We start from the raw sequence: 48,910 nt of genomic DNA on the forward strand, positions 1-48,910 counted from the left end.
GGCGCGGGTGTGCGCACGTCGGCGCGGGCCGGCACCCGCCCGCCGCGGTCGGATGGTGGCGGGACCTCAGACCAGCGGCCTCCTCCGCCGGGAGCGCAGCCGCTCGATGAGCCCGCGCCCGGGCCAGGTGCGGCGCGAGGGCGTAATCCGGCCGCTGCGGGGCACTGTCTGTGGATCATGGGTTCGGCTCGTTCCCCGAGGGCTCCCCGCGGTCACGCCCGTCAGCACTTCCGGCGCGATACGCGGCGTGCGCGGGCGGGTCACGGCGTCCGTACCCGGGTCCTTTCCGGCACTGATACCGCGCCGGGCCCGGCGGGAGGTCCGGGCCGGTCGCGCCGAGCCCGGAACCGGGGCCGAACCGGCCCCGCGCGGGATCGCTCCGGGGTCAACCGGGCCGAGGAGAGGATCAGCACAGGCCGGTTCTGAGCCGACCGGACCGGCGATGGAACCGAGGACAGGGGCGGGGGCGCCAGCGCTCATGGCGTCGGACCTCGGCGCGGGGCGTGCCCGCCTCGCCTCGTTCAACTCCTGCGCAAGGCTCACCCGGTGCCACAGGACCTCGTCCGGATGGTCCGCCCGCAGCAGCCGTTCGACCACCTCATGGGCAGCAGGCGACTGAGGGCGGGCGGGAACGAGCTCTGGCCGCAGAGCGCGCAGATACGACCGCTCACCGTCGTCGGGCACCACCTCGGCGACCGTGAGGGGATCGAGCAGAGAGGCGACGGCCGCCGACCGCGCCCAGGGGTCCCGCGTCAACCGCAGACACGAACCGAGCCGTCTGCCGCGCCAGTTGCGGGCGCGCCGGTCCTCGCCTTCCTCCTCTATCGCCCGCAGCTCCCGCGGTGCTCTCCCGGTCAGCAGATCAGGCCGGGCCAGCGCGAAGGCGCTCAACTCCTCCGCGAGATAGAGCCAGACGACCGCGCGGTAGCGGTTCAGATAGAAGCGCACCGGTGTGAAATGTCCCGTGCGGGCGAGCCGGGTGAAGCGCGCAGGACTGATCGAGACGACCGCCGCGCCTTCCGCGGTGCCCACCGTGCGTACCCGTTCCCTGATCGCCTCGGGAAAACCAACGGCACGGCGCAGCCGTTCGATCTCCTCCGGGGCGACGCCGGGCGGGCCGCCGCTCGCCCCCGGGACGGTCCGGATGTGCCCCAACTGGACGGCGAGATCGAATTCCCCCCGCTTCAGACCGAGCGCGTGGGCGGCGCGGCCCGGTGTCAGCGACGCGGTCCCGGTACTCTTCCCCGGAGCCCCCGGGCCGTCCGGTGCCGTCCGGTCGCCTGGAGTCTCCCACTGCCGTGTTGCCAGTCCTGCCATGATGATCGGTCTCCCCCGTGAGTCGACGAACACTCTCGGTGACGACCATAGCCGGATGGGGCGATCCCCCGCCCGACCTGTGGACAACTCTGTGCGACGCTCCCAGTTCTCTGAGCCAACGGGAAGATATTCGCAGGTCAGACGGTTCTTCCGCCAGGATGCCTGGCCTCGACGCTGAGATGTTCCCCGACCCGGTTGACCATCAGGGTCATCTCGTACGCGATCTGACCGACGTCCGCCTCGGCCTCGCCGAGTACACAGAGACAGCTGCCGTCCCCGGCCGCGGTGACGAACAGCAGCGCCTCGTCGAACTCGACCATGGTCTGACGGGCCCTGCCCGCACGGAAGTGGCGCCCGGAACCGCGGGCGAGGGAGTGCAGCCCCGAGGAGACGGCGGCCAGATGCTCGGCGTCCTCCCGTGCCAGCCCGGTACTCGCCCCTGTCACCAGACCGTCGTTGGACAGCACCAGCGCGTGCCTGATGTGCTCGATCCTCTTCGTCAGATCGTCGAGCAGCCAGTCAAGTCCTTTGTCCAACGGCATGGTTGATCCCTCCCCGCGCGCACGCGTTCCCCGTGTTGCCCGTAAGCCTTTCGTACAGAAGACCACAGGGCAAGGTGTTGTTAGCCGGCGGAATCAAGCAGTCTTGCGGTGTACATACGACCGGCATATTCAACAAGGCGAACAAGTACCTCCTTCCCCGAGTCACGTTCCCGGGCATCGCACAGGACAACGGGCGTTCCGCCGTCCAGATCGAGCGCCCGGGAAACGTCCTCGACTCCGAATGCACGCGCCCCCGAGAAACAGTTGACTGCGACAACGAATGGGATCCCGCGGTGCTCGAAGTAGTCGACGGCGGGAAAGCAGTCGACGAGCCGCCGGGTGTCGGCGAGAACGATCGCACCGAGGGCTCCCTCCGACAGGTCGTCCCACAGAAACCAGAAGCGGTCCTGTCCGGGTGTTCCGAAAAGATAGAGGGACAGGCCGGAGCGAATGGTGATACGCCCGAAATCCATGGCGACGGTTGTCGTCGTCTTGTGGTCGACACCGCCCGTATCGTCCACCGCACTGCCCACCTGGCTGAGTTGTTCCTCGGTGCGCAGGGGCCGAATTTCGCTCACGGCGCCGACGAGAGTTGTCTTCCCCACGCCGAAACCGCCTGCAACCAGGATTTTCAAGGCGAGGGAGCCGGTCTCCCCGTCATCCGGGTGAGAGCTTTTCTGGACCATCTGTCACTTCTCTCTGAATCGGACCGGTTTCGCTTGTGAGAACGTCGTCCGGCACGGAGGCCGGACCCGCCTGATGCCGTGCTTTCGGGCGGATCCGGGCCCGTCCCGGCGGGCTGCCCGGATATTCGCTGGTGGGTGGTGCCCACAGGGACGGAGGATCGGGCCATGACCGTCCTGCTCACAACCGCACGTCTGACCCTGCGCGCCCTCGACGAGGCCGATCTCGATCAGTTGTTCGCCTTGGAGAACGACCCGGAGGTCATGCGCTTTCTCAACGGCGGACGGCCCACCACCCGCCGGGCCGTGCGGGCGGAGTCCCTCCCCCGGCTGCTGCGTCACCACGCGTGCATCGGCCGCCCCGGCCACTGGGCGGCCGAGGAACGGGAAACGGGTGCGTTCCTCGGCTGGTTCGAGTTCCGTCCGCTGGAGGACGACCGCGCGGATGTGGTCGAACTCGGATACCGGCTGGGCAGGGCGTTCTGGGGCCGTGGCTACGCCACGGAGGGCGCGCGAGGGCTGATCCGCGCCGGATTCACCGAACTCTGCGTACGGCGCGTCGTCGCGAAAACGATGGCGGTCAACACCCGGTCGCGTCGAGTCATGGAAAAAGCTGGAATGCGCTATGTCCGCACCTTCTTCGAGGACTGGCCGGATTCCATCGACGGCTCCGAGTCCGGAGATGTCGAGTACGCCCTGGCTGAAAAGGACTGGCGGCGGCTCAGCGGGACCGTGTGACCGTTTCGCCGGTTCCTGGACCGGGAGCCACGCCCCGGGAACGGGCCGGCGGCACCCGGTGCCGTTCCGCAGGGGCCCGCTAGAGCGCCCTGAGGCCCGCGATCACCTCCCTGAGAAGACGCTCGTCGGGCAGTTGCGCGGGCGGAACGGGTCGCCGGACCCGTACGTGCCCCGCTTCCAGGAGGTCCCCGAGGAGTACGCGTACGACGCCCACCGGCAGATCGGCGTCGGCCGCCAGCTCCGCAACGGACTGGGTCTCATGGCGGCACAGCTCCAGCAGGGCACGGTGCTCGGGCCCCAGCGGGCCTTCTTCCGCCTGCCCGGGGCCGTCGGGCGCGATGTCGACGAGCGCGATGAGGTCGAAGCGTACGTTGCCGGGCCCCGGACTGGTCCGCCCTCCGGTCATCGCATACGGGCGGACGAGCGGGCCGGCTTCCGCGTCGTACCAGTGGCTGCCGGGGGTGCCGGTGCCTGTCGGCTCGGTCATGGTCTGTCGCCTCGGTGCTCTCTCAGGTCGCGGTGACGCGCGGCGGGGTGCGCAGATGCTCGCCGACACGTGCGACGAGCCGGGCCATCTCATAGGCGATCAGCCCTATGTCGGCGACGACGGAGGTGAGCACGGCGAGACAGGACCCCTCTCCCGCCGCGGCGACGAAGAGGAATCCGTCGTCCATTTCCACCATCGTCTGGCGGACGCCGCCGGCTCCGAAATGCCGTCCCGTCCCCTTGGCGAGACTGTGGAATCCGGAGGCGACGGCGGCGAGGTGCTCGGCGTCCTCGCGCGAGAGCCGTTGCGAGGCACCCACCGCCAGTCCGTCGCTGGAGAGCACCACCGCGTGCCGGACCTCGCCCATACGGAGAACGAGGTCGTCCAGGAGCCAGTCCAGGCCACCGCCGAGGTGGCCCGTCGTGGCCGGGCCGACCGTGTCGTGCTCGATCATGTGCTGTCTCCTTCGGTGCCGTGGATGGTGGTGCCGGGTGCGGGCGGGCCCGGACGGGGGCCGCCCTGAAAATGGCGGCCCGGGAGGGGGGCGCCCGGCGCGGCTCCGCCGCCCCGGGCCCATCCGTTGCGGTACGCCGTCATCCGGTCCCGTACGAGTTCGGGGGTGCGCTCCTGCTCGTCTTCGCCCGTCGGAGGGCCGCCGGGTGCGCCCGGCGGTGTTCCGGCGGGGCGGCCGTCCCTCAGCTGAGGCGCGAGACTCGCCTGCCTGACCCGCCGTGGGAGTTCGGCCTCGTCGGGTGGCGGGGGCGCGCTGCGCAGCCTCAGGGTGGTGACGCCCGGGGGCTGCGACGGAGCCGGAGGCGGTGACCCCAGCGCCGGCCGGGGCGCCTGCGCGGGCACCGCGGGGCCCTCGCGCTCCCGGACGGGGGCGGGGAACGGCGGTGCGGAGTGTGCGGTGCCGCGGCCCTCCCCCGGCTGCGAGTCCTCGGAGGCGGGGAGTGCGCTCTGCAGCAGTGCGGTCGGCAGGAGCACCACCGCGGTCGTACCGCCGTAGGGCGAGGTCCGCAAGTGGACCTTGATGTCCCGGCGCAGCGCGAGCCTGCTGACGACGAAGAGGCCGAGCCGCTCGCTGTCGAAGAATTCGGGGGACTCCGACTCCCCCAGCCTCCGGTTGGCCTCGGCGAGCACATCCGGTCCCATTCCCAGGCCGCGGTCCTCGATCTCCAGGGCGTAGCCGTTGCCGACCGGCTCACCGCTGACACTCACCTTGGTGTGCGGCGGTGAGAACTGCGCCGCGTTCTCGACGAGTTCGGCGAGCATGTGGGTGACATCGGCGACCGCGGCCCCGGCGACCGATGTCTCGGACAGCCGGCGGACCTCCACGCGCGCGTAGTCCTCGATTTCGGAGACCGCGGCGCGCACGACGCTGGTGAGCGGGACGGGCATGCGCCAGGCCCGCCCCGGGGCGGCGCCCGAGAGGATGATCAGACTCTCCGCGTGCCTTCGCATCCGGGTGGTGAGGTGGTCGAGCTGGAACAGGTCACCGAGTTCGCCGGGGTCCTCGGCCCGGCGCTCCATGGCGTCGAGCAGGGCGAGCTGACGGTGTACCAGGACCTGGCTGCGTCGGGCGAGGTTCACGAAGACGCCGGAGATGCTGCCGGCGAGTTCGGCGCGTTCGACGGCGGCGCGCAGGGCGGCCCGGTGCACGGTGCCGAGCGCCTCGCCGACCTGTCCGATCTCGTCCTCGGCCGGTGGTCCCTGCGGTGCTTCGGCACGGATGTCGATCTCCTGGCCGGTCCGCAGCCGGCGCATGGCCTGGGGCAGTCTCTGGCGGGCGATCCCGAGGGCGGTGTTGCGGAGGCTGGTCAGCTCGATGACGAGCCCCCGGCCGATACGGACGGAGATGACCAGGGACGCCACGACCGCGGTGAGTCCCAGCAGGACGGCGGCTCCCGCCGGGGTGAACAGGCCGTGCTCGACCGGGTCCCCGCGGTGGGCGGCAGCGCGGTGGGCCGTGGTGCCGATGTCCCTCATGCGCTCCGCGACCGCGAGGTGGGCCTTGTCCCAGTCGGCGGCGGGGACGACCGCGGCGGCTCGCCGGCCCGCGGGGGCCGTGAGCACCTTGTCCTCGGCCGCCTGGAGAGTCCGGTAGTCACCCCGGTTGGCGAGGTCTCGCCAAGCTGCCAGCTCGGGACCCCGCAGATCGGTTGCGGCGGATACGGTGAGAGTCCTACGGGTTGCCACGGCTCCGATGTAGAGCCGGAGTCGCTGTGTGGTGATCGACTTGCGGAGATGAGCCGAGCCGAGGAGGGCGTCCTCCCGGGCGAGCATTTCGCCGGCTCGGGCGAATTCCAGGAGCACACGGGCGTCGGAGGCGGGACCGGCGTCTTGGACTCCGGCGACCGCGCCCGAGACGTCGAAGGCATCGGTGATGACAGAGGTGTACCGCTCGAAGGTGGCGTCCCAGTCCGCCGTGCGGCCGAGGACCGCGGTGCGCAACGGCCGCAGCTTCTCCGCGCGGGTGACGAAGCGCTCGACACGGGCCGCGACGGCGGGCGGAATGCCGTCTGCGGCGGCGACGGTCGTCGTGGTGTCGAGGCGGAGTTCGCGCAGGGCTTCGTCGGTTCGCCGGGCTTCCTGCCGGAGCGCGGTGGCCCGCTCCTCGGAAGGGGCGGCGATCTGGCGGACGGCTGCCCGCCGTTCGGCCTGGAGAGCGGTCACGGTGGTGGAGACGGGTGCGCGCACCTGGTCTTCGAGGCTCTGGAGCTGACGCAGCCTCGACACGTCCTGCGCGGTGGAGACGGTGGCGAATCCCCACAGGGCCAGCAGGGAGACGACAGGCACCATCAGAAGGGAGATGACTTTGGCCCGGACGGTCCGAGCGCGCGGCAGGCTCAGCCGGCGCGATTCCGCGGATCGCGGGCGCATACGGCTCACCCGTGCGGTGCGGTCGTACGGTTCCTGACCGGTGTGTTCTACCGCGGGGCGCCCGGCGTGCGCGCGCCGCCCGCGGACCGGCTCGGGGGCCGGGGCGGATGGTGGAGGCGCGGGGGCGGCGCCCTGGTTCCTGCGGGGTGTGCGCATGGCCTCCTCGTTCCGGATACGGGACTGGGGTTACGGCGAAGTGGTGGGCGGGCGGATCGATGGGGGCGGCGACCAGTCGGGAGCCGTGGTCTTCGGCCCGGATGCCTGTGGGCTCCGCCCGGCAGCCTCGGGGCCGGGGCGGCGGTTTCGGGGCCGGGGCGCCGGTTGCGACGGGCGGACAGGGTTCCCGGCCCGGGCGGATCGGGGTCAGACGGGGGCGGCGGAGGCGGAAGCAGAGGCGGTTGTGGGCGGTTCGGCGGGCAGGGGTTCGGTCCGCCTCCCGGTGGAGAGGGGGGCGGAGCGCTCCTGCGCCGTGGGAGAGAGGGCGACGAATGCCGCGGTGACGAAGAGGTAGGAACCGAGACCGACAGCGAGGGGGAAGATGAACTGCATGGCGGTGGCTCCGGACAGGGCGATATCGGTCGACTCCGTCCGTACGCTGACGGCGCGCATACCGGTGTAGTGCATGCTGCTGACCGCCGCGCCCATCACCAGGGAGGCGACGGCGACCGCGAGCGGTGACTTGATGTTGATGGCGGCCCAGAGGGCCACGGTCGCGGCGACCACGGCGATGACGACGGAGAGTGCGACGAGCAGCGGGTCGTAGTGCACCGTGCCGTGCAGCCGCAGGGCCGCCATGCCGAGGTAGTGCATGCTCGCCACGCCCAGCCCGGTGGTGAGTCCGCCGATCAGCAGGGCCCCGGCGCGGTTGCGGCCGTAGCCCACGCAGAACACACCGATGCCGACGACGAGCATCGCGACGACCAGACTGAGGATGGTGAGGGGAACGTTGTATCGGATGTCGGTGCCCCGGACGGAGAAGCCGAGCATCGCGACGAAGTGCATCGTCCAGATGCCGGTTCCGATCGCGGAGGCCGCCGTCAACAGCCAGTTACGGCGAGAGGCGCCGCTCGCAGCAAGCGCGCGTACGGTGCAGCGCAGTCCCAGGGCAGCGCCGATCACGGCCATCGCGTACGACAGCACGGGCGTCAGCAAGCCGAAAGATGCGTGGTCCAAGTGTCCCATGGCTCAGGGACGCTAGCCCTGGTAGGGGCGTATGCCGGGAGCTCATTTCGAAAGGTGATGGAATATGACAGAGATACGTTCCTGAACGATCGTGCCGGGGTCGAACGTGTGCACCGCACGGCCGGGTACGGCGCTGAGGGATCATGGCCCCATGTCCGACGACCACACGCATGTCCAGGAGTTCTTCACCCCCCGAGCGGCCGGCTGGGACGCCCGGTTCCCGGACGACGGCCCGGCCTACGCGGCCGCGGTGGGCCGGTTGGGGCTCCAGCAGGGGGACACCGTACTGGATGCCGGGTGCGGCACCGGGCGGGCTCTCCCCGCACTGAGGGCAGCGGTCGGACCGCGGGGCACGGTGCTCGGAGCCGATCTGACGCCCGCCATGCTCACCGCCGCCGTGCGGGCGGGGCCGGGACGGCGACGGACAGCTGTTGCTGGCCGATGTGACCCGGCTGCCGTTGCAGAGCGATGTGCTCGACGCGGTCTTCGCCGCCGGCCTGATCGCGCATCTGCCGATGCCGGAGGCGAACCTGGAGGAGCTGGCACGCGTGGTGCGGCCGGAAGGGAGACTCGCCCTGTTCCATCCGGTCGGCAGGGCCGCGCTCGCCGCGCGTCAGGGACGGCAGCTCACGGCGGACGACCTTCGGGCCGAGCCGAACCTCCGGCGACTGCTCGGCGCTTCGGGTTGGCGGATGACCTCCTACACCGACGAGGACACACGGTTTCTCGTACTGGCGGTGCGCCGGGGCTGAACCGGAACCGGGACCCCTCGCCGGGTGTCGACCGGGTCGGGCGTGGGGCCGGTCAGAACGTCCGGGCGGAGGCACCCGGCCAGGACGTCCGGAGGTGAACTGGAACCGGATTCCCAACCGGGGGCTCGACCGGGCCGGAGGCAACGCGGAACCGGTGAGATCGTCCGGGCCGGGGGCGCGGCCGTCGAGGCGTCCGCGGCGGAGGCGGGACCGGCAAGGACTCGGAGTCGGCGGCGGGGCCGGCGCGTCCCCCGCGGCCGGACGCCCCCGCAGTCCGAGGGGGTGCCCCGGAGGCTGCCGGAAGGCACGGTGGTCCTGAGCCGCTTGCTCCGAACTGGCGTGGAGCCAACGCTGCGCGGGGATGCAAGAGATGAAAGATCGGTGGCGGCGGCTGCCGCCCCTGGGGAAGGTGGTCCGGGTGTTCAAGAGACTTCACAGCTTCCGCAAGTCCCTCGTATCGCGCCCGGGGACGGGTCCGGTCACCCCGTCTCCCTCGCGGCAGCACAATGTGTTCGAAGCCGCCGCCTCCTATGTCTCCGGGTGCGCCGAGGACGATCAGGAGCAGATGGACGCGGCGATGACCTGGGTGTCGCCGGAGGCGCTGTCCTTCGGGATAAACGAGCTGGCGTGCCGTGCGGTCATCGCGCTCGCCCGGGAGCGGGACGAGTCCCCGCAGGAGGTCGCCCGGAACCTCCTCGGCCTGCCCACCGGCTGAAACTCCCGCCCCGCCCGGGTGGTTGTGTCCTATTCGCCGTACAAGAGGTCTCGACGTCCGGGTTACTCACTGGTTAAGGTGCGCCGACGAGCGGTCGGACAGGGACGATCGGGCAGGGAGAACGATGTGACCGGGCCGGAGGAAGTCGTCGACGACGACGCGCTGTATGTGCTGACCGCGGTGCTCCTGACGCCGGCGCAGTTCCCGAGCGTGCTCGGTGACGACTTCCCCGCCGCGTGCGCCGCGCTCGGCCTCGACGCGTATGCCGATGGATACGGGCTGGTGCTGGGCCAGGACTCCGGTGGCGCGCGCTGGACCGTGGTGATCGACGATGTCTCGCTGGTCGCCGTCGCCATCGCGTCATGGGACTGCGGTATGGACTACGACCTGTCTCCCCACGAGCGCACGGTGGTCAGCGCTCTGCCGGGCTGGCCACTGGCACTCGCGGTCGCCGCGCCGGGGCTGCCGGAGCCGCATGACCCGGCGCCCGGGGAGTGTGACGGCCGGACTCCCCTCGCCCCGCCGGACAGTGCGGACTGGGGACCCGCGCAGCGGAGGCTGGGAGCCGACGAGATCGCACTCCAGTGGGCCGAGTGGCGTCGGCAGATCGCCGACGAGGTCGCGCTTCCCCAGGCCGGATCGCCCGGGGGTGACGGCGGCCAGGACGTCCACGACGAGCCGGGGCAGCCGCATCCCGGGCTGCGGCGGGCACTGGAGTCGGCCCGCGCCTATGTGGAATCGCCTCCGCCGGTGGGACGGATCCGCTCCGGCTTCGCGCCCGGCGGCGCACGTACACTGCGCGCCGACGGTCCCGGCTGGTCCATGGTCGCCAGAACCGATGACATCGCCTTCTTCCTGCTCGACGAGGAACCCGGCGAGGTGCTGCCCCTGGGCCGCGGGCCCGAGCTGCCGGGACTGCTCGAAGCGCTCGACGCGATGGCCGTCCGGCCGTACTAGGGTGCGGTTCCTCAGTGGATCTCGACGTGTCGAGATCCACTTCACAAGGAGGCGCGATCTGACGAGCGCGCAGTGGGCGAACCCGGAGCCGCTGCTCCCGCTCGGGAGAAGCTCGGACGGCCACCGGTGCACGCCAAGCGGCAGTTGATAGACGGCATACGCCGACGCACCCTCAGTGGTGCTCTCCGGCGGGACGTGCCCCAGCGGTACGGCCCGTGGGGAACGGCCTACGGCCCCTTCCCGCGTTGACAGCGGGACGGCACCTGGCACGGCGTCTTCGAGTAACTCCAGGCCCGGCGGCCGACGCCGAGGAACTGATCACCTCGGACGTCCGGTGGACTCGGCAATCACCCGCGCCCACCAGCATGCGGCCGGTGCCCGCAGAGAGGGGATCTCCAGGCCGATCCGCCCGGTGGCGTCGTCACCGAGCCCGCCGACCACGGGCTCGCGGCGCCCGGGGCGGACTGACGACCACGTTCCACCTGGCGGTCGAGCAGGCCCAGAAGCCGCTGTCACTGCTGATCACGGCCGGGCTACGCGGGTACTCCCCGCGGTTGCAGTGGTCCTGGGGCGTATCCGGGTGCCCGGAATCGGGCCGGGCCGCCGTGCACCCGCCCCGACAGGGTTCGTGTCGGCACGACGTACGGCTCCCGCGCGACACGCGCCTACCTGCGCAAGCGCGGTATCCGCTGTACGATCCCGGAAAGCGCGACCGGATCAGATCGCCGACCGTCAGAGCGCGGTGCCCACGGTGGCCGACCTCCGAAGTCCGCCCCCGAGGCATACAAGGCGAGGCACGCGGTCGAGTCGGTATCAATCGCCTCGAAAGGCACCGGGCCGTGGCCACGAGGTGCGACCTGCTCCCGGTCCTCTATCAGGCGACCGTGCTGGTCGCGGCCATCCACAAATGGCTGTGACCTGTGATCTCTTCGAGACCCGTCCTGGCTAAGGGCTGTCCCGCAATCTCCGGCGGGCGCACGACGACAGCTACGGCACCTCGCTTCGTTGTCGAAACGCCCAAATACGCCCAGTATGCGGGCGCTCCTCCGCCTTGCGATGCACCGCATCTGACGCCGCGCGCTGATCCACCGCCGATTACGGGACAGCCCTTAGACCAGCCACTTTCCGTCTCGCATCAGAGTCCGTCCGGCCATCTCGGATACCGTTCCCCACGCCTGCAGCACCTGCGGGGTGACCTGGAAGAAGACGTATGAGGGGTGGTCCTCGCGAGGGTCCCAGCCGTCCTTGGCGGCGAAGGCGTCGCCAACCTCGGCCGGGAGCTCCTCCCGGGTCAGCATGCGCGCGGTGCCGTGGATCAGGACCACGTCCCGGCTGTGGCCGAAGCTGAGCCGGACCCGGCCCGATGAGCACAGGTTGCGCCCGGTCGGGTTGGTGTCTCGGGTGGACAGCCACACCGCCTCGCCGTCCCACCAGAAGGCCAGCGGAACGAGGCACGGCTCCCCGGTGGCGTCGGCCGTGGCGACCCATACATCGTTGTCCCGCGCGAGCCGTTCAAGTGCCTCGCGCTTGCGCCGCTCGGAGCTACGGGGGCCGCTGGGATGAGTGTCGACTGCCGTCATGGAGGCAGGTTATGGCGTGCGGCGCCCGGCCACATCCGACGGCGGACCTACGTCGCCCGGCGGAGGGCCGTTCTCGAAGGGTCCGGTGCGGTTCCGAGGCTGACCACGGTTCCGGACCGCTGTCGGCGCGAGAGCCATGGGCTGGTCCCGCCCCGAGGCCGCCGGATCACAGGCCGACCGACCGCCTGTCGTCCGCGGAACGGACACCGTGGTCCGGCCGCGCCCTCAGCGGCTGGGCGGCGGCCTCGTCCGGGTGCCTCAGACACCTCGCGCGGGCGCCGCCCGGCGGGACCGCCCGCCGGGGCGGACAGGTCCCGCGATGGGCGGACCGGGGACGGGCGGGCTGCCTCGGCCCGGGCTCAGCGGCCGATCTCCTTGCGGGAGATCCGGCGCAGCCTGCGGCGCTGGCTGGGGTCGAGCGCCAGATACGCCACGGTGGGCACCCCGAGGACGACCAGCAGGGAGAACCAGAAACCGATCAACGGCATCAGAAGAAGGCCGACTGCCACTCCCCCGATGATGATCTTCGTACGTGTCGACATCTCGACGCCTCCTCGCGCGGCCTTGGGCCGTTCCTGCCGTGGGAACGTACGGGGATACCGCACAGTTCCACTATGCGTCGGTCCGCAGCGGTTCGCCGACCTCATGCATATGGTTCAGCGCCTGCCGGTAGGACTCGACGAGCCCGGTTTCCGTGTACGGGATGGAGAGCGACCGGCAGTGGGCGCGTACGAGCGGCTGGGCGAGCCTGAGGTGGGGGCGCGGCATGCTCGGGAAGAGATGGTGCTCGATCTGGTAGTTCAGGCCGCCCAGCAGCCAGTCGGTGAGCGGGCCGCCCCGGACATTGCGTGAGGTCAGGACCTGCCGGCGCAGATGGCCCCAGCGCTCGCCGCTCGCCTCGTCGGGCATCTCCATGCCCTTGTGGTTGGGCGCGAAGGCCATGCCAAGATGAAGCCCGAGCAGCATCTGGTGGACGAGCGCGAAGACCAGGGCCTGCCCGACGGTCATGGTGGTCAGCAGCAGTGCGGCGTACCCGGCGACATGGACGAGCAGGAGCGCGCCCTCCACGCCCCGGTTCCGGGCCCCCCGGCCGGGTCCGCTGCCCTCGCCCGCCGTGCCCCGGGAGAACACGGCACGGAAGCCGTACACCTTGAGCGCGATGCCCTCGAGAGTGGTGAGCGGGAAGAACAGCCATGCCTGGTGGCGGGTGAGCCAGCCGCGGAACCCGGTGCGCCCGACGGCCTGCTTCTGTGTGAACACGAGGATGTCCGCCACGACATCGGGGTCCTTGTCGATGTGATTCGGGTTGGCGTGGTGGCGGTTGTGCTTGTCGTTCCACCACTCCTGGCTCATCCCGAGCAGCAGATTGGCGTGGACGAGCTGGATGATCCGGCTCCTGTTGCGGTTCCCGGTGATCTGCGCGTGCCCCGCGTCATGGCCGAAGAAGGCGGCCCGGGTGGAGAACAGGGCCAGCGGCGGCGCCAGCAGGATCACCCACCACGAGCCTCCGACGAGCGCCATACCGGTGACGACCGCGGCGAGGGCGAGCAGATTGACGGTGATACCGCGCAGGTACCAGCCGGTGCGGTGCTCCAGGAGACCTTGTTCCCTGACGGTCCGCAGCAGAGGGGTGAACTCGCTGCCGGTGTTCCGCGCGGTCGTCTCCGCCCTGGCGGTCGGGACCAGGGGTGGTTCCGTGGCGGGGGCGGCGGTGGCCTGGGGCATGGAAGTCTCCGGTCTTCTGGCCGTGCGCGGTACCCGCGCGACTGCTCTGACCTGAGCAAACGTAGGTTTGCGGGGCCCGGTCGGGGAATGACGCCATCCCCCGGCCCCATCGGGGGCAATCCCACGGCAGGGGGTGTTGCTGAGTACACCCGGGCCCTCAGCGGGGGATCTCGTGAGCCGAATCACAGCGAAGCAGGCCACGCCGGAGCAGGTGAGCGAGTACCCTCGGCGGCTCTCGGTTGCTCCAGTAGTCAAATTTGAGGAAATCGGTCATCGCTGTGCACAGACCCTCCGCGGCACCTTCCCTCCCGGCCGACGGATCCCCTCTTGCCCCCTCGCCGTCCGACACCTCCCCCACAGACCCCCGTACCCGCTCCGCGCCGTCCGCCGGACCTCGGGCCACCCCCGGCAGGTCCCACACGCCGGCCGACGGCCCCCCGGCCGCTCTCAACCGCTGCCAGGCCGTCTTCCTGCCGGGCGATCCGGCCCGCTCCGGCCGGATGGCGTTCTGGCACCCCGGGGCGACCCCACCCGGACTCCCCGGTGCGGCGGCCGGATCCCCGACCGCGTCCGCCGCCACCCCGACCGTGTCCACGGAGCACCTGACCGTGGTCGGGGACGACGTTCGCCCGCACACGGTGCCCGCCCTGGTGATGCCGGTACGGGACGCCCTGCCGTCGCTGACCAGGGCGCGCTTGGACACCGACGCCTCCCCCGCCGTCGCGTTCTGGGGCTCCGCGGCCGTCCTCGCGCTGCAACTGGTGGCCCGGGGGCTGCTGTTGCCCGGACTGAGCCCCTCCGATCACGACGCCTGGCGGGTCGGGCCGCTGACACCCGAGGACGTGGAGCGCATCCGTACGCTCGCCGCGTCGATGCCGCCGGCGGCCCACTGCGTACCGCTCGGCGCACAGCCCGCCATCTCTCCGGACACCCGGGCCGCGGACGGAACCGAGCCCGAACGGGACGGGCCCGTGCTGCTGCCGGAGCCCGAGCGGCTGCTGCGGTCGTTCCTGGACGCCGTCGCGGACTGTCTGCCGCGTTCGCCCGCGGCCCCGATCGCGGCGGGCGGCCCCGCCTTCGCGGCCCGCGAGCCGATGCGCCTGCCCGCCCGACGGGCCTGGGCGGCCGATATCGCCGCCGGTCACGACGCCGGTGTCCGGCTCTCCCTGCGTATCGAACTCACCGGCACCGGGGCGGGCGACGTCCTTTCCGAGTACGCGGACAACGGGACCGGACCGGCCGGCACCGGGACCGGGCGCCTCGGGGCGGACGCACAGGACACCCCCGGCGAAGCGGCCCCGGGATTCCGGGCCGTCCTCCAGATGCACAGCGTCAGCGATCCGGGCGTGATCGCCGACGCCGCCGACGTCTGGGCGGGCGGCGGCCGGAAGGCGGCCCCGGGAGCCGGCTTCGGGCCGCGCGCCCGCTTGGACGCGCTGCTCGCGCTGCGCCGTGCCGCGCGGGCGTGGACTCCGCTCACCCCCCTCCTCCAGGCCGCGGTTCCCGACGCCGTCGAACTCGTCGACGAGGAGACCGCCGAGCTGCTCGGCGACGCCGGCCGCGCCCTCGCGACGAGCGGTATGCAGATCCACTGGCCCAGGCAACTGGCGCACCGGCTCACCGCGCGCGCCGTGATCGGCCCGCCGGGGGACGACTCCGGCACCGCCGACGAGTCGGGGCTGCCGTCGTTCCTGTCGGCGGACGCGCTGCTGGCCTTCAACTGGTCGTTCGCGCTGGGCGGCCGACAGCTGACCCGTACGGAACTGGACCGGCTCGCCGAGGCGAACCGTCCCCTCGTCCGGCTGCGCGACCAGTGGGTCCTCGTCGATCCGGAGGAGGTCGGGCGCGCCCGCGCGAGCCGGGACCGGAAACTGTCCCCGATGGAGGCCCTGGGCGCCGTACTGACCGGCTCGGCCGAGGTCGACGGCCGGCGGGTGGACGTCGGGGCCTCGGGCTGGGTGGCCCGGCTGCGCGACCGGCTCGCCGACCCCGAGGGCGGCGCCCAGGAGATCGGCCCGCCCGCCGCACTCGCCGCCACCCTGCGCGACTACCAGCTGCGCGGGCTGAACTGGCTCAACCGGATGACCTCCCTCGGCCTCGGCGGCTGTCTCGCCGACGACATGGGACTCGGCAAGACGATCACGCTCATCGCGCTCCATCTGCACCGGCAGACCGACCCGTCGGCCGCGGGCCCCACCCTGGTCGTCTGCCCGACGTCGCTGATGGGCAACTGGCAGCGGGAGATCGAGAAGTTCGCGCCCGGGACGGCAGTACGCCGCTTCCACGGCGCGTCCCGCGATCTGGAGGGCCTCGGCGAGGGAGCGGCCGGCGAGTTCGTCCTCACCACGTACGGCACCATGCGGCTCGACGCCGCCCGGCTCGGCGAGATCGCGTGGGGCATGGTCGTCGCCGACGAGGCGCAGCACGTCAAGAACCCGTACTCCGCGACGGCCCGGCAGCTCCGCACCATCGGCGCCAGGGCGCGCGTGGCCCTGACCGGCACACCGGTGGAGAACAATCTGTCCGAGCTGTGGGCGATCCTCGACTGGACCACCCCCGGACTGCTCGGCCGCCTCGCCGGTTTCCGTACGCGATACGCCCGTGCGGTCGAGGGCGGCGATCCGGCGGCGGCCCAGCGGCTGGCCGCGCTGGTGCGGCCGTTCCTGCTGCGCCGGCGCAAGTCCGATCCCGGCATCGCGCCCGAACTGCCGCCGAAGACCGAGACCGACCGGACCGTCTCCCTGACCGTCGAACAGACCGGCCTGTACGAGGCGGTGGTACGGGAGACCCTGGACGCCATCGCGGCTGCCGACGGGATGGAACGGCGCGGTCTCGTGATGAAACTCCTCACCGCGCTCAAGCAGATCTGCAACCACCCGGCGCAGTATCTGAAGGAGGAGCGGCCGAGGATCCCGGACCGCTCGGGCAAGCTGGAACTGCTGGACGAACTCCTCGACACGATCCTGGCCGAGGAGGCGAGTGTGCTCGTCTTCACGCAGTACGTACAGATGGCGCGGTTGCTGGAGCGGCATCTGTCGGCACGCGGTGTCCGGACGCAGCTGCTGCACGGAGGTACTCCGGTCGCGGAGCGCGAGGCGATGGTGAACCGGTTCCAGGACGGTGAGGTTCCGGTGTTTCTGCTGTCGCTGAAGGCCGCGGGCACCGGGCTCAATCTCACCCGTGCCGGCCATGTCGTGCACTTCGACCGCTGGTGGAATCCGGCCGTCGAGGCGCAGGCCACCGACCGGGCCTACCGCATCGGCCAGACCCAGCCGGTGCAGGTCCACCGGCTGATCGCCGAGGGGACCATCGAGGACCGGATCGCCGGAATGCTGGCACGCAAGCGGGAGCTGGCGGACTCGGTGCTCGGCTCCGGCGAGGCGGCGCTGACGGAACTGACGGACGCGGAGCTGGCGGAGCTGGTGGAACTTCGAGGGGGCGGGGCACGGTGAACGATCACTTCGACGAGGACGACACGCTGACCGAGTACGGCGAACCGGGCGAGGACGGCGAGCTGAGCGGAGACGGAGACGACGGTCGCGGAGGGTTCGACGGTCCTGAGGGGGCCGACGGCCCGGACGGACACCACGGTTTCCGGGGGGACGACGAGAAGACGTTCGCGGCGCTGCCCCCCGTCCACGGCCGGGGTTTCGCCCGGTCGTGGTGGGGCCAGAGCTGGCTCAAGGCCCTGGAGGACACGGCTCTCGACCTGGCACAACTGAAGAAGGGCCGCCGGCACGCGCGGGAGGGCTCGGTGGGAGCGGTGTCGGTTCGTCCGGGCCGGATCACCGCGGTCGTCCGGGACCGGGACGGCACCGGGCAGCGCTGCGATGTGCTGTTGCAGGAGCTGACCGATACGGAGTGGGACCGTTTCCTCGACATGGCCGTGGACCGGGCGGAGCACATCGCCGCGCTGCTGGACCGGGAGATGCCCCCGCATCTGGTCGAGGACGCGGCGACCGCGGGTGTCGAACTCCTGCCGGGGATCGGGGACCTGGAGCCCGAGTGCGGCTGCGGTGCCTGGGACCTGTGTCCGCACACGGCGGCCCTGTGCTACACGGTGGCACGGCTGCTCGACGAGGACCCGTTCGTGCTGCTGCTGATGCGGGGGCGCGGTGAACGGCGCCTGCTGGACGAACTCCAGGCGCGCAGTGTGTCGCGGGCGGCCGTCGGCGCGCCCGAGGAAGTGCCGGTGCCGGAGGGGGTGCCCGCCGAAGAGGTCTTCGCGGCGGCGGCCGTCCTGCCCGCGCTGCCTCCTCCCCCGCCGCTGCCGGACGCGCCGGGGCAGCCGCCCTCACTGGACACGGAGGCCGACCCGGCGCCGGGCATCGATCCGGACGCCCTGGAGTTCCTGGCCTCGGACGCGGCCGTACGGGCGCACCGGCTGCTCGCCGAGGCGCTCGCACCGGACCACGGCCGGCAGCCCGTGGAAGCGGTGCTGACGCCGGACCAGGACGCGGTGCGGATGGCGGCCTCGGTTCCCGGGCCGGTGATCGCGGGCCGTCTCGCGGGGGGCACCGGACGGCAGCGGACCGAGCTGGAGCTCGCCGTACGCGCCTGGAACACGGGCGGTCCGGCCGCGCTCACCGTACTCGACGACACCTGGGCACCCGGCCCGGAGGCGCTCGCGCGCGCGTCGGCCGTGCTGGACGGTGCCTGGGAGGAGGCGGACCGGCCCCGGCTGCGGGCGTCCGGCGCAGGCCGGTGGACGGTGGTGGGAGCGGACGCGCAGTTGCGCCTCGGCGGCGACGGCCGCTGGTGGCCGTACCGCAAGGAGAAGGGCCGGTGGGCCCCGGCAGGCCCCGCGGACCACGACCCGGCGGCCGCGCTGGCCGGGGTGGTGGCCGGGAGCGAGTGACCGCGCGGACGCCGTGCCGACCGGCCGGGGGCCGAGCGCCGGTTATGCCCGCGCCGCTCCGACCGAAGGGGTGCCGGTACGGACGTGGCTGGCGGCACTCGGTGGCGGAGCCCCGTCCGGGCTGCCTCGGGATGAGCGCCGCGGTGTGTCCTGGCGTTCGCGCCGGGGCACCACCCGGCTGGTCTCGGAGCCTGAGAGCGGCGCGGAGACCGCGCGTGTGTGTCCGTGCCGACCGGTCGGGGGCCGCGTGTGTCCGTGCTGACCGGTCGAGGGCCGGTGGCCTGGTGTGCGTCCCGGGCCGCGACGGACGGATGCCCGGACGACCGGCCGCTCGCCGCTGGTCGGCCCCGTATCCGGGCCGCCTCGGGCCATGGCCGGGGTGTCCCGGTGTGCACGCCGGGGCACGGCCCCCAGCCGCGGTCGCGGGGGTGGGGCCGGAAGCAACGGAGCACGCACGGGCATCCGTACGAGCGAGCCGGGTGCCGATGACCGGGTGCGTCCGCACGGCTCCGGCCCAGGCGCTGCCGCCGCGAACCGGCTGCCGCCCACGGTGGTGGACCGGGTACGGAGACGGACGCGGCCCGGCCGGGTACTCGCGGACAGTTCCGCGGCGCCGTTCCGGTCCGCCCAATTCGCCGCTGTCCCGCGCAAATTGATGTGTCATCAACTCTTTCCCCGGGCTTCCGCCGGACGCGTCACAGTCGTACCGTGGACCCGCTCGGGCCGGACCGGTCGGGACCGGCTCACGCCTCCCGCCGGACCGGCCCGGGACCAGATCGCGCGCGGCGCCGGAAGCCGGAGTGCTCAGCGTCCTGGCACCGGAAAGACCCTCGCCCGAACGGGGCGCGAAGCGCCGCCGGCTCGTCCCGGAGGCCCCGTCGACGTCATCGGCTCGTCCCGGGAGGCCCCGCCACGGCCCGCGCGGCTCCGTCTGGGCCGGTCGGGCGAAAATCCGGCCCCTGCGTGCGACACCGGCGTCGTCCGCACCGCGCCGACGCGGGGAGGGACCGCCCGCGCGAGATCCTCGGGGCGGCCTCCGCGCCGATACGGAGGGCTGTTCCGCTCCCCGCTTCCGAACCCCGCCAGGAGACGCCCGATGGACCGCAGAAGACTGCTCCGGGGTGCCGCAGCGGCTGCCGCCGCCGGTGTGCCGCTGACGACGGCCCGTGCGTGGGCCGCCGGCAGCCCGGGCCCCGAGCGCGCCACCGCCCGTGACACGGCCCGGGCCAGGGCGGATGTCGACCATCCCGGCGCCCTCTGGATGCCCGCCACACCGGACAACTACACGGAGGCCGAACGTCCATCCGGATATCGCGTCGACTTCGTCGTCGTCCACGTCACCCAGGAGACCTTCGCCGACACCGTCGCCATCTTCCGGGATCCGGCGCGAGCGGTGTCCGCGCACTATGTGGTCCGCTCGGCGGACGGACAGATCGCCCAGTGCGTACGGGAGCGGAACATCGGCTGGCACGCGGGCAACTGGGACTACAACACCCGCAGCATCGGCATCGAGCACGAGGGCTGGATCGACCGGCCCGCCTACTTCACCGGCGCGCTCTACGAGAAGTCGGCGGCGCTGACCGCCGCGATCTGCGACCGGTACGCGATTCCCCGGGACCGTGCGCACATCATCGGCCACCAAGAGGTACCGGGTTCCACCCATGCCGACCCCGGTCCGCACTGGGACTGGGAGCGCTATCTCCGTCTCGTGAGCGCCTCCTGAACGCCGGATCCTGCGCACAGAGTCACCCGAAACGTTTCTGAAGGTTCCTCAAACGCTTGTCGCGCCCGCCCGCCTGGGTCACGATATGGGCCTGGGAGGCGAGTTGAGCGACGCATGGGTGGCTCTGGAGCCGGGCGTGGATCCGGCGGAGCGGATCGCCGCGCTCCGCCGTGCGCACGACGCGTATCTGACCGCGGGCAGGGTCGAGCGGCCGGTGCGTTCCGTGGTGGCCGACTCCTGGCGCCGCTCGTCCCGTGCACGGGTGGGCCCGGAGACCACGGTGGGTGTCGAACTGGACGACGACGCGCTCACCGCGTACCGCGAGAGCCATCCGCTGGCGCGGGTGATGCCGCTGGTCCGGGAGCTGATGGGCGCCTATGCGACGGACGGCGAGCATCTGGTGGCGGTCTGCGACGCGCTCGGCCGGCTGCTGTGGGTGGAGGGCCCGCTCACCACCCGCCGCAAGGCCGAGGCCATGAACTTCGTGCCCGGCGCCCGCTGGGCCGAGTCGGTCGCCGGGACGAACGCGCCCGGTACGGCGATCACGGTGAACCGGCCCGTACAGGTGTTCGCGGCCGAGCACTTCTGCCGTCCGGTGCAGGCATGGACCTGTGCGGCCGCCCCGATCCACGATCCGGCGACCGGGAGGGTCCTCGGCGCGGTGGACATCACGGGCGGTGACCGGCTCGCCCATCCGCACAGCCTCGCCTTCGTCGCGGCGGTGGCGCGGGCCGCCGAGTCCCAGCTCGCGCTGCTCGCGCCCGCGCCCGCGGCGGGGAGCGTGCAGTTATCCGCGCTGGGCCGGGACGAGGCGCTGCTGGTCGTGGACGGGCGCAAACTGCGTCTGAGCCGGCGCCACAGCGAGATACTGGTCCTCCTCACACACCGTCCGGAGGGCGCCGGCGGTGACGAACTGCTGACGGAGCTGTACGAGGACGAGTCGGTCACCCCGGTCACCCTGCGGGCGGAGCTGTCCCGGCTGCGCGGTCTCCTCGGCTCCGAGCTGCTGCGCTCCCGGCCGTACCGGATCGCCGCCCAGGTCGACACGGACTTCGACACGGTGGCGCGGCGGCTGGCCTCTGGCGCCGTCACGGGCGCGCTCAGCGCGTACACCGGCCCGCTGCTGCCCGCGTCGGGCGCCCCCGCCGTGATACGGCTGCGCCGCCGGCTGGAGGACCAGCTGAGGGCCGCCCTGATCGCCCGCGGCGATCCCGGACTGCTGGCCGACTGGGCGTACAGCCCCTGGGGCGAGGACGATCTGCGCGTCTGGCGTGCGCTGGCGTCCGTGCTCCCCGCCTCCCAGCGCCCGGCCGCGCTGGCGCGGGTGCGGGAGATCGACGCCTGGCAGAGCCGGTGACGGCTTCCGGACGCCGGTGTGCGGCCGGGCGTACGACGCCTCACGGCCGTCCGGCGCCGGGGGACGGCTCGGCGTCCCGGCCGTCCAGGGCCCCGTGACCGCACGCACGGCGACCGGGTGGGTGCAGGGCGCCGTCACCGCACAGCGGACAGGCGGTCCGGGCCGCCGTCATTACACCGCCGAGGCCCGGCCCGGGGCCGCCGTCACCACGCGGACGACCTCTCCCGCACTGCGCTCGGCGCGCGGAGTACTTACTGTCGGCTGATGGAGTACCGGGCGCCTTCCGGGTCAGAAGACCGGGTGCCCGAGTGTCCGAGACCGGAGGAGTCACGCATGCCGGAGCTGTTCATCGGAGGCCGCTGGACCTCAGCGCTCGACGGGCAGGTGCGGGAGATCCGCTGCCCCGCCGACGGCACACTCGTCGCGACCGTCGACGAGGCCGGCCCGAAGGACGCGGCCGCCGCGATCGCCGCCGCCCGTGACGCGTTCGACCGCGGGCCGTGGCCGCACACCCCGGCCGCAGAGCGCGGGAGACTGCTGCTGCGGGTGGCGGAACTGCTGGAACGGGACAAGGACACGTTCGCGCGGGCGGAGTCCCTGGACACGGGGAAACGGCTCGTCGAGAGCGAGTACGACATGGACGACATCGCGCGCTGCTTCCGCTACTTCGGCGAACTGACGGCCTCGGGCAACGGGGGCCGGATCGTCGACACGGGGAACCCGGAGGCGGACAGCCGGGTGGTGCACGAACCGGTGGGCGTCTGCGCGCTGATCACCCCGTGGAACTATCCGCTGCTCCAGACCGCGTGGAAGGTCGCCCCGGCGCTCGGCGCGGGCAACACCTTCGTCCTCAAGCCCAGTGAGCTGACCCCGCACACCGCCGTCCTGCTGATGCGGACGCTGACCGAGGCGGGGCTGCCCGGCGGGGTCGCCAATCTGGTCCTCGGCCCGGGCCCCACCGCGGGTGCCCCGCTCACCGAGGACCCGCGCGTGGACCTGGTGTCCTTCACGGGCGGGCTGCTCACGGGCCGCCGGATCATGGCGGCGGCGGCCCCGACGGTGAAGAAGGTCGCGCTGGAGCTGGGCGGGAAGAACCCGAACATCGTGTTCGCGGACGCCGACTTCGACACCGCGGTCGACTACGCCCTCACCGCCGTCTTCCTCCACTCCGGCCAGGTCTGCTCGGCGGGCGCGCGGCTGCTCGTCGAGGACGGGCTGCACGACCGGTTCGTGGAGGCGGTGGTGGCGGGAGCCGGGGAGATCCGGCTGGGCGGCCCGTTCGACCGGAACGCCAGATCCGGGCCGCTGATCTCGGCGGCGCACCGGGAGAAGGTCGAGGCGTATGTGGCGGCCGGGATCGCCGAGGGCGCGGTGCTGCGCTGCGGTGGCGGGCGCCCGGACGATCCCGGTCTGCGGGACGGCTTCTACTATCTGCCGACCGTGCTCGACGAGTGCGCGCCGGACATGTCGGTGGTGCGGGACGAGTCGTTCGGTCCGGTGCTGACGGTCGAACGGTTCCGGGACGAGGAGGAGGCCGTCGCGCTCGCCAACGACACCGTGTACGGGCTGGCCGGGGCGGTCTGGTCCCAGGACGTGGGGCGTGCCCACCGGGTGGCGTCCCGGCTGCGGGCGGGCACCGTATGGATCAACGACTTCCATCCGTACGTCCCGCAGGCGGAGTGGGGCGGGATGAAACAGTCCGGCTTCGGGCGGGAGCTGGGCCCCTCGGGCCTGGCCGAGTACCAGGAGTCCAAACACATCTGGCGTAATCTCGCCCCGCGTCCTCAGCGGTGGTTCTCTTGAGCGGCCATGACGGCGCCGGCGCCCGGAAGACCGCCGGCCCCGGGGAGCCGGGGGACCGGGAGCGGCGGGGCCGTGAGGACGACGAGGCGCTCGGCGCACTGGGCTACCGGCCGGAGCTGAAACGCACCCTCGGCAACTTCCACACGTTCGCCGCCGGGATCAGCTATATCTCCATCCTGACCGGCACCTTCCAGCTGTTCTACTTCGGGGTCGCGTTCGGCGGGCCCGCCTACTGGTGGTCGTGGCCGCTGGTGTTCGCCGGTCAGCTGATGGTGGCCCTCTGCTTCTGTGAGCTGGCCGCCCGCTATCCGGTCGCCGGTTCGGTCTACAACTGGGCCAAGAGCATGGGCGGACCCCATGTGGGCTGGCTCGGCGGCTGGATGATGCTGACGGCCACCATGGTGACGCTGGCGGCCGTGGCCCTCGCGTACCAGATCACGCTGCCGCAGATCGACGACTGGTTCCAGTTCGTCGGGGACGGCTCGGGTGGCTCGGATGCCGCGAAGAACGCCGTCCTGCTCGGCTCGGTCCTGATCCTGTTCTCCACACTGGTCAACGCCTTCGGGGTCAAGCTGATGGCCCGGATCAACTCGGCGGGCGTCTTCATCGAACTGATCGCCGCCGTCACCCTGGTGGTCCTGCTGGCGGCACACATCACCCGCGGCCCGAGCGAGGTCCTCACCGACACCTACGGGCTGGGCGGCGACTACAGCCTCGGCTACTTCGGCGCGTTCCTGACGGCGTCGCTGGCCTCGGCGTATGTCATGTACGGGTTCGACACGGCGTCCTCCCTGGGCGAGGAGTCGCACGACCCGAGCCGCAACGCACCCCGGGCCATTCTGCGCGCGCTGATCGCGTCCTTCCTCATCGGCGGGCTGATCCTGCTGTTCGCCCTGATGGCGGTGCCGGATCTGGCCGCGAAGGAGCTGTCGACGGGCGGTCTCCAGTACGTCGTCCTGGAGACCCTGGGCCCGACGGTCGGCGAGCTGGTGCTGTGGTGCGTCGTCATCGCCATCACGGTCTGTGTGCTCGCGGTCCAGGCCGCCGGCATCCGGCTGATGTTCGCGATGGCCCGCGACAACAACCTCCCGGCCGGGTCGCATCTCGCCCGGGTGAGCCCGCGCTTCCGGACTCCGGTGGTGCCCGCCGTGGTCATAGGCATCGTGGGTGTGGTCATCCTGGTGATCAACATCAATCAGCCGCAGATCTTCTCGGTGATCACCAGTATCGCCATCATCATGATCTATCTGGCCTATCTGCTGGTCACCGTGCCGATGCTGATCCGGCGGCTGCGCGGCACCTGGCAGCCGGCCGAGGGCAAGTTCTCGCTCGGCCGCTTCGGACTGCCCGTCAACGTCCTCGCGGTGCTGTGGGGGGCGGCGATGTCGCTCAACCTCGCCTGGCCGCGCGCCGAGGTCTACAACGCGACGGGCCCCCAGCACTGGTATCTGCGCTGGGGGGCCTTCCTGTTCATCGGTGTCGTCGCGCTCGGCGGCTTCGCCTACTACTGGTTCGTGCAGCGGCACCGTACCGGCGTGCTGGAGGAGCACCGCGCACTCGCACCGGGGGCCTCCGCGTCCCCGGAGCCCCCCGAAGCCACCCTGCCCTCCGTCTGAGGCGACCTCCGTCCGGAGCGCCGTCCGTCCGAGCAGCCGTCCGTCCGAGGCGTTCCCCACCCGTCCGGTCCCTTTCACCGGACACCCGCGATCCCGTTTCAGGAGACACGATGCCCTCACAGAGCAACCCTGGCGACGAGTACGACTATGTGGTGGTCGGCGGCGGTACGGCGGGAGCCGTCATCGCCGCCCGCCTGTCCGAGGACCCCGGGGTCAGCGTGTGCGTACTGGAGGCGGGGCCGTCCGACGTCGGCGACGAGAGCGTGCTGCGGCTCGACCGGTGGATGGAGCTGCTGGAGTCGGGCTACGACTGGGACTACCCGGTCGAGCCGCAGGAGCGCGGCAACAGCTTTATGCGGCACGCCCGCGCCAAGGTCCTCGGAGGCTGCTCGTCGCACAACTCCTGTATCGCGTTCTGGGCCCCGGCCGAGGATCTCGACGAGTGGGCGGCCCTGGGCGCCACCGGCTGGAGCGCCGATGAGTGCTTCCCGCTCTACCGGCGGCTGGAGACCAACGACGCGCCCGGCGCGCACCACGGCCGCTCGGGCCCGGTCACCATCCGGACCGTGCCGCCGAACGACCCGTGCGGCGCAGCGCTGCTGGAGGCGTGCGCGGCGGCGGGCATCCCGGCCACCCCGTTCAACAGCGGTACGACGGTGGTGCGGGGCGCCCACTGGTTCCAGATCAACGCCCTGCCCGACGGCACCCGCTGCTCGGCGTCGGTCGCCTATCTGCATCCCGTGATGGGCGGCCGGCCCGGGCTCGATGTACGGACCGGGCTTCAGGCCAAGCGGCTGCTGTTCTCCGCCGACGGGCGGTGCGAGGGTGTGGAGTATCTGGAGCCGGACACCATTCACAGCGGCTCGGTACGGGCCCGGCGCGAGGTGATCGTCAGCTGCGGGGCCATCGACTCCCCGAAGCTGCTGATGCTGTCGGGCATCGGGCCGGCGGAACATCTGCGGGAGACCGGGGTGGAGGTCCGGGTCGACTCCCCCGGTGTCGGCTCCCACCTCCAGGACCACCCGGAGGGGGTGATCATGTGGGAGGCGAAGCGCCCCATGGTCACCTCGTCCACCCAGTGGTGGGAGATCGGTATCTTCACCGGCACCGAACCCGGTCTCGACCGGCCGGATCTGATGTTCCACTACGGCTCGGTGCCGTTCGACATGAACACCTACCGGCGCGGCTATCCGACCTCCGAGAACGCGTTCTGCCTCACCCCGAATGTGACCCGCGCGCGGTCGACGGGCACGGTACGGCTGCGGACGCGGGACTTCCGTGACAAGCCCAAGGTCGATCCCCGCTACTTCACCCATGAGCACGACGTCCGCGTGATGACCTACGGGCTGCGGCTGGCTCGCGAGATCGTGGCGCAGTCCCCCATGGCGGGGTGGGCCGGCCGGGAGCTGGCCCCGGGCCCGGCGCTCACCTCGGACGACGAACTGTTCTCGTACATCCGGGAGACCCACAACACGGTCTACCACCCCGCGGGAACGGTACGCATGGGCGCGGCCGGCGACTCCGCCTCACCGCTCGACCCTCAGCTGCGGGTGAAGGGGGTCCGGGGGCTGCGGGTGGCGGACGCCTCGGTGATGCCGTTTCTGCCCGCGGTCAACCCGTGCATCACCACGATGATGATCGGCGAGAAGTGCGCGGACATGATCCGTACGGGCTGAACCGGACTGGACCGAACCGGACCGAACCCTACGGGTGGAAACGGACCTGACCCGTACAGGCTGAGCCCGGCACGCGTCGGACGCGAAGTCCCCCGCCGGCGGCTTCCGCCGGGGCGACGCCCGAGGAGCGGGGCACCCGGGGTGCCCCGCCCCCGTGGGATCAGGATCCGCCGGATGACAGCTCCGAGCGGATCTCGCGGGCCGCGGCGACCAGGTTCTCCAGCGAAGCACGCGTCTCCGCCCAGCCGCGGGTCTTCAGGCCGCAGTCGGGATTGACCCACAGGCGTTCCGCGGGGATGGCCTCCAGCCCCGTGCGCAGCAGGGCGGCGGCCTCCCCGGCGCTGGGGACCCGCGGGGAGTGGATGTCGTAGACACCCGGTCCGGCCTCGCGCGGATAGGCGTGGGCGGCGAGTTCACGGGCGATCTGCATATGGGACCGGGCCGCCTCCAGGCTGATGACATCGGCGTCGAGATCGTCGATGGCGTCGACGATGTCACCGAACTCCGCGTAGCACATATGAGTGTGGATCTGGGTGCCCGGGCGCGCGCCGCCGGTGCTGAGGCGGAAGGACTCGGTGGCCCAGGCGAGGTACCGGGCGCGGTCGGCGGTACGCAGCGGAAGGGTTTCCCGCAGGGCGGGCTCGTCGACCTGGACGACCGCGATGCCCGCCGCTTCGAGGTCGGTCACCTCGTCGCGGAGAGCGAGGGCGACCTGGCGGGCGGTGTCGCCCGGCGGCTGGTCGTCGCGGACGAAGGACCAGGCGAGCATGGTGACCGGGCCGGTGAGCATGCCCTTGACGGGCCGTCCGGTGAGCGACTGGGCGTAGGAGGTCCAGCGGACCGTCATCGGCTGCGGCCGGGAGATGTCACCCGCCAGGATCGGCGGGCGCACACAGCGGGTGCCGTACGACTGGACCCAGCCGTGCCGGGTGGCGACACAGCCCGTGAGCTGCTCGGCGAAGTACTGCACCATGTCGTTGCGTTCGGGTTCGCCGTGGACGAGGACGTCGATGCCCGCCTTCTCCTGGAAGGCGACGACCTCCCGGATCTCGTCCTTGATCCGCTCCTCGTATCCGGCGGTGTCGATGCGTCCGGCCCGCAGATCGGCGCGCGCGGTCCGCAGTCCGGCCGTCTGCGGGAAGGAGCCGATGGTGGTGGTCGGCAGGAGGGGCAGGCCGAGGCGGGCGCGCTGGGCGGCGGCCCGCTGGACATAGGACTCCGGGCGGCGGCCGTCGGCGGCGGTGACGGAGGCGGTACGGGCCCGGACGGCCGGGTCGGAGGTGAGGGCCGATTCCGCGCGGGAGGCCAGGGCGGCCCGGTTGGCGGCGAGTTCGGCGGCAATGGCGCCGGTTCCCTCACTCAGTCCGCGGGCGAGGGTGACGATCTCGCGGGCCTTCTGGCGGGCGAAGGACAGCCAGCGGGCGATCCCGGGGTCGATCTCCCGTTCGACCTCGGCGTCGAGCGGGACATGCAGGAGGGAACAGGAGGCGGAGACGTCGACCCGGTCCGCGAGCCCGAGGAGCGTGCCGAGGGTCGCGAGGGACTTCTCGTGCCGGTCGATCCAGATGTTGCGGCCGTTGACCACCCCCGCGACCAGGCGCTTGCCGGGCAGTCCGCCGGCGGCGGCCAGGTCGTCGAGATTGGCGGCCGCCCGTTCGGTGAAGTCGAGGGCCAGCCCGTCGACGGGGGCCTTGGCGAGAACGGGCAGGGCATCGCCGAGCCGGTCGAAGTACGAGGCGACCAGCAGTTTGGGCCGCTCGGAGAGGCCCCCGAGGTCCCGGTAGGCGCGGGCGGTGGCGTTCAGCTCGGCCGGGGTGCGGTCCTGGACGAGGGCGGGCTCGTCGAGCTGGACCCATGCGGCTCCCGCGGCCCGCAGATCGGCCAGGATCTCCGCGTACACGGGCAGCAGCCGGTCCAGCAGGGTGAGCGGTTCGAATCCGGCGGCGACGCCGGGGGCGGGCTTGGCCAGCAGGAGATAGGTCACGGGACCGACGAGAACCGGGCGGGCGGTGTGGCCGAGTGCGAGGGCTTCCTCCAGCTCGGCGACCTGCTTGGTGGCATCGGCGGTGAAGCGGGTGTCGGGGCCGAGTTCCGGGACGAGGTAGTGGTAGTTGGTGTCGAACCACTTGGTCATCTCCAGGGGCGCCACGTCCTCGGTGCCCCGCGCCATGGCGAAGTAGCCGTCGAGCGCGTCGGCCGAGAAGGCTTCGCGGTGCCGGGCCGGGACCGCGCCGACCATGACGCTGGTGTCCAGGACGTGGTCGTAGTACGAGAAGTCCCCGGTGGGCACCTCGTCGATGCCCGCGTCGGCCAGCTGCCGCCAGTTCGTCCTGCGCAGCGCGGTCGCGGTCTCCCGGAGGGCGGCGGCGGTGACGCGTCCCCTCCAGTAGCCCTCGACGGCCTTCTTCAGTTCCCGGTTCTGGCCCTGGCGGGGGTAGCCGTACACGGTGGACCGCGCTGTCGCGGCCGCGGGCTTGGCTGTCACGGAACTCTCCTTCGCGAGTGTGTCTCCGTATGTCCCGGGACGGCACGCGAACGCGAAGGCTGAGCGAATCCCGTGGACCGGATGCGCACCATGGGTGCGATCGTCCACCGGACAAGCACGCCGACCCGCCCACGAGGTCACCGGGATCTCCGCGCACGGTCGTCCGTACACGGGCAGCAGGCAGGTCTTCGGACTCGCGGGCACGTCTCGACGGGCGAAACACCTACTGGCCGTCGCTTCCCGGACCCGTCGTGGATCCAGTGCGTATGACGGCGGTCGTTCCCGCTCACCGCTGCGGGGCAGTCCCGGATTCCCACCGGGTTCCCTCTTGCGACGCGCCTGCCTGGCGGGCAGGGCGAACCGGCTGCGTCCGCCAGCCTAGTCCTGTGATCGGAAACGTTCACCGCTGTTCACCATCCGGACCTCGTCAGGAGACGGGAGACAGGAGGCGCGGGGGCGGGAGACGGCGGGCGGGAGTCACGTGACGGGGGACGGCGGGCCGAGGGAGCGGCCGGACGGGGACGCGCGGAGACTCGCGTTCCCCCTGCGCGCCGGGCGCCGCCCGGGGCACCCCCGGAACCCCGGGTGCCACTCGCGCTTGTGTACGGAGCCCTTCCCGGACCTCGCATCACCCGTACGGTCCTTTCCGTCCGGCTCCTGGACAACGGCGGGCTTCCCGGGGGCATCCTGGCCCTCCAGGGGGATCCCGGGACCGGGACCGCCGGGCCGGGTGGCGTCACCGGAAGGCACGGGTGGCCGGAGTGGAGCCGGGCCCGGTTCCCCGACGGCCGAGCGGTCGAGCGGTCGGCGGTCGGCGGTCGGCGGTCGGGAGGATCCTCACCGAGTCGTGCGAAGGAGAACAGTTTGCGGAGCCTGACCTTTGTCGTCGGTACGGGGCGCAGCGGATCGACCGCTCTGTCCCAGATCGTCAACCGGCATCCGGACGTCCTCAGCCTCAATGAGCTGCTGGCCTCGGTGGGCAGGGCGGGACTCCCGCCGGAACGGCTCGACGGCGGCCGGTTCTGGCAGTTACTCGCCCGGCCCAACCCGCTCTTCGACACCATGATCCGCAGCGGGCTCCCCCTGCCGGAGTTCCTGTATCCGCTGCGGCCCGGGCGGTTCTCGGCCGGGACCACGGGCATTCCCGCGCTCTGTCTGACGGTGCTCCCCCATCTGACCGACGCACCCGACGCGCTGTTCGACGACCTCGGGAACGAGGTCACCCGGTGGCCGATGCGGACCGCCGCCGGACACTACGAGGCACTCTTCGACACCCTGTGCACACGGTTCGGCCGCAGTGCCGTGGTCGAGCGCTCGGGATACTCCACCCACTGGGTCCCGCGGCTGCGTGCGGCCTTCCCCCGCGCGAAGTTCGTCCATCTCTTCCGGGACGGCCCCGACTGCGCCCTGTCGATGAGCCGCCATACGGGGTTCCGGCTGATCCTCCTCCTGAGGGAGATCATCGCCCGGACGGGGGTCGCCGATCCGGCCGCGCTGACCGAGGACGACGTGCGGTCGCTGCCCCCGGAACTGTCGGGACTGCTCGGGGACCCCATCGATCCCGCCCTGGTCCACGGCCGCGAGCTGCCGATCGGGGACTTCGGCGCCCTGTGGTCCCAGCTCGTCGTCGAGGGCGTGGAACTGCTCGGCGCGGTGCCCCCGGACCGGCGTACCACGCTCGCCTACGAGCACCTGCTCGACCGTCCCCGCGACGAGCTGGCCCGCCTCGCGGAGTTCATCGGCGTCGCACCCGACCCCGGGTGGCTGGACACCGGATGCGCCCTCCTCGACGGCACCCGCCGGGGAGCCTCCCGGCGGCTGTCGCCGGAGCACCTCGCCGTGCTGGAGGACCGGTGCGCCCCCGGAGCACGGGCACTCGCCCTCCAGTAGCACGAGTCCGCCGACGGCGCCCCTGCCCAGGTACGGTCCCGCGGAACCGGAACCGGAACCGGAACCGGAACCGGGCGGGGGCGGGCACGACGACCGTGTGCCACGGGCGCCGTACCCCGGTGGGCACTGGGCGGCCCCGCCGAGCGTCGGAGGCCGGGCACCTGGCCGGCGTACTGACACCTGCCGCTCGCTACGGCGCCGGAGCACGGGCGGCGGGAGGGCGGCCCTGCGCCCGGCCGGGACGTCCTGCCCGCCGGGGCACCGGCCGGGCCGTCCGCCGGGATCAGACCGCGGGCGCCGGGTAGGTCGGGTACTCCACCCCGGACACGTACTGGACGACACGGATGACCTGGCAGGAGTAGCCGAACTCGTTGTCGTACCACAGGTAGAGGATCGCGTCGTCGCCCTCGACCTTGGTGGCGCCCGCGTCGACGATCGAGGCGTGGCGCGAGCCGATGAAGTCGCTGGACACCGCGTCGGGAGCGCTGGTGAAGTCGATCTGGCGCTTGAGCGGCGAGGTGAGGGACACCTTGCGGAGGTGGTCGAGGACCTCCTCGCGGGTGGTCTCGCGCGCGAGGCGCAGATTGAGGATCGCGATCGAGACGTTCGGCACCGGGACCCGGATCGAGCTGCCGGTGATCCTCGCCTTCAGATCGGGCAGCGCCTTGGCGACGGCGGAGGCGGCGCCGGTCTCGGTGATGACCATGTTGAGCGGCGCCGAGCGGCCGCGGCGGTCGGACGAGTGGTAATTGTCCAGCAGGTTCTGGTCGTTGGTGAACGAGTGGACGGTCTCCACATGGCCGCGCAGGACACCGTACTCGTCCGCCATCGCCTTCAGCGGCGGGACAATCGCGTTGGTGGTGCAGGAGGCGCAGGACAGGATCCGCTCGTCCGGCTTGATCATGTCGTGGTTGACGCCATGGACGACATTGGGGACGTCGCCCTTGCCGGGCGCGGTCAGGACGACCTTGGCGATACCGGGGCGCAGATGCTTCGACAGGCCCTCGCGGTCGCGCCATTTGCCGGTGTTGTCGATCAGGATGGCGTCCTTGATGCCGTACGCCGTGTAGTCCACCGACGTCGGGTCGTCGGAGTAGATCACCTGGATCTCGTTGCCATTGGCGATGATCTTGTTGTTGGCCTCGTCCACGGCGATCGTGCCCTGGAACTGGCCGTGGATGGAGTCGCGGCGCAGCAGCGAGGCGCGCTTGACGATGTCCTGGCCGGCGCCCTTGCGGACGACGATGGCGCGCAGCCGCAGGCCGTTGCCGGAGCCGGCCTTCTCGATGAGCAGACGGGCGAGGAGGCGGCCGATGCGGCCGAATCCGTAGAGGACGACGTCACGGGGCTCGCGGCGCTCGATCTTGCCGGCACCGGTGGCGCCGGCGACGGCCTCGGCGGTGAACTCGGCCACCGGGAGACCGCGGTCGTCGCTCCGGTACATCGCGGCGAGCATGCCGATGTCGATCTGGGACGGGCCGAGATCGAGAGTGGTCAGCGCCTGGAGGAACGGCATCGTGTCGGTGACCGAGAGTTCCTCACCCGCGATCTGCCGGGCGAACCGGTGGGTCTTGAGAATGCTGACCACCGACTTGTTCACCAAGGAGCGGCTGTGGAGCAGGACGGTGACATCCCGCTCCCGGTGGAGCTTCCCGACTATGGGGATCATCGATTCCGCGATTTCCTCGCGGTTCTTCCAGTTGGTGAACGAGTCCTCGTTGACAGTCACAGGTCCATCTTTCGAGCTAGGGAGCGCTCATATGCTAACCCGGCACCGTTCGGCTCCCGCCTGCGGTGCCGTCCGAGCGGTGCCCCTGCCCTGACGGTGCGGACCTCGCGCTGCGGGGGCCCGACCGGCGGCCCTTTCCCTGGTGGCGTTCCCGCCGTCCCGTACGGGCCCGGGGCGTGCTCACCGGACCGGGGCCGCTCCCCGGTCCCGGCCGTGCCCTGATACACGACGACGGCCCGGGCGGCCGGGCAGGTCCCGCCGGGGGCAGCGAAGCGTTCGTCCGGGCGTACCGGCGGGGCCCGGCCCCGGGAAGCGGGCGACGGCTGCTCCCGTACACCGGCGCGGCCACACCGGCCGGCCCGCGGCACCCCTCATCATGACCTGCGGCGGAAGGGGAGAGCCATACCGTTTTCGATGCTGAGCCATGAATAGCTTCATCATCTTCCGTTCCGTACCGCCCTGCTGCCAGCATCTGCGCAAGTTCACCGCGCAAGGAGAAACAATGACAAACCGCAGACGGGCCGGATCCCTGGCAGCCCTGACCCTCGCCGCTCTCGTGACCGTCTCCTGCGGGCGCTCGGACCAGGGCGGCACCTCCCCGGGCGGCGAGTCCGCCGCCGGGGGCAAGACCGCGACCGAGCTGCTCCCGGCCGATCTCAAGAAGAAGGGCGTGCTGCGGGTCGCCACCGCGGTCGGCTATCCGCCCATGGAGATGTACAAGCCGGGCACCACCGAGCTGACGGGGGTGGACCCCGATCTGGCCCAGGCCGTCGCCGACGAACTCGGCCTGAAGCTCGAACTCACCAACGCGGCCTTCGACGGGCTGATCCCCGGCCTCACCTCGGGACGGTTCGACCTGGTCATGTCCTCCATGACCGACAGCCCCCAGCGCCGCCAGGCCGTGGACTTCGTCGACTACTTCCGCACCGGCGGAGTGATCATGACGCAGAAGGGCAATCCCGAGGGCATCAAGACCCTGGAGGACCTCTGCGGCAAGGCCGTCGTCCTCGCCAAGGGCAGTTCGAACCTCGACATCGGCCAGCAGCAGAACGCCAAGTGCGCCGACAAGATGAAGATCTCGCAGAGCGAGGACGCCCCCTCCGGTCTGCTCCAGCTCGACAGCAAGCGCGCCGTCGCCACCATCGTCGACTACCCGGTCGCCGCGATGTTCGTGAAGGAGAAGGGGACGTACGAGGCCCTTCCCACGCAGTACGGCGCCGCGCCATGGGGCATCGCCGTCGCGAAGAACCAGAACGGGCTGCGCGACGCCGTCCAGAAGTCGCTCCAGAAGCTCATCGACGACGGCGGCTACAAGAAGATCCTCGACTCGTACGGCGTCGGCGGCAGCGCCGTGCCGAAGGCCACCGTCAACGACGGCCAGTAGGGCGTGGGAGCACTGATATGACCCGCCTCAGCAAAAACGATTCACCAGAGAGTGGCCCGGTGCCGTCCGACGGGCCGGGCACCGCCGGGGCCGCAGTGGCCGCCGACATCACCAAGGCGGAGCTCGCCGCGCCCGCCGGGGACGACGGACTCACCCTCAAGGTGACCCGCCGTCCCCGCCCCGGGCGCTGGTTCGCCGTCGCCGCCGCCCTCTTCGTCGCGGTGTGGCTCGCGTACACCGTCATCGTGAACCCCAACCTCCACTGGGACGTCATCGCCGACTACCAGTTCGACGGTGTGATCCTCGGGGGTCTGTGGGTGACGGTCCAGCTCACCCTGGTCTCGATGGCCGTCGGTATCGCCATCGGTGTGCTCGTGGCGGTGATGCAGCTCTCCGAGAGCCCCGTGCTGCGCCTGATCGCCAGCGCCTACACCTGGTTCTTCCGGGGCACTCCCCTGCTGGTCCAGCTCATCTTCTGGTTCAATCTGGCGCTGCTGTTCCCGGTGATCAGCATCGGCATCCCCTTCGACGGGCCCAAGCTCGTCGAGTGGCAGACCAACGCGGTGATCACCAGCTTCGTCGCGGCCCTCCTCGGCCTGTCCATCAACGAGGGCGCCTATATGGCCGAGATCGTGCGCGCCGGCATCCAGAGCGTGGATCCGGGCCAGCGCGAGGCGGGCGCCTCCATCGGTATGTCGAACCGCCGGATCCTCACCCGTGTCGTCCTCCCCCAGGCGATGCGCGTGATCATCCCGCCGTTCGGCAACCAGTTCATCTCGATGCTCAAGACGACCTCCCTGGTCTCGGTCATCGCCGGAGCCGATCTCATGACCGTCTCCCAGCATCTGTATCTCGCCAACTTCGAGGTCATCGCGCTCCTGATGGTGGCGTCGATCTGGTATCTCGTGCTCACCACGGTCGCCAGCGTCGCCCAGCACTTCATCGAACGCCACTACAGCCCCGGCGCCTCCCCGCTGCGGCGGCGGATGCTGGCCAACCTCGTACCCGGCCGCACCGGCAAGGGAGCCGCAGCGTGAACGACATCGTCCTCAGTGCCCAAGGGGTCCGGAAACGGTTCGGCGAGACCGAGGTGCTCAAGGGCATCGATCTCCAGGTCGCCGCCGGCGAGGTGCTCTGCGTCATCGGCCCCTCCGGGTCCGGCAAGTCCACGCTGCTGCGCTGCTTCAACCACCTGGAGAAGATCGACGCCGGCCGCATCCGGATCGACGGCGAACTCGTCGGCTACGAGCAGCACGGCCCGTCGGGCACCGTCCTGCGGGAGCGCCGCCCGCGCGACATCCGCAGACAGCGGGAGCGGATCGGCATGGTCTTCCAGCGGTTCCATCTGTTCCCGCACCGGACCGCCGTGCAGAACGTGATGGAGGGCCCGCTCGTGGTCAAGGGCCGCCCGCGCGCCCGGGCCGAGCGCCAGGCCCGCGAACTCCTCGACCGCGTCGGGCTGGGAGACCGCGCGGACCACTATCCGGCGCAGCTCTCCGGCGGGCAGCAGCAACGGGTCGCGATCGCCCGTGCCCTGGCGATGGAACCGACCCTCATGCTCTTCGACGAGCCGACGTCGGCGCTCGACCCCGAACTCGTCGGCGAGGTCCTCGGCGTCATGCGGGATCTCGCCCGCAGCGGTATGACGATGATCGTGGTCACCCATGAGATGGGGTTCGCCCGCGAGGCCGGCGACCGGGTCCTCTTCATGGACCAGGGGGCCGTCGTGGAGGAGGGCCGCCCCGAGCGGGTGTTCGGTGAACCGCGGCACGAGCGCACGCGGGCCTTCCTGTCGACGGTGCTGTGATGGGCCGTCCCTCCCGCGGCCGGGCGACCGGCCGCCCGGCCGGCGGTCCCGCGGCGCCACGGGTGACGCCCGCCCCCGGGCCGGACCGGGTGCCGCCCCGCTCCGGACCACAGCCTCCCTGCGATCTCCTCCTGCGCGGCGGCACCCTGGTCGACGGAACCGGCGCGCCGCGCCGCGCGGCCGACATCGCCGTCACCGGCGGCCGGATCACCGTCCTGCCCCCGGGGGGACGGTACGAGGCGGCCCAGGTCGTGGACGCGACCGGGCGGATCGTCACCCCCGGCTTCATCGACGTGCACACCCACTCCGACGCCCTCGCCGTACCCCGGCAGGACGGCGCCCCGGACGCGGAGACCGAGGAACTGCGCCTCGCACCGCTGCTCCAGGGCGTGACCACCGAGATCAGCGGCAACTGCGGTACCAGCCTCTTCCCCGCGCTGCCGGAGCGGCTGGCCTCTCTCGCCGAGTATCTGCGGGTGACGTTCGGCCTCGGACCCGTCCGGCCCGCCGAGGACTTCGACGCCTTCGCCGCGGGACAGGACCCGGCACTGCGCCGTACCCATATCGCCTCGCTCGTCGGCCACGGCACCCTGCGCGCCGGGGTGATGGGCTTCGAGGACCGCCCGCCGACGGCGGACGAACTGGGCGCGATGTGCCGGCTGCTCGACGGGGCCCTCACCCAGGGCGCGGCCGGACTGTCCACCGGGCTGATCTACCCGCCGGGCGGCTATGCCGGTACGGAGGAGATCGTCGCCCTCGCCGAGGTCGCGGCCCGGCACGGCAAACCGTATGTGACCCATCTGCGCGACGAGATGTCCCAGGTGGAGTCCGCGCTGGAGGAGGCCCTGGAGATAGCCCGCCGCTCCGGCGCCCCCCTCCAGGTCTCCCACCACAAGACCGCCGGGCGCCACGCCTGGGGCGCGACCCTGCGCACCCTGCCCCGGCTGGAGCGCGCCCGGGCCGAGGGCGTGGACGTGCTCTGCGATGTCTATCCGTACACCGCGGGCAGCACCGTTCTGCACGCCCTGCTGCCGCCCTGGGCGAACGAGGGCGGTGTCGGCGCCCTGCTCGCGCGGCTGCGCCTGCCGGAGGTGCGCGACCGTATCCGCACCTCCATCGCGGAAGGCGTCAAGGGCTGGGAGAACACCGTCGGCAACGGCGGCTGGGACCTCATCGCCGTCGCCGCCGCCCCCACCCACCCGGCGGCCGAGGGCCACCGGATCGCGGAACTGGCCTCGGCGGCGGGCCTCGACCCGGTCGACTACGTCTGCGACCTGCTCCTCGCGGAGGGCGGCGAGGTGACCATCATCAGCCACTCCATGCGCGAGGACGACGTCCGCCGGGTGCTCACCAGCCCGCTGGCGATGATCGGTTCGGACGGTGTGCCCAAGCCGGGCCGTCCGCATCCGCGCTGGGCGGGCAGCTTCGCCCGGGTGCTCGGACACTACGGACGGGACGAGGGGCTGCTGACCCTGGAGAGCGCCGTGCACAAGATGACCGGTCTGCCCGCCCGGCGGTTCTCTCTCACCGGGCGCGGCACGGTTCACGACGGAGCACTCGCCGACCTGGTCGTCCTCGATCCGGACGCGGTACGCGACACCGCCACCTTCGACCGCCCGCTGCTCGCTCCGGAGGGCATCGGTACGGTCGTGGTGGCCGGGCGGATCGCGGTACGGGACGGCCGCCCGACCGAGGAGCGCGCGGGAGTGGTGGTGAGGGTGCGATGACGCTGGCCCGGGTGGCGGCGGCGGCACGGCGTTCGGCCGCGCTGCCGCTGGACCTCGCCGTCTGTGCCGTCGATGTGGACGGCGGAGCGAGCGTCGGCGTCGACGACACGGCCGTCCTGCCGGTGGCGTCGGCCGCCAAGCTCCTGCTGCTCGCCGAGGTCTCCCGACGGCTGGACACCGGAGAGCTGCGCCCGGATCAGCCCGTCACGGTCGACCCGGCCGACACGGCGGGCGGCACCGGTCTGCTGGGCCGGCTGAGCCGGCGCGGCTGGACGGTCGAGGACCTGTGCTGGCTCACGGCGGCCGTCAGCGACAACACCGCGACCAACGCGCTGCTCCGGCTGGTCGGCCTCGACGCGCCGGCCCGGCTGGAGGAGAGCCTCGGTCTCGGCGGGCTGACCGTCCACGACCGCGTCCGCGACCAACGCGGCCCGGACGACCCGCCCGTGTTCGCGACGGGCACGGCCCGCGCACTGGCACGGCTGGTGGCCCATGCCGTACGCGGCACGATGACCTCTCCGGAGGCGTCCGCGCGGCTGCTGCGCTGGATGCGGTCCAACACGGATCACGGTCTGGTTCCCGCGCTGGTGCCCCACGACCCCTACGCGGACTGCTTCCCCGCTCCCCTGCCGGGCGGTCTGCTCGTGGCCAACAAGACCGGCACCGACACAGGTGTCCGTGCCGACGCGGGTGTCGTCATCGGGGAGCGCCGGCTCGCATACGCGGTGGTGGCGCACTGGGACACGGCTCTGGGCAGCAGTACGGAACGGGCCGCGGTGCACGCGATCCGGGACGTCGGCCGGACCCTGGCGGACTACGCCGCCCGCCCGGGGCCGGGCTGAGGTCCGCTCCCGGAGCTGAGCCGGTCCGTACCCCCGACGGGACGGACCGGCTCACGGCGTCCGGGGCGGCGGGAGCGGGTCCGGCCCCGGGCGGAATCCGGAGGCATCCGGTGCTCTCGGTCCGAAGCGCTCGGCCGGGCCGGGGCGCGGGCGCGCCCGCGGAAGGGGTCGGCCGTTGTTCCCGCAGAAGCGCCGTTTCACCAGGCCCGCGGTGGGCGCTTCCACCACACCCGTGTGACCTGCCCCGAGCCCGGGCGTCGCAGCCGTCCCGAACGAAAGGGTGACCCCACATCAGGGGCCGACGCGCACACCGTCGTCGCAGACAGCGTCAAGGCACATCGCCGCCAGGTCACGAGAGGGGCCGGGGGGACGCGGCCGGAGCCGTACGGCCGGTGGCGTCCTCTCGTCGCTCGGGCCCTTGCCGCCCGTCGTCGCTGGGGCCCTTGCCGCCCGCCCCCCGTACGTGTCACCGGAGCGCCGACCCGCCGCCCGTCGGGACCGCGACAGACCCATGGACCGAACCGGGGCGCTTCTCCTTGGCCCGGTCGGCTGTCCGGCGGCGGGAGGGCCCGGGCGGAACGGACCGGTGGTGTGCCGGGCCGTGGACGCCGGGACGGGACGGCCGCCGTCACGCCCACTGGGTCCCCAGCAGCGCCCCGACCTCCTCGGCCGCCGACCGCAGATCCGTCAGAAAGGCCCGCAGCAGGGGGTTCTCGTTCGTGGGGCGGGTCGCGACGCCGACGCGCCGGTGCAGTTGGGGGTGGTCGAGCCGGCAGACATGCACACCCGCGGTGTCACCGAGACCCAGCGCGGGCACCAGGGCGATGCCCATACCGGCGCGGGCGAGGTTGATGGTGACCTGGTAGTGGTCGCTGCGGCAGCGGACGCGCGGCAGGAATCCCTCGGCGGCGCAGGCCCGTTCCAGCACCGGTTCGCCGGTGTGGCCGCCGCGGGTGCCGATCCAGCTCTCGCCCTCCAGCGCGGCCAGCCGGACCACACTGCGGCGGCCGAGCCGGTGCCGCAGCGGTACGACGATCAGCTGCGGCTCGTCGAAGAACATCTCCACATCCACGCTCGCCTGGCGGCACCACGGATCCAGCGGATGCTCGAAGACGACCACGGCGTCGAGCCGTCCCGCCTCCAGATCCGGTACCAGCTCGTGCGGCTGCCCCAGGATCAGCTCCAGCTCCACATGGGGCCGGGTCGCGGCGAACGCGGAGAGGGCCCGGGGCAGCAGCTCCAGACCGGACGAGGCGAAGAACCCGAGCCGCAGCACCCCGGCCTCACCGGCCGAGTGCCCGCGCAGGTCGTCCTCCGCCACGGCCATCAGATCGGCCACGGCCTGGGCGTGCTCGGCAAGCCGCCGGCCTGCGGCCGTGAGCCGCAGACTCTGCGGGGCCCGCTCCACCAGCGCCACCCCGACCTCCTGCTCCAGCCGCGCGAGCTGGTGGGAGATCGCCGAGGGGCTCAGATGCAGCGCTTGGGCCGCGGCGACGATGGTGCCCTTGCGGGCGATCTCCAGCAGGACGAGCAGACGCGCACTGTTCAGCATCGCGCCAGGTTAGGCGGTGGCGGGCCGCCCGGCCGCCACCAGGTCCGCGGGCCCGGTCCGGGTCGCCCCGGAGCCCGGGTCCGCCGGTTCGGTGACATCCAGCCGCAGCAGGTCCTCCTCGCTCTCGCGGCGTACGACGACCCGGGCGTCGCCGTCGCGCACGAAGACCACGGCGGGTCGCGGGAGCTTGTTGTAGTTGGAGGCCATCGCGTAGCCGTACGCCCCGGTGACCGGTGTGGCGAGCAGATCGGACACCCGCAGATCTGCGGGGAGGGCCGCGTCGTCGATGATCACGTCGCCGCTCTCGCAGTGCTTGCCCACCACCCGGGCGCGCAGCGGGCGGGGCGCGCGGGGATCGCGCGGCAGGAAGGCCTCGTACCGGCTGGCGTACAGGGCGGGGCGCATGTTGTCGCTCATCCCGCCGTCGACGCTGACATACGTCCGTACGCCCTCGATCCGCTTGATCGTCCCCACCCGGTAGAGGGTCATACCGGCGCGCGCCACGATCGAACGGCCGGGCTCGACCGTCAGCTCGCGGGTCCAGCCCGCGCCGCGCGCGGCGTCACGCACCCGGGCGGCCCAGTCGGCGATCGACGGGACGGACTGGCCCGACTCGTAGGCGACCCCGAGCCCGCCTCCCACGGTGAGCCCGCGCACTCCGCTCCCGACGGCGAACCGGGCGACGGCCGCCGCCCCCTCGGCCAGCTCGGCCGCGTCCAGCACCTGGGAACCCACATGCGCGTGGACGCCCTCCAGGACCATGGCCCCGGACTCCCGCGCCCGCCGCACGGCCGCCGCGGCGACACCGCCCGCGAGGCCGAAGCCGAACTTGGAGTCGCTGCCTCCGGTACGGATGGCCTGGTGCGCCCCGGCGGCGACACCGGGCGCCACCCGCAGTTTCACGGGCACCGGGGGCAGTCCTTCCGCCGAGTGCAGCCGTTCGATCCGGTCCATCTCGTCGAAGCTGTCGACCACCACATGCCGTACGGCCGCGGCGACCGCCGCCCGCAGCTCGGCGTCGTCCTTGTTGTTGCCGTGCAGCACGATCCGCCCGCCCGGCACGCCCGCGCGCAGCGCGACCCGCAGCTCCCCGCCGGACGCGACGTCCAGCAGCAGCCCTTCCTCGTGGGCGAGCCGGGCCATCGCCGTGCACAGGAACGCCTTGGAGGCGTAAGCGACATGGTCCGCGCCGAAGGCGGCGACCGCCTCCCGGCACCGGCGGCGCAGATGCTCCTCGTCGTAGACGAACAGCGGTGTTCCGAACCTGCGCCCCAGCTCGACGAGCGGGATCCCGCCGACGGCCAGCCCCTGAGGACCGTCCTCGGCGGTGAGGGGCAGCAGGTCCGGAGTGATGGCGCTTGACATGGTTCCTCCCCGTGGACGGTTGCACTGCCATCCTCGGCGCTGGGAGGGGGAGACAAAAGCGCATTCTTCTGTGGGTGAGCCTCAGGAATTCCGCTGCTCCCACCGTCGTCGGCCGGAGCGTCGGCGCCCCCGGGCCGGACCGTTGTCCACGAGGAAGAAGCTCCGCCGATACCCGCTTTCCGGGTACGCCCGGTCGTCAGCTCTCCTCGCGGACGCGTGCCAGAACGTCCCGGGTCCTGCGCGGTGATGTCGCTCTGACGATCATCTGGTCGAGGACCTCCCGGTAGACGCTGACCTCCTCCGGTCCTTCGATATAGGCCGAGCGGGTCAGACTCTCGCAGTACAGGACATCGGGAAAGTCGATGCCGTCGAACCGGAAGAGGGCGAACGGGCCGTAGGCGCCGGGGTGGGCACCGCGGCGGAACTCGGCGATCTGCAGGGCCACGTTCGGCAGCTCGCACGCCTCCATGAGCCGGTCGATCTGGGCCCGCATCACCTCGGGACCGCCGACGGGCCTGCGCAGCACGGTCTCGTCCATGACGACCCACAGCCGTGGCGCGCCCGGCCGGGTGAGCACGAGCTGGCGTTCGAGACGGAGTGCGGTGCGCCGGTCCAGTTCCTCCCGCTCGACGCGGGGGAAGCCGAGCCGCAGAACCGAGCGGGCGTAGTCCTCGGTCTGGAGAAGCCCCGGGACGAAGTGGGGCTCATAGGTGCGGATCTGGGCGGCCGAGGCCTCCAGGCTGACGTAGAGGCTGAAGATGTCCGGCAGGACGTCACGGTAGTCCTGCCACCAGCCGGAGATGTTCGCCTTCTCGCTCAGATCGAGGAAGTCCTGCTTCTCGGCGCCGTCGACTCCGTAGACCTCCAGCAGCGCCGACACCGTCACATACTTCAGCGCGACGTCGGCCCGCTCGATCCGGGTCACCGTCGTATGGGCCAGGCGCAGCCGGCGGCCGACGTCCTGCGCCGTCATCCCCGCCGCCTTGCGCAGCTTCTGCAGTCGTCTGGCCAGCACCAGCTGCAGAACCGTGGGAGCGGATCGCGGCTCACTCACGGCTCGTGCTGTTCCCTTCCGCGGCGGCTTGTCGGGAGCAGTGTGCCATGGCACGCGGAGCCTGAACAGAACACACGCACGACTGTGCACCGTGCAGAGTCCCTGGGCATGTAGACACCCCGCCGGGTCATCCGGGGTCGGCGGCGGGTGTCTCCCTCCCGCCGGAACGGTCACCCCTGCGCGGGCTTCCGCCCTTGTTCCCGCGCCCGGGCTCCGCCTGCCGGATCCGGGGGTGGGATCCTCGTACGCGTGAGTGAATCGTGGGTGCTCAAGGACGGCGCCGTACCGGTGTCGTGCGAGGTGGCGCTGGAGACTCTCCGGGCGAGGATCGCCGAGGGGCGGCTGGAGACATGGCTGACCAGTTCCCGTGGGAGGCTGCTCGCCTTCGTGACCAACACCGAGCGGGCGATGGTGATGCTGCTCGACGGCGTGGGCGATCCCGGCGAGCATGCCGTGGATCCGGGCGCCGACGGCTGGAGCGAGGGTTTCATGCTGTCCGGCGGGCAGGACGACGAGTATCCGGACCAGGACACCGTGCCGCTCGACGAGGCGTTCCGGATCGTGACGGGCATCCTCACCACGGGCACCCCGCCCTCCGACGCCGCCTGGGTGGTCGACCGCTGAGGTGCCGTCGGCCCTCTGGTTCCGTCGTACGGGCGGCGCGCGGCCCGCACCGGGCGGTGGGCCCGGTCAGCCGGCCGGGGCCGTGCCGATGCGGTAGCCCACCCCGGGTGTCGTCGTGATGACCGGCGGGCCGCCCAGCTTCCGGCGCAGCCGGCCGACGGTGACGGTCACCGTATTGGTGAACGGGTCGGCGTTCTCGTCCCACACCTGTTCCAGGAGTTCCTCGGCGCTCAGGAAGCCCGGACTGGCCCGCAGCAGCGCCTCCAGAACGGCGAACTCCTTCACCGACAGCTCCATCGGGCAGCCGTCGCGGAAGGCGAGGCGGCGCAGCGGGTCGAGTTCGAGTCCGGCGGCGCGCAGCGTACGCGCCCGGGCCGCGGGTTTGCGGCGGGCCAGGGCACGGATACGGAGGATCAGCTCGGGAAAGTGGAAGGGCTTGGCGAGGTAGTCGTCGGCGCCGAGGGTGAGACCGCTGACCCGGTCACCCGGCGACCCGGCCGCGGTCAGCATCAGCACCATCGCGCGGTCGTCCCGCTCGGTGATCATCTGGCAGAGCGTGTCCCCGTGGATGCCGGGCAGGTCACGGTCGAGGACCACCACGTCGTACGCGTGGACATCGAGCTTGGCCGCGGCGGCCAGCCCGTCGTGCGCCACGTCGACGGCCATCCCCTGGTCCCGCAGCCCCTCGGCGACGACCTCGGCGAGCGAGCGCGCGTCCTCGACGACCAGCACCCTCACGGCCTCACCCCTTCGAACGGGCCCGTCCCCTCGGACCGGCCCATCCCCTCGAACCGGCCCGTCCCCTCGGACCGGCCCATCCCCTCGAACCGGCCCGTCCCCTCGGACCGGCCCGTCCTCACGGACCCGCCGGTCCCTTCACCTCCGCGAGTCCGTTCGGACGGGCCCCTCCCGTCGGACCCGCCGGTCCCTTCGGACCGGCCGCCTTCCGCCCCGGCCGCCGACGGCACCACGGCCGTGACCCGCAGTCCGCCCTGAGGCCGGGCCAGGAGGGCGAGTCCCCCGCCGTGGGCGGCGGCGATCGCCGCGACGATGGACAGCCCCAGCCCGGAACTCTCCTCCGATCCGGTCCGGTCGGCCCCGAGCCGCTCGAACGGCTGCCCCAGACGGTCCACCCGGTCCTGGTCGAGGACGCGCCCGCCGGTCTCGACGACGAAACGCGCCTCGCCGCGGCCTTGGGCGGTGGCGACCCGGATCCAGCCGCCCTCCTCGTTGTGCACGATCGCGTTGTCGATCACATTGCCCACCAGCCGCGACAACAGCGCCGGACTGCCCCGCGTCCAGGACTCCCGCCGTACGTCGATGCCGACGGTCAGGCCCTTCGCGGCGATGTCCGCGGCCCGGGCGGTCAGCGCCTCCTCGGCCAGCTCGCCGAGCGACACCAGGGCCCGGTCGGCGAGAGCGCCGTGCTGTGCCCGGGCGAGAACGAGGAAGCCGTCCAACAGACGGTCCACCCGGTCGAGTTCGGTGCGCAGGCGATCGGCGAGTGCCACGGTCGGCGCCGCGGTACCGGGCTTGGCGACGGCCACGTCCAGCGACGCCCGCATCGTCGCCAGCGGCGTACGGAGTTCGTGTGAGGCGTTGCCGACGAACCGGCGCTGCGCGGCGAACGACGCCTCCAGCCGTTCCAGAAGACCGTCGATGGTGTCGGCGAGTTCCTTGACCTCGTCGGCGGGTCCGGCCACGGCGAGCCGCCGGTGCAGATTCTCCGCGGAGACCCGCCGCGTCGCCGCGGTGATCAGCCGCAGCGGGCGCAGCACACGGCGGGCGAGGACCCTGCCGAGCAACAGCGACACGGCCGCCATCACCACCAGCGCGATCAGCGAGCCGGCCAGCAGCCTGCGGGACTGCCGGTCCCGCACCTGTGAAAACTCCCCCTCCAGGCGGCGGATGTGCTGCTCCGCGGCGGCGAGGCCGCTCTCCCCGGGCGGGCGGTGACCGGGAACGACACGGGTCACCTCGGTGCCCGACGACAGCACGTAGGTCAGGGCGAGCAGTCCGATCGCGGATACGAGAAACACCGTCGCGTACAGGATCGTGAAGCGCCGTCCGACGGTCCCGTGCCGCAGCTTGCCCATGGGTCGCTTTCCCTGTCGGGGTCCGGTCGCACCCAGGATGCCGCGCCGCGCCTAACAACGGCATGACAGCGGCCGTTCGGACGACGTTATGGGTGAATCCGTAGAACCGGACCATGCTCACGACCAACACACTGCTCCGGCGCGAGTGGACCCGGTTCTGCCGTCCGGGCCGGCTGATCGCGATGGCGGCCGCCGCGCTGGCCGTCCTCGCCCTCGGATTGCTCTACGCGTCCGGCAACCAGGCGTCCTGCGGCGGTTCGTGCCCGGCCCGGCCGACCGGACCGGACGGCTCCCCCGTCAGCGACCGGTTCTATTTCCTGCACCGGGATCTCGGCGAGAACGGCAGTATCACCGTCCGGTTGACCTCCATGACCGGCACCATCACCTACCCGCCGCCGGACCATGACCGGATCGTCCCGGGGCTGGTGCCCTGGGCGAAGGCCGGGATCATCATCAAGGACGGCGTCCGTCAGGGGTCCTCCTACGCGGCGCTGATGCTCACCGGCGACCACGGTGTGCGCATGCAGTACGACTACCGCCATGACATCGCCGGCCGCTCCGGCGGGGTCTCGGCGGCATCCCCGCGCTGGCTGCGGCTGACCCGGTCGGGCGAGAGCATCACCGGCTACGAGTCCGCCGACGGCGAGCGGTGGGCGAAGGTCGGCACGGCGAAGCTGTCCGGGCTGCCCGCGACCGTACGGGTCGGTCTGTTCGCCACCTCCCCGGGCGACCTGACCCTGCGGCCGACCGGCCTCGGCGGCGCCACCACGGAAACGCGCTTCACCCAGGCCGGCGGCGTGTTCGACCACATCGGTCTCCAGGGCGCATCCTCCGCCCGGGGGTGGCGCGGTGAGGCCGTCGGCGAGATGAACCGCAGCGAGTGGGAGAGGCGCCGCAAGGCGTCCGGGGCGGTGGTCGGGACGAACGGCACGATCACCGTGACGGGCACCGGCGACATCGGGCCGGCGGGAAGCGAGGGCAGCCGTCCCGTGGAGCGCACTCTCACCGGCCTGTCCCTCGCACTGACCGTCGTGCTGGTGGTCGCGGTACGGTTCGCCGCGCCCGGACACCGCCGCGAACCCGCGGGCGGCGCACCGATCACACGCCGGATGCTGGCAGCGCGGGCGGCCGTCGTCGGAGCGGTCACGCTGATGACCGGTCTTCTCACCGTGGGGACGGTGCTCCCGGTCGGCGCGGCGATGCTGAGATCGAACGGGATACGTGTCACCGAGGTGTCCACGCTCACCGAAGTGCGGGTCGTGGTCGGTGTCGCCGCGGTGCTCGCCCTCGCGGCCGTACTCGCCCTGGCTTTCGGTGCCGTGCTTCGCCGGTCCTGGCTCGCGATCCTCGTCGCCGTCTCGGCGATCGCGGTCCCGTACGCGGTGACGTCCGTCCCGCTCCTGCCCGACGGTCTGGCCCAGTGGCTGCTACGGGTCACTCCTGCCGCCGGGTTCGCCGTCCAGCAGACCCTCGTCGAGTATCCGCAGGTCGTCGACCACTACGCGCCCTTCGCCGGGTACTTCCCGCTTCCGTGGTGGGCCGGGACGGCCGTGCTGTGCGCGTACACGGTGATCGCCCTGGGGGTTGCTCTGCGCCGTCTGCCGCGGGGAGGTGAGCGGGCCGAGCGGGCCGTCGACTGGAGGTGACCTCCAAAGGCCCGGCTGCCGTGAACCCGTCCCCGCGCCACCCCGCTGCCGGGGCATCGGGTACGCGCGCCACGGGCGGCCGGACCCGTACCGGTGTGCCCGGTCCACCCGACCGGCCTACCATGACAGAAGAAGCACATACTGTACGGTCCGGCTGATCGATCGCCCGTATCGACAGAGCGCTCCCCGTGCCACGCCTGCGCCGACGTCCCGAGGGTCGAGCCACGCCGGATACACACACGTACGAGCGCCCATCAGGACGGGAGCGAGCCATGCCCATCAATCCTCCGAGTTCGCAGGACGGTGCCACCGGCTACAACCCGATTTATGAGGACCCGCCGATCAAGTTCGGTGTCTGGGGCGACAGTTCACGCGGCAGTGGGGTCATCGGCAGCTCCAGCCTGGCCGGTACGAACGCCTCGGGGACGGTGACCACCGGAGCCCCGGGGGTCCTCGGCCTCAATCACAAGTTCCAGGGCGTCGGTGTGCTCGGCAGGGCCGATGCGGCGACCGGCACCGGTTTGCTGGGCACCAGCAAACTCGGTACGGGGGTGACCGGCAGAAGCGGCGGCACAGAAGCCGGTGTCACGGGAGCCGGCACACAGGGGCCGGGAGTGAAGGGTACGAGCGGTGGAGACGTGGGGGTCGCCGGGTTCGGCGGGGGCGTGAAGCCCGGGGTGGCGGGAACGGGGGACGAGGGCCCGGGGGTGATGGGAATCAGCAGAGCGAATGCCGGGGTCCTCGGGCGGGGCGGCGGCGATCTGCCCGGAGTCTCGGGCACCGGAGCCAACGGTCCCGGCGTCAGGGCCACCAGTAATCAGGGCACCGGTCTCTGGGCCACCACCACCAACGGCAGCCCCGCCGTCAAGGCCGAGGCCACCAACGCACCGGGCATCACCACCACCAGCACCCAGGGCACCGGCATCACCGCGACGGGCGGCGGCTCATCCCCGGGCGTCTCCGGAGCCGGCGCCTCGGGACCCGGGGTCATCGGGACCAGCACATCCGGCCCGGGCGTCACGGGCACCGGCGGCGGCACCTCCCCCGGAGTCTCGGGCACCGGCACCAGCGGACCGGGCGTCTCCGGGACCAGCTCATCGGCCCCCGGCATCACCGGAACCAGCGCCGGAAACGCAGGAGTCCTCGGCCAGGGCAGCGGTTCCTCCGCGGGTGTCGCGGGCACCGGCACCAACGGACCCGGCGTCAGAGCGACGAGCACAAGCGGACCCGGCGTCACCGCGACGGGCGGCGGCTCATCCCCGGGCGTCTCCGGAGCCGGCGCCTCGGGACCCGGGGTCATCGGGACCAGCACATCCGGCCCGGGCGTCACGGGCACCGGCGGCGGCACCTCCCCCGGAGTCTCGGGCACCGGCACCAGCGGACCGGGGGTCATCGGCTCCGGCGGCTCGGGCCCGGGCGTCAAGGCCACCAGTAACCAGGGCTCAGGGCTCTGGGCCACCACCGCCAACAGCAGCCCCGCCGTCAAGGCCGAGGCCACCAACGCACCGGGCATCACCACCACCAGCACCCAAGGCGCGGGCATCACCGCCACGGGCGGCGGCACCTCCCCGGGCGTCGTTGGCACCGGCACCTCGGGACCCGGCGTCAGAGCCACCAGCAGCCAGGGCAGCGGTCTCTGGGCCACCGCCACAGGAAGCAACCCCGCGGTCGAGGGCAACGCCACCGGCGCACCCGGCGTCAGGGGCACGAGCGCCACCGGCCCCGGGGTGAGGGCCATCAGTACCCAAGGCACCGGGCTCTGGGCCACAGGCGCGGGATACTCCTCGGGCGTCTACGCGGAAGCGGATGTAGCCGCCGCCGTGTCGGGCGTCTCCAAGCAGCGTGAGGGGGTGTACGGGGAGAGCGCGACGTACTACGGAGTGCGCGGCCGGGGTGGCGGCGGTTACGAGGCGATACGCGGTGACACCGTGGCCGGACCGGCGATCTTCGGTCTCAGTGAACAGCACACCGGTGTGTGGGGTGAGTGTGCTCCCGGTATCGGTGTCTTCGGCCGTGGGGCGCGTGGGGTGGTCGCCGAGGGAGGTACTCTCGCGGCGGAGCTGTTCGGTGATGTGTATGTGGGTGAGCGGCTGATGTACGGGGGTGCCGGGTTCA

Annotated in this window: 37 protein-coding genes, 1 pseudogene and 1 riboswitch; of the genes and pseudogenes, 21 read left to right on the forward strand and 17 right to left on the reverse strand. The window is 72.1% G+C overall.

What is annotated here, in order from left to right; all coding sequences use genetic code 11:
* Positions 1–66 precede the first annotated feature (66 nt).
* From ACIBCM_RS31280 to ACIBCM_RS31290, 3 genes are all read right to left on the reverse strand, one after another.
* Positions 67–1,317: a DUF6397 family protein gene (locus ACIBCM_RS31280; RefSeq protein WP_399249145.1), complete on the reverse strand. Its 1,251-nt coding sequence runs from the start codon at positions 1,315–1,317 to the stop codon at positions 67–69.
* Positions 1,318–1,454: 137 nt separating this feature from the next.
* Positions 1,455–1,859, reverse strand: a complete 405-nt coding sequence (locus ACIBCM_RS31285; RefSeq protein ID WP_399249147.1) for a roadblock/LC7 domain-containing protein — start codon at positions 1,857–1,859, stop codon at positions 1,455–1,457.
* A gap of 80 nt (positions 1,860–1,939) precedes the next feature.
* Entirely contained in the window at positions 1,940–2,545 is a 606-nt protein-coding gene (locus ACIBCM_RS31290) for a GTP-binding protein (protein ID WP_399249149.1), read from the reverse strand.
* 165 nt (positions 2,546–2,710) lie between these two features.
* On the opposite strand from ACIBCM_RS31290, the gene ACIBCM_RS31295 reads away from it, so the two are divergent.
* Complete coding sequence (locus ACIBCM_RS31295) at positions 2,711–3,280, forward strand: GNAT family N-acetyltransferase (protein ID WP_399249151.1); 570 nt, start codon at positions 2,711–2,713, stop codon at positions 3,278–3,280.
* 79 nt (positions 3,281–3,359) lie between these two features.
* Here the strand turns inward: ACIBCM_RS31295 and ACIBCM_RS31300 are convergent, their stop codons facing one another.
* The 4 genes from ACIBCM_RS31300 to ACIBCM_RS31315 all read right to left on the reverse strand — a co-directional run bounded on the left by ACIBCM_RS31300 (position 3,360) and on the right by ACIBCM_RS31315 (position 7,832).
* Entirely contained in the window at positions 3,360–3,767 is a 408-nt protein-coding gene (locus tag ACIBCM_RS31300; protein ID WP_399249153.1) for a DUF742 domain-containing protein, read from the reverse strand.
* Between the two features lie 22 nt (positions 3,768–3,789).
* A complete protein-coding gene (locus tag ACIBCM_RS31305; protein WP_399249155.1) occupies positions 3,790–4,221 on the reverse strand; it encodes a roadblock/LC7 domain-containing protein in 432 nt (143 codons plus the stop codon).
* Positions 4,218–6,806, reverse strand: coding sequence for a nitrate- and nitrite sensing domain-containing protein (locus ACIBCM_RS31310; RefSeq protein WP_399249157.1), 2,589 nt, complete (start codon positions 6,804–6,806; stop codon positions 4,218–4,220). Before ACIBCM_RS31310 ends, ACIBCM_RS31305 begins: the two co-directional genes overlap by 4 nt.
* Positions 6,807–7,013: 207 nt before the next feature.
* On the reverse strand, positions 7,014–7,832 hold the full coding sequence (locus tag ACIBCM_RS31315; RefSeq protein WP_399249159.1) for an MHYT domain-containing protein: 819 nt from the start codon (positions 7,830–7,832) through the stop codon (positions 7,014–7,016).
* 151 nt (positions 7,833–7,983) lie between these two features.
* Here ACIBCM_RS31315 and ACIBCM_RS31320 point away from each other — a divergent pair.
* From ACIBCM_RS31320 to ACIBCM_RS31335, 4 genes and pseudogenes are all read left to right on the forward strand, one after another.
* Positions 7,984–8,584 (forward strand): annotated as a pseudogene (locus ACIBCM_RS31320) (class I SAM-dependent methyltransferase).
* Positions 8,585–8,954: 370 nt separating this feature from the next.
* Positions 8,955–9,299, forward strand: coding sequence for a hypothetical protein (locus ACIBCM_RS31325; RefSeq protein ID WP_399249161.1), 345 nt, complete (start codon positions 8,955–8,957; stop codon positions 9,297–9,299).
* A gap of 126 nt (positions 9,300–9,425) precedes the next feature.
* On the forward strand, positions 9,426–10,256 hold the full coding sequence (locus ACIBCM_RS31330; RefSeq protein ID WP_399249163.1) for a hypothetical protein: 831 nt from the start codon (positions 9,426–9,428) through the stop codon (positions 10,254–10,256).
* 126 nt (positions 10,257–10,382) lie between these two features.
* Positions 10,383–10,505, forward strand: coding sequence for a hypothetical protein (locus tag ACIBCM_RS31335; RefSeq protein WP_399249221.1), 123 nt, complete (start codon positions 10,383–10,385; stop codon positions 10,503–10,505).
* An 860-nt stretch (positions 10,506–11,365) separates the two neighbouring features.
* On the opposite strand, the gene ACIBCM_RS31340 is transcribed toward ACIBCM_RS31335, so the two are convergent.
* The 3 genes from ACIBCM_RS31340 to ACIBCM_RS31350 all read right to left on the reverse strand — a co-directional run bounded on the left by ACIBCM_RS31340 (position 11,366) and on the right by ACIBCM_RS31350 (position 13,561).
* On the reverse strand, positions 11,366–11,836 hold the full coding sequence (locus ACIBCM_RS31340) for a pyridoxamine 5'-phosphate oxidase family protein (protein WP_399249165.1): 471 nt from the start codon (positions 11,834–11,836) through the stop codon (positions 11,366–11,368).
* A 359-nt stretch (positions 11,837–12,195) separates the two neighbouring features.
* Positions 12,196–12,378: a hypothetical protein gene (locus tag ACIBCM_RS31345; protein WP_399249167.1), complete on the reverse strand. Its 183-nt coding sequence runs from the start codon at positions 12,376–12,378 to the stop codon at positions 12,196–12,198.
* A gap of 70 nt (positions 12,379–12,448) precedes the next feature.
* Complete coding sequence (locus ACIBCM_RS31350) at positions 12,449–13,561, reverse strand: fatty acid desaturase family protein (RefSeq protein ID WP_399249169.1); 1,113 nt, start codon at positions 13,559–13,561, stop codon at positions 12,449–12,451.
* A gap of 500 nt (positions 13,562–14,061) precedes the next feature.
* On the opposite strand from ACIBCM_RS31350, the gene ACIBCM_RS31355 reads away from it, so the two are divergent.
* From ACIBCM_RS31355 to ACIBCM_RS31385, 7 genes are all read left to right on the forward strand, one after another.
* Positions 14,062–17,013, forward strand: coding sequence for a DEAD/DEAH box helicase (locus ACIBCM_RS31355; RefSeq protein ID WP_399249171.1), 2,952 nt, complete (start codon positions 14,062–14,064; stop codon positions 17,011–17,013).
* A complete protein-coding gene (locus ACIBCM_RS31360; protein WP_399249173.1) occupies positions 17,010–18,419 on the forward strand; it encodes an SWF or SNF family helicase in 1,410 nt (469 codons plus the stop codon). Before ACIBCM_RS31355 ends, ACIBCM_RS31360 begins: the two co-directional genes overlap by 4 nt.
* A gap of 1,096 nt (positions 18,420–19,515) precedes the next feature.
* Entirely contained in the window at positions 19,516–20,142 is a 627-nt protein-coding gene (locus ACIBCM_RS31365) for an N-acetylmuramoyl-L-alanine amidase (protein WP_399249175.1), read from the forward strand.
* Positions 20,143–20,245: 103 nt separating this feature from the next.
* Complete coding sequence (locus ACIBCM_RS31370) at positions 20,246–21,499, forward strand: GAF domain-containing protein (protein WP_399249177.1); 1,254 nt, start codon at positions 20,246–20,248, stop codon at positions 21,497–21,499.
* A gap of 333 nt (positions 21,500–21,832) precedes the next feature.
* Positions 21,833–23,302 (forward strand): aldehyde dehydrogenase family protein, encoded by a 1,470-nt coding sequence (locus tag ACIBCM_RS31375; RefSeq protein ID WP_399249179.1) that lies wholly within the window; start codon positions 21,833–21,835, stop codon positions 23,300–23,302.
* Entirely contained in the window at positions 23,299–24,918 is a 1,620-nt protein-coding gene (locus ACIBCM_RS31380) for an APC family permease (protein WP_399249181.1), read from the forward strand. Before ACIBCM_RS31375 ends, ACIBCM_RS31380 begins: the two co-directional genes overlap by 4 nt.
* Positions 24,919–25,028: 110 nt before the next feature.
* Positions 25,029–26,594 (forward strand): GMC family oxidoreductase, encoded by a 1,566-nt coding sequence (locus ACIBCM_RS31385; RefSeq protein WP_399249183.1) that lies wholly within the window; start codon positions 25,029–25,031, stop codon positions 26,592–26,594.
* A 160-nt stretch (positions 26,595–26,754) separates the two neighbouring features.
* On the opposite strand, the gene metE is transcribed toward ACIBCM_RS31385, so the two are convergent.
* A complete protein-coding gene (metE, locus tag ACIBCM_RS31390; protein ID WP_399249185.1) occupies positions 26,755–29,079 on the reverse strand; it encodes a 5-methyltetrahydropteroyltriglutamate--homocysteine S-methyltransferase in 2,325 nt (774 codons plus the stop codon).
* Positions 29,080–29,240: 161 nt separating this feature from the next.
* A riboswitch (cobalamin riboswitch) is annotated at positions 29,241–29,441 on the reverse strand.
* Positions 29,442–29,943: 502 nt separating this feature from the next.
* Here metE and ACIBCM_RS31395 point away from each other — a divergent pair.
* Positions 29,944–30,969 carry a sulfotransferase gene (locus ACIBCM_RS31395; protein WP_399249187.1) on the forward strand — a complete coding sequence of 342 codons (1,026 nt, stop codon included), beginning with the start codon at positions 29,944–29,946 and terminating at the stop codon, positions 30,967–30,969.
* A gap of 283 nt (positions 30,970–31,252) precedes the next feature.
* On the opposite strand, the gene ACIBCM_RS31400 is transcribed toward ACIBCM_RS31395, so the two are convergent.
* Entirely contained in the window at positions 31,253–32,698 is a 1,446-nt protein-coding gene (locus ACIBCM_RS31400) for a glyceraldehyde-3-phosphate dehydrogenase (protein ID WP_399249189.1), read from the reverse strand.
* 502 nt (positions 32,699–33,200) lie between these two features.
* Here ACIBCM_RS31400 and ACIBCM_RS31405 point away from each other — a divergent pair.
* The 5 genes from ACIBCM_RS31405 to ACIBCM_RS31425 are packed head-to-tail and all read left to right on the forward strand — an operon-like array spanning position 33,201 to position 38,458.
* The gene (locus tag ACIBCM_RS31405; RefSeq protein ID WP_399249191.1) at positions 33,201–34,082 is read left to right on the forward strand and encodes an ABC transporter substrate-binding protein; all 882 of its coding nucleotides are present in this window, start codon (positions 33,201–33,203) and stop codon (positions 34,080–34,082) included.
* A gap of 59 nt (positions 34,083–34,141) precedes the next feature.
* Positions 34,142–35,119, forward strand: coding sequence for an amino acid ABC transporter permease (locus ACIBCM_RS31410; RefSeq protein ID WP_399249193.1), 978 nt, complete (start codon positions 34,142–34,144; stop codon positions 35,117–35,119).
* A complete protein-coding gene (locus ACIBCM_RS31415; RefSeq protein WP_399249195.1) occupies positions 35,116–35,889 on the forward strand; it encodes an amino acid ABC transporter ATP-binding protein in 774 nt (257 codons plus the stop codon). Before ACIBCM_RS31410 ends, ACIBCM_RS31415 begins: the two co-directional genes overlap by 4 nt.
* Entirely contained in the window at positions 35,889–37,616 is a 1,728-nt protein-coding gene (locus ACIBCM_RS31420) for an amidohydrolase family protein (RefSeq protein ID WP_399249197.1), read from the forward strand. The genes ACIBCM_RS31415 and ACIBCM_RS31420 overlap by 1 nt, the downstream gene beginning before the upstream one ends.
* Positions 37,613–38,458: a serine hydrolase gene (locus tag ACIBCM_RS31425; RefSeq protein WP_399249199.1), complete on the forward strand. Its 846-nt coding sequence runs from the start codon at positions 37,613–37,615 to the stop codon at positions 38,456–38,458. The genes ACIBCM_RS31420 and ACIBCM_RS31425 overlap by 4 nt, the downstream gene beginning before the upstream one ends.
* A gap of 628 nt (positions 38,459–39,086) precedes the next feature.
* Here ACIBCM_RS31425 and ACIBCM_RS31430 read toward each other — a convergent pair.
* From ACIBCM_RS31430 to ACIBCM_RS31440, 3 genes are all read right to left on the reverse strand, one after another.
* On the reverse strand, positions 39,087–40,010 hold the full coding sequence (locus ACIBCM_RS31430; protein ID WP_399249201.1) for a LysR family transcriptional regulator: 924 nt from the start codon (positions 40,008–40,010) through the stop codon (positions 39,087–39,089).
* Positions 40,011–40,019: 9 nt separating this feature from the next.
* Complete coding sequence (lysA, locus tag ACIBCM_RS31435; RefSeq protein WP_399249203.1) at positions 40,020–41,375, reverse strand: diaminopimelate decarboxylase; 1,356 nt, start codon at positions 41,373–41,375, stop codon at positions 40,020–40,022.
* A 196-nt stretch (positions 41,376–41,571) separates the two neighbouring features.
* Positions 41,572–42,429, reverse strand: a complete 858-nt coding sequence (locus tag ACIBCM_RS31440; protein ID WP_399249205.1) for a helix-turn-helix domain-containing protein — start codon at positions 42,427–42,429, stop codon at positions 41,572–41,574.
* A gap of 249 nt (positions 42,430–42,678) precedes the next feature.
* Here ACIBCM_RS31440 and ACIBCM_RS31445 point away from each other — a divergent pair, with 249 nt between their 5' ends.
* On the forward strand, positions 42,679–43,053 hold the full coding sequence (locus ACIBCM_RS31445) for a hypothetical protein (RefSeq protein ID WP_399249207.1): 375 nt from the start codon (positions 42,679–42,681) through the stop codon (positions 43,051–43,053).
* A 66-nt stretch (positions 43,054–43,119) separates the two neighbouring features.
* Here the strand turns inward: ACIBCM_RS31445 and ACIBCM_RS31450 are convergent, their stop codons facing one another.
* A complete protein-coding gene (locus tag ACIBCM_RS31450; protein ID WP_399249209.1) occupies positions 43,120–43,791 on the reverse strand; it encodes a response regulator transcription factor in 672 nt (223 codons plus the stop codon).
* Entirely contained in the window at positions 43,788–45,149 is a 1,362-nt protein-coding gene (locus ACIBCM_RS31455; protein ID WP_399249211.1) for a sensor histidine kinase, read from the reverse strand. The genes ACIBCM_RS31450 and ACIBCM_RS31455 overlap by 4 nt, the downstream gene beginning before the upstream one ends.
* A 113-nt stretch (positions 45,150–45,262) precedes the next feature.
* On the opposite strand from ACIBCM_RS31455, the gene ACIBCM_RS31460 reads away from it, so the two are divergent.
* Complete coding sequence (locus ACIBCM_RS31460) at positions 45,263–46,795, forward strand: hypothetical protein (RefSeq protein WP_399249213.1); 1,533 nt, start codon at positions 45,263–45,265, stop codon at positions 46,793–46,795.
* A 272-nt stretch (positions 46,796–47,067) separates the two neighbouring features.
* Positions 47,068–48,910 (forward strand): beta strand repeat-containing protein (locus ACIBCM_RS31465; protein ID WP_399249215.1); only part of this gene is annotated, 1,843 nt, incomplete at its 3' end.

The sequence above is a fragment of the Streptomyces sp. NPDC051018 genome, from assembly GCF_044456085.1.
Lineage (GTDB): Bacteria > Actinomycetota > Actinomycetes > Streptomycetales > Streptomycetaceae > Streptomyces.

Coding starts and splice junctions, on each gene's coding strand:
- ACIBCM_RS31300 (WP_399249153.1), bottom strand. CDS start 3,767: ATGACCGAGCCGACAGGCACCGGCACCCCCGGCAGCCACTGGTACGAC.
- ACIBCM_RS31280 (WP_399249145.1), bottom strand. CDS start 1,317: ATGGCAGGACTGGCAACACGGCAGTGGGAGACTCCAGGCGACCGGACG.
- ACIBCM_RS31365 (WP_399249175.1), top strand. CDS start 19,516: ATGGACCGCAGAAGACTGCTCCGGGGTGCCGCAGCGGCTGCCGCCGCC.
- ACIBCM_RS31310 (WP_399249157.1), bottom strand. CDS start 6,806: ATGCGCACACCCCGCAGGAACCAGGGCGCCGCCCCCGCGCCTCCACCA.
- ACIBCM_RS31460 (WP_399249213.1), top strand. CDS start 45,263: ATGCTCACGACCAACACACTGCTCCGGCGCGAGTGGACCCGGTTCTGC.
- ACIBCM_RS31420 (WP_399249197.1), top strand. CDS start 35,889: ATGGGCCGTCCCTCCCGCGGCCGGGCGACCGGCCGCCCGGCCGGCGGT.
- ACIBCM_RS31385 (WP_399249183.1), top strand. CDS start 25,029: ATGCCCTCACAGAGCAACCCTGGCGACGAGTACGACTATGTGGTGGTC.
- ACIBCM_RS31315 (WP_399249159.1), bottom strand. CDS start 7,832: ATGGGACACTTGGACCACGCATCTTTCGGCTTGCTGACGCCCGTGCTG.
- ACIBCM_RS31430 (WP_399249201.1), bottom strand. CDS start 40,010: ATGCTGAACAGTGCGCGTCTGCTCGTCCTGCTGGAGATCGCCCGCAAG.
- ACIBCM_RS31295 (WP_399249151.1), top strand. CDS start 2,711: ATGACCGTCCTGCTCACAACCGCACGTCTGACCCTGCGCGCCCTCGAC.
- lysA (WP_399249203.1), bottom strand. CDS start 41,375: ATGTCAAGCGCCATCACTCCGGACCTGCTGCCCCTCACCGCCGAGGAC.
- ACIBCM_RS31405 (WP_399249191.1), top strand. CDS start 33,201: ATGACAAACCGCAGACGGGCCGGATCCCTGGCAGCCCTGACCCTCGCC.
- ACIBCM_RS31350 (WP_399249169.1), bottom strand. CDS start 13,561: ATGCCCCAGGCCACCGCCGCCCCCGCCACGGAACCACCCCTGGTCCCG.
- ACIBCM_RS31290 (WP_399249149.1), bottom strand. CDS start 2,545: ATGGTCCAGAAAAGCTCTCACCCGGATGACGGGGAGACCGGCTCCCTC.
- ACIBCM_RS31455 (WP_399249211.1), bottom strand. CDS start 45,149: ATGGGCAAGCTGCGGCACGGGACCGTCGGACGGCGCTTCACGATCCTG.
- ACIBCM_RS31355 (WP_399249171.1), top strand. CDS start 14,062: ATGGCGTTCTGGCACCCCGGGGCGACCCCACCCGGACTCCCCGGTGCG.
- ACIBCM_RS31305 (WP_399249155.1), bottom strand. CDS start 4,221: ATGATCGAGCACGACACGGTCGGCCCGGCCACGACGGGCCACCTCGGC.
- ACIBCM_RS31345 (WP_399249167.1), bottom strand. CDS start 12,378: ATGTCGACACGTACGAAGATCATCATCGGGGGAGTGGCAGTCGGCCTT.
- ACIBCM_RS31325 (WP_399249161.1), top strand. CDS start 8,955: ATGAAAGATCGGTGGCGGCGGCTGCCGCCCCTGGGGAAGGTGGTCCGG.
- ACIBCM_RS31375 (WP_399249179.1), top strand. CDS start 21,833: ATGCCGGAGCTGTTCATCGGAGGCCGCTGGACCTCAGCGCTCGACGGG.
- ACIBCM_RS31425 (WP_399249199.1), top strand. CDS start 37,613: ATGACGCTGGCCCGGGTGGCGGCGGCGGCACGGCGTTCGGCCGCGCTG.
- ACIBCM_RS31340 (WP_399249165.1), bottom strand. CDS start 11,836: ATGACGGCAGTCGACACTCATCCCAGCGGCCCCCGTAGCTCCGAGCGG.
- ACIBCM_RS31285 (WP_399249147.1), bottom strand. CDS start 1,859: ATGCCGTTGGACAAAGGACTTGACTGGCTGCTCGACGATCTGACGAAG.